This is a genomic window from Pelotomaculum sp. FP (assembly GCF_004369245.1).
GTDB lineage: Bacteria > Bacillota > Desulfotomaculia > Desulfotomaculales > Pelotomaculaceae > Pelotomaculum_C > Pelotomaculum_C schinkii.
This window is the reverse complement of record NZ_QFGB01000013.1, coordinates 1-57,671: the sequence shown is the minus strand read 5'-3', so window position 1 is coordinate 57,671 and position 57,671 is coordinate 1. Positions and strand designations below refer to the sequence as shown.

The 57,671-nt window shown below is 48.2% G+C and carries 59 protein-coding genes, 2 pseudogenes and 1 riboswitch (1 of these 62 running past the window's edge); of the genes and pseudogenes, 47 read left to right on the top strand and 14 right to left on the bottom strand.

Annotated features, from left to right (window positions below; genetic code table 11):
• From Psfp_RS07360 to Psfp_RS07340, 5 genes are all read left to right on the top strand, one after another.
• Window positions 1–136, top strand: partial view of a NisI/SpaI family lantibiotic immunity lipoprotein gene (locus Psfp_RS07360; RefSeq protein WP_134217944.1) — the 3' portion only. It extends 32 nt beyond the left edge of the window; 136 of the gene's 168 nt are visible here — the last part of the coding sequence; the start codon falls outside the window, past its left edge; it ends in the stop codon at window positions 134–136.
• A 63-nt stretch (window positions 137–199) separates the two neighbouring features.
• On the top strand, window positions 200–859 hold the full coding sequence (locus tag Psfp_RS07355; protein WP_134217905.1) for a response regulator transcription factor: 660 nt from the start codon (window positions 200–202) through the stop codon (window positions 857–859).
• On the top strand, window positions 850–2,232 hold the full coding sequence (locus Psfp_RS07350) for a HAMP domain-containing sensor histidine kinase (RefSeq protein WP_134217904.1): 1,383 nt from the start codon (window positions 850–852) through the stop codon (window positions 2,230–2,232). The genes Psfp_RS07355 and Psfp_RS07350 overlap by 10 nt, the downstream gene beginning before the upstream one ends.
• 13 nt (window positions 2,233–2,245) lie before the next feature.
• Window positions 2,246–2,332: riboswitch (cyclic di-GMP riboswitch) on the top strand.
• 170 nt (window positions 2,333–2,502) lie between these two features.
• Window positions 2,503–3,456 carry a site-specific integrase gene (locus Psfp_RS07345; RefSeq protein ID WP_134217903.1) on the top strand — a complete coding sequence of 318 codons (954 nt, stop codon included), beginning with the start codon at window positions 2,503–2,505 and terminating at the stop codon, window positions 3,454–3,456.
• Window positions 3,457–3,975: 519 nt separating this feature from the next.
• Window positions 3,976–4,218, top strand: a complete 243-nt coding sequence (locus Psfp_RS07340; protein ID WP_192895304.1) for a DNA-binding protein — start codon at window positions 3,976–3,978, stop codon at window positions 4,216–4,218.
• 137 nt (window positions 4,219–4,355) lie between these two features.
• On the opposite strand, the gene Psfp_RS07335 is transcribed toward Psfp_RS07340, so the two are convergent.
• From Psfp_RS07335 to Psfp_RS07300, 8 genes and pseudogenes are all read right to left on the bottom strand, one after another.
• Window positions 4,356–5,951 (bottom strand): hypothetical protein, encoded by a 1,596-nt coding sequence (locus Psfp_RS07335; RefSeq protein WP_134217902.1) that lies wholly within the window; start codon window positions 5,949–5,951, stop codon window positions 4,356–4,358.
• A gap of 44 nt (window positions 5,952–5,995) precedes the next feature.
• Window positions 5,996–7,603: a hypothetical protein gene (locus Psfp_RS07330; RefSeq protein WP_134217901.1), complete on the bottom strand. Its 1,608-nt coding sequence runs from the start codon at window positions 7,601–7,603 to the stop codon at window positions 5,996–5,998.
• Window positions 7,600–9,189, bottom strand: a complete 1,590-nt coding sequence (locus tag Psfp_RS07325) for an ATP-binding protein (protein WP_134217900.1) — start codon at window positions 9,187–9,189, stop codon at window positions 7,600–7,602. The genes Psfp_RS07330 and Psfp_RS07325 overlap by 4 nt, the downstream gene beginning before the upstream one ends.
• Window positions 9,190–9,207: 18 nt before the next feature.
• Window positions 9,208–10,887 (bottom strand): ATP-binding protein, encoded by a 1,680-nt coding sequence (locus Psfp_RS07320; protein WP_134217899.1) that lies wholly within the window; start codon window positions 10,885–10,887, stop codon window positions 9,208–9,210.
• Between the two features lie 14 nt (window positions 10,888–10,901).
• Entirely contained in the window at window positions 10,902–11,270 is a 369-nt protein-coding gene (locus Psfp_RS07315) for a hypothetical protein (RefSeq protein WP_192895303.1), read from the bottom strand.
• A gap of 31 nt (window positions 11,271–11,301) precedes the next feature.
• The gene (locus Psfp_RS07310) at window positions 11,302–11,985 is read right to left on the bottom strand and encodes a hypothetical protein (RefSeq protein ID WP_134217897.1); all 684 of its coding nucleotides are present in this window, start codon (window positions 11,983–11,985) and stop codon (window positions 11,302–11,304) included.
• Between the two features lie 58 nt (window positions 11,986–12,043).
• A pseudogene (locus tag Psfp_RS22625) lies at window positions 12,044–12,189 on the bottom strand (DUF1413 domain-containing protein).
• An 81-nt stretch (window positions 12,190–12,270) separates the two neighbouring features.
• Complete coding sequence (locus tag Psfp_RS07300) at window positions 12,271–13,776, bottom strand: hypothetical protein (protein ID WP_134217896.1); 1,506 nt, start codon at window positions 13,774–13,776, stop codon at window positions 12,271–12,273.
• 329 nt (window positions 13,777–14,105) lie between these two features.
• Here Psfp_RS07300 and Psfp_RS07295 point away from each other — a divergent pair, with 329 nt between their 5' ends.
• The 15 genes from Psfp_RS07295 to Psfp_RS07225 all read left to right on the top strand — a co-directional run bounded on the left by Psfp_RS07295 (window position 14,106) and on the right by Psfp_RS07225 (window position 27,207).
• Complete coding sequence (locus Psfp_RS07295) at window positions 14,106–14,930, top strand: AAA family ATPase (RefSeq protein ID WP_134217895.1); 825 nt, start codon at window positions 14,106–14,108, stop codon at window positions 14,928–14,930.
• Window positions 14,881–15,816, top strand: a complete 936-nt coding sequence (locus tag Psfp_RS07290) for a ParB/RepB/Spo0J family partition protein (RefSeq protein WP_243120528.1) — start codon at window positions 14,881–14,883, stop codon at window positions 15,814–15,816. The genes Psfp_RS07295 and Psfp_RS07290 overlap by 50 nt, the downstream gene beginning before the upstream one ends.
• Before the next feature lie 443 nt (window positions 15,817–16,259).
• The gene (gene cpaB / locus Psfp_RS07285) at window positions 16,260–16,967 is read left to right on the top strand and encodes a Flp pilus assembly protein CpaB (protein ID WP_134217893.1); all 708 of its coding nucleotides are present in this window, start codon (window positions 16,260–16,262) and stop codon (window positions 16,965–16,967) included.
• Window positions 16,960–17,694 (top strand): cobalamin biosynthesis protein CobQ, encoded by a 735-nt coding sequence (locus Psfp_RS07280; protein ID WP_134217892.1) that lies wholly within the window; start codon window positions 16,960–16,962, stop codon window positions 17,692–17,694. The genes cpaB and Psfp_RS07280 overlap by 8 nt, the downstream gene beginning before the upstream one ends.
• A complete protein-coding gene (locus tag Psfp_RS07275) occupies window positions 17,691–19,079 on the top strand; it encodes an ATPase, T2SS/T4P/T4SS family (RefSeq protein ID WP_134217891.1) in 1,389 nt (462 codons plus the stop codon). The genes Psfp_RS07280 and Psfp_RS07275 overlap by 4 nt, the downstream gene beginning before the upstream one ends.
• Complete coding sequence (locus Psfp_RS07270) at window positions 19,076–19,990, top strand: hypothetical protein (RefSeq protein WP_134217890.1); 915 nt, start codon at window positions 19,076–19,078, stop codon at window positions 19,988–19,990. The genes Psfp_RS07275 and Psfp_RS07270 overlap by 4 nt, the downstream gene beginning before the upstream one ends.
• A gap of 12 nt (window positions 19,991–20,002) precedes the next feature.
• Window positions 20,003–20,905 (top strand): hypothetical protein, encoded by a 903-nt coding sequence (locus Psfp_RS07265; RefSeq protein ID WP_243120527.1) that lies wholly within the window; start codon window positions 20,003–20,005, stop codon window positions 20,903–20,905.
• A gap of 62 nt (window positions 20,906–20,967) precedes the next feature.
• On the top strand, window positions 20,968–21,219 hold the full coding sequence (locus Psfp_RS07260; RefSeq protein WP_243120526.1) for a hypothetical protein: 252 nt from the start codon (window positions 20,968–20,970) through the stop codon (window positions 21,217–21,219).
• Between the two features lie 85 nt (window positions 21,220–21,304).
• The gene (locus tag Psfp_RS07255) at window positions 21,305–21,514 is read left to right on the top strand and encodes a hypothetical protein (RefSeq protein WP_134217889.1); all 210 of its coding nucleotides are present in this window, start codon (window positions 21,305–21,307) and stop codon (window positions 21,512–21,514) included.
• A gap of 112 nt (window positions 21,515–21,626) precedes the next feature.
• Complete coding sequence (locus tag Psfp_RS07250; protein WP_243120525.1) at window positions 21,627–22,043, top strand: DUF4320 family protein; 417 nt, start codon at window positions 21,627–21,629, stop codon at window positions 22,041–22,043.
• A 25-nt stretch (window positions 22,044–22,068) separates the two neighbouring features.
• Window positions 22,069–22,554 carry a hypothetical protein gene (locus tag Psfp_RS07245; RefSeq protein ID WP_134217887.1) on the top strand — a complete coding sequence of 162 codons (486 nt, stop codon included), beginning with the start codon at window positions 22,069–22,071 and terminating at the stop codon, window positions 22,552–22,554.
• A complete protein-coding gene (locus Psfp_RS22460; RefSeq protein ID WP_134217886.1) occupies window positions 22,551–25,691 on the top strand; it encodes a hypothetical protein in 3,141 nt (1,046 codons plus the stop codon). Before Psfp_RS07245 ends, Psfp_RS22460 begins: the two co-directional genes overlap by 4 nt.
• A 2-nt stretch (window positions 25,692–25,693) precedes the next feature.
• The gene (locus Psfp_RS07235; RefSeq protein WP_134217885.1) at window positions 25,694–26,107 is read left to right on the top strand and encodes a prepilin peptidase; all 414 of its coding nucleotides are present in this window, start codon (window positions 25,694–25,696) and stop codon (window positions 26,105–26,107) included.
• Window positions 26,108–26,281: 174 nt separating this feature from the next.
• Window positions 26,282–26,896, top strand: a complete 615-nt coding sequence (locus Psfp_RS07230) for a hypothetical protein (protein WP_134217884.1) — start codon at window positions 26,282–26,284, stop codon at window positions 26,894–26,896.
• Between the two features lie 14 nt (window positions 26,897–26,910).
• On the top strand, window positions 26,911–27,207 hold the full coding sequence (locus Psfp_RS07225; protein WP_134217883.1) for a hypothetical protein: 297 nt from the start codon (window positions 26,911–26,913) through the stop codon (window positions 27,205–27,207).
• Window positions 27,208–27,278: 71 nt separating this feature from the next.
• Here Psfp_RS07225 and Psfp_RS07220 read toward each other — a convergent pair whose 3' ends face one another.
• Complete coding sequence (locus Psfp_RS07220; RefSeq protein ID WP_192895302.1) at window positions 27,279–28,076, bottom strand: MerR family transcriptional regulator; 798 nt, start codon at window positions 28,074–28,076, stop codon at window positions 27,279–27,281.
• Window positions 28,077–28,204: 128 nt separating this feature from the next.
• On the opposite strand from Psfp_RS07220, the gene Psfp_RS07215 reads away from it, so the two are divergent.
• Complete coding sequence (locus tag Psfp_RS07215) at window positions 28,205–28,471, top strand: helix-turn-helix domain-containing protein (protein WP_134217881.1); 267 nt, start codon at window positions 28,205–28,207, stop codon at window positions 28,469–28,471.
• A 592-nt stretch (window positions 28,472–29,063) separates the two neighbouring features.
• Here Psfp_RS07215 and Psfp_RS22165 read toward each other — a convergent pair.
• Window positions 29,064–29,324 (bottom strand): hypothetical protein, encoded by a 261-nt coding sequence (locus Psfp_RS22165; RefSeq protein WP_243120524.1) that lies wholly within the window; start codon window positions 29,322–29,324, stop codon window positions 29,064–29,066.
• Between Psfp_RS22165 and Psfp_RS22160 the strand changes: the two genes are divergently transcribed.
• From Psfp_RS22160 to Psfp_RS07125, 19 genes and pseudogenes are all read left to right on the top strand, one after another.
• Window positions 29,323–29,664, top strand: a complete 342-nt coding sequence (locus Psfp_RS22160; protein ID WP_348981114.1) for a TnpV protein — start codon at window positions 29,323–29,325, stop codon at window positions 29,662–29,664. The genes Psfp_RS22165 and Psfp_RS22160 overlap by 2 nt on opposite strands.
• A 1,469-nt stretch (window positions 29,665–31,133) precedes the next feature.
• Window positions 31,134–35,978 (top strand): annotated as a pseudogene (locus tag Psfp_RS07210) (N-6 DNA methylase); the annotation flags it as partial.
• Window positions 35,979–36,059: 81 nt separating this feature from the next.
• The gene (locus tag Psfp_RS07205; RefSeq protein WP_134217879.1) at window positions 36,060–36,389 is read left to right on the top strand and encodes a hypothetical protein; all 330 of its coding nucleotides are present in this window, start codon (window positions 36,060–36,062) and stop codon (window positions 36,387–36,389) included.
• 75 nt (window positions 36,390–36,464) lie between these two features.
• Window positions 36,465–37,421, top strand: coding sequence for a DUF3991 and TOPRIM domain-containing protein (locus Psfp_RS07200; RefSeq protein ID WP_134217878.1), 957 nt, complete (start codon window positions 36,465–36,467; stop codon window positions 37,419–37,421).
• 81 nt (window positions 37,422–37,502) lie between these two features.
• On the top strand, window positions 37,503–37,829 hold the full coding sequence (locus Psfp_RS07195; protein ID WP_243120522.1) for a hypothetical protein: 327 nt from the start codon (window positions 37,503–37,505) through the stop codon (window positions 37,827–37,829).
• Between the two features lie 120 nt (window positions 37,830–37,949).
• Window positions 37,950–39,449: a HEPN domain-containing protein gene (locus Psfp_RS07190; protein ID WP_134217876.1), complete on the top strand. Its 1,500-nt coding sequence runs from the start codon at window positions 37,950–37,952 to the stop codon at window positions 39,447–39,449.
• 390 nt (window positions 39,450–39,839) lie between these two features.
• Window positions 39,840–40,541 carry a methyltransferase domain-containing protein gene (locus Psfp_RS07185; protein ID WP_243120521.1) on the top strand — a complete coding sequence of 234 codons (702 nt, stop codon included), beginning with the start codon at window positions 39,840–39,842 and terminating at the stop codon, window positions 40,539–40,541.
• A gap of 245 nt (window positions 40,542–40,786) precedes the next feature.
• Window positions 40,787–40,990 carry a DpnD/PcfM family protein gene (locus tag Psfp_RS07180; RefSeq protein WP_243120520.1) on the top strand — a complete coding sequence of 68 codons (204 nt, stop codon included), beginning with the start codon at window positions 40,787–40,789 and terminating at the stop codon, window positions 40,988–40,990.
• Window positions 40,991–41,267: 277 nt separating this feature from the next.
• Window positions 41,268–41,597: a plasmid mobilization relaxosome protein MobC gene (locus Psfp_RS07175; protein WP_134217873.1), complete on the top strand. Its 330-nt coding sequence runs from the start codon at window positions 41,268–41,270 to the stop codon at window positions 41,595–41,597.
• On the top strand, window positions 41,597–41,803 hold the full coding sequence (locus Psfp_RS07170) for a hypothetical protein (RefSeq protein WP_134217872.1): 207 nt from the start codon (window positions 41,597–41,599) through the stop codon (window positions 41,801–41,803). The genes Psfp_RS07175 and Psfp_RS07170 overlap by 1 nt, the downstream gene beginning before the upstream one ends.
• A 141-nt stretch (window positions 41,804–41,944) precedes the next feature.
• Entirely contained in the window at window positions 41,945–43,336 is a 1,392-nt protein-coding gene (locus tag Psfp_RS07165; RefSeq protein ID WP_134217871.1) for a relaxase/mobilization nuclease domain-containing protein, read from the top strand.
• Window positions 43,287–44,099, top strand: a complete 813-nt coding sequence (locus Psfp_RS07160) for a PcfB family protein (RefSeq protein ID WP_134217870.1) — start codon at window positions 43,287–43,289, stop codon at window positions 44,097–44,099. The genes Psfp_RS07165 and Psfp_RS07160 overlap by 50 nt, the downstream gene beginning before the upstream one ends.
• A 6-nt stretch (window positions 44,100–44,105) precedes the next feature.
• Window positions 44,106–45,008 (top strand): ArdC-like ssDNA-binding domain-containing protein, encoded by a 903-nt coding sequence (locus Psfp_RS07155; protein ID WP_134217869.1) that lies wholly within the window; start codon window positions 44,106–44,108, stop codon window positions 45,006–45,008.
• 12 nt (window positions 45,009–45,020) lie between these two features.
• On the top strand, window positions 45,021–45,212 hold the full coding sequence (locus Psfp_RS07150) for a hypothetical protein (protein ID WP_134217868.1): 192 nt from the start codon (window positions 45,021–45,023) through the stop codon (window positions 45,210–45,212).
• Entirely contained in the window at window positions 45,199–46,962 is a 1,764-nt protein-coding gene (locus Psfp_RS07145; RefSeq protein ID WP_134217867.1) for a VirD4-like conjugal transfer protein, CD1115 family, read from the top strand. The genes Psfp_RS07150 and Psfp_RS07145 overlap by 14 nt, the downstream gene beginning before the upstream one ends.
• A gap of 77 nt (window positions 46,963–47,039) precedes the next feature.
• A complete protein-coding gene (locus Psfp_RS07140; protein WP_243120530.1) occupies window positions 47,040–47,291 on the top strand; it encodes a glutamyl-tRNA amidotransferase in 252 nt (83 codons plus the stop codon).
• A gap of 5 nt (window positions 47,292–47,296) precedes the next feature.
• A complete protein-coding gene (locus tag Psfp_RS07135; protein WP_134217865.1) occupies window positions 47,297–47,524 on the top strand; it encodes a hypothetical protein in 228 nt (75 codons plus the stop codon).
• Window positions 47,525–47,588: 64 nt separating this feature from the next.
• Window positions 47,589–48,428 (top strand): hypothetical protein, encoded by an 840-nt coding sequence (locus Psfp_RS07130; RefSeq protein WP_134217864.1) that lies wholly within the window; start codon window positions 47,589–47,591, stop codon window positions 48,426–48,428.
• A 22-nt stretch (window positions 48,429–48,450) separates the two neighbouring features.
• Entirely contained in the window at window positions 48,451–49,035 is a 585-nt protein-coding gene (locus Psfp_RS07125; protein WP_134217863.1) for a hypothetical protein, read from the top strand.
• A gap of 53 nt (window positions 49,036–49,088) precedes the next feature.
• Here Psfp_RS07125 and Psfp_RS07120 read toward each other — a convergent pair whose 3' ends face one another.
• Both Psfp_RS07120 and Psfp_RS07115 read right to left on the bottom strand, forming a co-directional pair.
• Window positions 49,089–49,499 (bottom strand): hypothetical protein, encoded by a 411-nt coding sequence (locus tag Psfp_RS07120; protein ID WP_192895301.1) that lies wholly within the window; start codon window positions 49,497–49,499, stop codon window positions 49,089–49,091.
• A 215-nt stretch (window positions 49,500–49,714) separates the two neighbouring features.
• A complete protein-coding gene (locus Psfp_RS07115) occupies window positions 49,715–49,987 on the bottom strand; it encodes a helix-turn-helix transcriptional regulator (RefSeq protein WP_134217862.1) in 273 nt (90 codons plus the stop codon).
• Between the two features lie 242 nt (window positions 49,988–50,229).
• Here Psfp_RS07115 and Psfp_RS07110 point away from each other — a divergent pair, with 242 nt between their 5' ends.
• The 7 genes from Psfp_RS07110 (at window position 50,230) to Psfp_RS07080 (ending at window position 56,759) form a co-directional block, all read left to right on the top strand.
• Window positions 50,230–50,424: a Spo0E family sporulation regulatory protein-aspartic acid phosphatase gene (locus tag Psfp_RS07110; protein ID WP_134217861.1), complete on the top strand. Its 195-nt coding sequence runs from the start codon at window positions 50,230–50,232 to the stop codon at window positions 50,422–50,424.
• 65 nt (window positions 50,425–50,489) lie between these two features.
• Window positions 50,490–50,855, top strand: coding sequence for a PrgI family protein (locus Psfp_RS07105; RefSeq protein ID WP_134217860.1), 366 nt, complete (start codon window positions 50,490–50,492; stop codon window positions 50,853–50,855).
• On the top strand, window positions 50,848–53,184 hold the full coding sequence (locus Psfp_RS07100; RefSeq protein ID WP_134217859.1) for a VirB4-like conjugal transfer ATPase, CD1110 family: 2,337 nt from the start codon (window positions 50,848–50,850) through the stop codon (window positions 53,182–53,184). The genes Psfp_RS07105 and Psfp_RS07100 overlap by 8 nt, the downstream gene beginning before the upstream one ends.
• Window positions 53,185–53,259: 75 nt before the next feature.
• Window positions 53,260–53,667, top strand: coding sequence for a DUF6075 family protein (locus Psfp_RS07095; protein WP_134217858.1), 408 nt, complete (start codon window positions 53,260–53,262; stop codon window positions 53,665–53,667).
• 30 nt (window positions 53,668–53,697) lie between these two features.
• Window positions 53,698–55,695: a M23 family metallopeptidase gene (locus tag Psfp_RS07090; RefSeq protein ID WP_134217857.1), complete on the top strand. Its 1,998-nt coding sequence runs from the start codon at window positions 53,698–53,700 to the stop codon at window positions 55,693–55,695.
• Between the two features lie 127 nt (window positions 55,696–55,822).
• Entirely contained in the window at window positions 55,823–56,059 is a 237-nt protein-coding gene (locus Psfp_RS07085; protein WP_134217856.1) for a hypothetical protein, read from the top strand.
• A 1-nt stretch (window position 56,060) separates the two neighbouring features.
• The gene (locus tag Psfp_RS07080; protein WP_134217855.1) at window positions 56,061–56,759 is read left to right on the top strand and encodes a JAB domain-containing protein; all 699 of its coding nucleotides are present in this window, start codon (window positions 56,061–56,063) and stop codon (window positions 56,757–56,759) included.
• 170 nt (window positions 56,760–56,929) lie between these two features.
• Here the strand turns inward: Psfp_RS07080 and Psfp_RS07075 are convergent, their stop codons facing one another.
• Both Psfp_RS07075 and Psfp_RS22010 read right to left on the bottom strand, forming a co-directional pair.
• Complete coding sequence (locus Psfp_RS07075; protein WP_192895300.1) at window positions 56,930–57,283, bottom strand: helix-turn-helix transcriptional regulator; 354 nt, start codon at window positions 57,281–57,283, stop codon at window positions 56,930–56,932.
• 185 nt (window positions 57,284–57,468) lie between these two features.
• Window positions 57,469–57,671, bottom strand: a 203-nt coding sequence (locus Psfp_RS22010; RefSeq protein ID WP_205079497.1) for a hypothetical protein, incomplete at its 5' end; no start/stop codon positions are given.

Below are 57,671 nucleotides of genomic sequence, written 5' to 3'. Positions count from 1 at the left end.
GAATGGAAAGGGCCCCAGTACGCAGAAACGTGACAATTGGTCATATGGCGAAGTCCACGCGATTCAAAATGCGGACGTATCAGACTCCGTTGCGGTTGAAATCAACTCGGAATACCGGATTGCAATCAGCCGATAACATATGCAAAAGCAGATAAGCGTGTTATATTAACATCCGTATGCAATGGAAGGAGGTGCAGTTATGGCAAACATTCTTGCCGTTGACGATGAGCCGGATATCTTGGCTCTCATTAAAAGGGCGCTGGAAAAGGACAGCCACCTTGTGACGACTGCCGTATCGCCGGACCAGATAAAACTGAAAACGCTGAATTATTTTGACTTGATTTTGCTGGATGTCATGATGCCCGGCATGGATGGGTTTGCCTTTTGTCAGAAGGTGCGAGATCTGGTGGATTGTCCTATTCTATTTCTCACCGCTAAAACAATGGAATCCGATGTGATGTATGGGTTTGGCCTGGGCGCGGACGATTACATCAAAAAACCGTTCAGCACCGGAGAATTGAGAGCAAGGGTTAATGCGCATCTGCGCAGGGAAAAGCGTGAAAAACGAAATGCGCTGCACCTGTCCGGATTGGAATTCAATCTCGCGGCAAAGGAAGTGACCGTGAACGGGCAGAAAATTCCACTCACCAAAATCGAATACGGGATTTGCGAATTCCTTGCCAAGAACCACGGTCAGGTGTTTTCCAAGGAGCAGATTTATGATGCCGTTTGCGGATACGACGCGGAGGGTGACAGCTTTACGGTGGCCGTGCATATAAAAAACATCAGGGCAAAACTCGCCGTCTATCAACTGGCTCCGATTTCAACGGTTTGGGGGATCGCATATAAATGGGACTGAAAAACAGAAACATCAAACTGAGAACCTTCTTCATTCGGTATTTACTCACCCTTTTTGCCGGTTTCGTCTTGATCGTCCTGATCGGCATGGGATTGCTTTTCGCATCGTTGAAAACCGGCTTTGTTATCTCTGTTGGTGATGTGGAAGCATCCATTGAACGCCAAAAGGCCGCGATTGCCTCTGCCGAAACTGTGAGTGCGGAGTTGATTCCCAAGACCTGCGAGTACGCCATTGTAAGTACAAATGGTGAATTCTTGTCGGGGAGCATGACCGAATCCGAAGCAGCCGCGGCATGGGATATCGTTCAGAGCGGCAGAAGAACTTCGGGAGGCCTTCTAGCCACGGGGCTGAATGTGGATTGCTATTTCCCGATTGAACGGCGGAATGAATTTTGCATAGTTGAGTATTCCTCCATGGCTCAGTTTTCAGCCCAGCTTTTGCGGGAGCACCTGCCCGCTCCGGAAATTATGCTGTTTTGGATAATCCTTGCAGCGTTTTTGACAGAGATTTTTCTGCTTTCCAAACTTTACGGCAGGAAAATCAGTCATAAGCTCATTCCTCTGCAAAATGCCACGGAAAAAATACGAGGGAAAGACCTTGCGTTTGAAATTCAATACAGCGGCATTGAGGAAATCGATGCCGCTCTGCAATCCCTTGACGGCATGAAAACAGAATTGAAATACGCTCTGGAAACACAGTGGAAAATGGAGCAGACGAAGAAAACACAAATTTCCGCATTGGCGCATGATTTAAAAACTCCTCTTACAGTTGTCCGTGGTAATGCGGAAATGCTATGCGACACGGAACAAACGGAGGAACAGAAAGAGTATACCCGATATATCATGAAGAACACTGATCAAATGGAACAGTACGTTCAAATGCTTATTGATATATCCAAAGCGGAAGCCGGTTATTCGCTTCAGTTGAAGAATATCAATATGAAAACATTTTTAAATGACCTGTATGCTCAAATAAATGCTCTTGCTTCGGTAAAACAATTAAAAACAGAATTCGATGAACAAAATCTACCGGATATCATCAGCGTTGATGCTTCCCTAATGCAAAGAGCCATTATAAATGTCGCATCGAACGCAGTAGATTATTCCCCGGAGCATGGAGCGATTTGGTTTTCCGTATCGGCGGAAAACAATAAAATCAGATTCACCATTACTGATAGCGGAAAAGGATTTTCTCCTGAAGATTTGAGAAACGCGACAAATCAGTTCTACCAGGGCGATCTCAGCCGCAGTTCGAAACTGCATTATGGAATGGGACTATTCATTGCTGATTCAATTGTAAAGCAACATGGCGGGACTCTTGTAGCAGCAAATTCTCCTGCCACAGGCGGTGGCATGGTAACAATTGATATTTAATATAGAAATAAAAATATGTTAAGGGCAAACTTGCCGAAAGGCAAGGGCACAAAGCCGAGGGTCTAAGGTGCAAACGCATGATGACAGCCTGGCCGCCGAGTTAAATTGCGTATTAAACCTGCCCATTTTGCGGCAGGTTTTTTCATAAAACAATCAAAAAAAGAGGTGCTACCCGCCCAACAAAAAAAACGTGAGTTTGGCGGGTCTGTTTCCATGCCTGAATAAGCAATATCGTAACCCTCCAAGCTCACCAGTTTGGAGGGTTTTTCTATGCGTGTTCGATATGCCTTGAGGCTGGAGATGATCAAACACAAAGTGGAAATGACCACCTACGCCTCTTACGCTGTTTGCATTAAGAGCTGCATTATTCCTTATTTTAAGGACTTCAAGCTTACCTTGAAGGACGTGACGGCGAAGCATATCCAGGACTATTATCAGTACGAGCTGAACGAGAAAGGCGTAAGTGCCTGCACGGTGATCCATCGCCATGCCAATATTCGCAAGGCGTTGCAGTACGCTTTCAAGGTGGGACTGATCGCCTTTAACCCCGCCGACCGGATTGAGCGACCCAAACCCGGAAAATTCGTGGGCAGTATTTACGATGCCGGGGAATTGGAAGCCTTGTTCGCCGTGGTGAAAAACAAGCCGATAGCGCTGGCCGTTATCCTGGGCGCGTTTTACGGACTGCGCCGCAGTGAAATCGTCGGGCTGAAATGGGACGCGATTGACTTTGGGAAAAAGACGCTGACCATCAAGCACACCGTAACCGAGGTAAGGGTGGACGGAAAAGTCATCATTGTGGAAAAAGACCGCACCAAAACCAAGTCCAGCCACCGCACCCTGCCGCTGGTAGAGCCCTTTGAAAAGCTTCTCCGGCGGCTGAAAGCGGAGCAGGAGCGCAATCAAAAGGTTTGCGGAAAAGACTATGGCCGGGAATATCTTGGCTACATCTACGTGAATGAGCTGGGAGAACGGGTCAAGCCGGGCTATATCACCCAGAATTTCGCGCTCATGCTGAAAAACCACGGTTTGAAGAAAATCCGTTTCCACGATTTGCGGCATAGCTGCGCCAGTTTGTTGTACGCCAACGGAGTCAGCCTGAAAGAAATCCAGGAGTGGTTGGGGCACAGCGATATCTCCACCACCTCGAACATTTACATCCACCTGGATTTCAGTTCCAAGATTGCTTCGGCCAACGCCATCATCGGCGTATATCCCTCCTAACATCCCTCCAAAGCGGGCGGAATGCCAGGTGAAAAGGGAGATGAGAGCACTGCAAATATGCGCTAAAATGTATCATGTGACGGTATGCCGCGCGGCAAACGATAAGTGCCGCCAGAAAAGAAAAAAGCCCTCAAATCCGCTTGTATCGCGGTTCAAGAGCGATTGACTTCTGGTGCCGATGGCCGGAGTCGAACCGGCATGGAGGTTATCCAACGGTTTTTGAGTCCCTCAACATTACCGGAAGCATCGAGAATGCAACGTACTCTACCGGAATCCTCAGACCCTAAAAAACCTTGTATAATGGGCGTTTGCGGCACTTAAAACCCGGAAACCCACGTCACTCCAAGGCTCTCTCAAAAGAGCGGTTTTGACACAAATTTTGGACGTTGGAGGGATATTGGAGGGATGTTCAGGAGGGATATCCGGACCGTCTGCCGTCAGAACGTCAACGTGTATTAATCAAAAACCAATATGGTAACAGTCATCCTACCATTGACAAATCTTCAGGAGCTGATGACTGTGAAAAATCAAGAATATTACGAGCAGCTTTTTGAGCCGTATCCCGATGTCGTTACACTGGATGAATTCAGAGCCATGTTGGGCGGCATCGGAGAAACCACGGCACGAAAGATTTTGCACGGGAACCATATAAAGTACTTTTTTATCCGCAGTGCCTATAGGATACCTAAAGTATGGGTTATCGAGTATGTGTTAAGCGACCATTACGCTCAATACCGGCAAGAACTAAAAGTGCAGGTTTAGTAGTGAATAAAAATGGAAGAACAAGAGGACATAGGTTGAACCGCTTATGTTCTCTTTTTATAAAAAAATTTGTGTAACAAAGATTAGGCAATAATACATATGTTTAAGGACAATTTTTGGTGCTCTTTCACTAATATTTATTTTTCCAAACAAGCCTGAATATAAAATTTCATACTATTCCATGTCGATAATAGTATCTGTTCATCCACAGGATTCGGATAGTGAATATAAAGATTAAGTATCTTAATTATGTCGGGATTACTTAGATTGGCTTTAATTGCTTCCTTAAGCTTGGGAATATCTTTTCCAGTTTTAGCCGTAAACAAAAAATTGTTATTCAAATATTTCATGTTTCCAACCAGATCCTTTTCATTATAAGGGCTACTTATTGTTGAAGTATGTCTACTATAAACTAACCGAGTACTAATTTCGAGTAATGTTCTATATAAGAGCGCACAAGCATAAGGATGTCTATACACTGAAAAACTGGATAAATCATATATTAAACTTCTTATTTTGACCTCAAAATCGGAGTCACCACTTATTTTTAAGCTCTTAGACTCTTCAATGGTAAAACTTAAATACTCTCTTTTTGTTTTTTTAGGTTTATATTTTACCGAAGGAATATATTTTTCTTCATCAATATCGTTTCCATCTTCTGGAGTAACTCCATTAGATGAATTTCCATCGTCATCATCAAGAGGGTCACCATCTTGGTTATCTCCAGTGCCATGAGACTGGTCAGGGTTATCTTGCTTTAAATCCTCCGTAGGGGGAGATGATTTTAATCCATGATAATCTTTAATCATAGCAATTAAGCCAGGAATACGCTCATCCTTTAATATTAACTCCTTTTGATTACTAAACCCATAGATTTCAGTGCTTACAATTTTACTTAGTTCACCATTTATACAATACTTCTTCTCTTTGCGAAGTAAAAAGGCTTCACCTATTAACATCAATATTTCATTATATTGACTCTGCTTATCCTTTTCACACAAATATTTTTGGGTATCTTCATCAAAAGATAAGTTTAACCCCACTTCAGGATCATTGCCTACTAATGTATCCATAAACCTGTCAACCATAGGCAAGTAATCTAATTTTTCAATTTCTATATTTTTATGGCGAGATTTAAGAATGTGAAAAACATCCATAAAGAATTGATACTTTCTTATACATTTTTTTATAGTGCCTAAAGTATCGCTAGTGAATTCTTGGACTTTGCTAATATCGCTATATGCATGAAATAAATTCATATAATAATTATTCTTTTCTAGTGCCGACCATTTTTTAACTCCAGTGATATGACGATCGCTTAAAAATGCCTGAACAGCTTCTCTGTCCGGATAGACAATGACAAGAATCCTTTCTATATTTTCTTTGGTCTCTTCATTTATAAAAGGGAAATTTGATTTATAATTATCCGGTATGAGTGAACGATCTAATAATAATTTACAGGCGCAAGTACGCCGATTGCCCTCTAACACTACATAACCATCATCCCTTTTATAGCAAGTAATTAATTCAGCGCCATGCAATTCATGAACATTGTTTATTCTATTGGCGAGTTTTATTATATTTGCGTATTTTAATAGATGACTGATAATTGCAGTTTGGCTTACTTTAGTTGCACTATCTTGTACCAAAACACTAGACGCGAATCTTGGATTTTCATCATCTAATATAAGGTCAGCTATGTTAACTTCTTTATATTCGTAATTCCGCGCCATTTTGTATTCCTCCGAAAAATCGCTTTTTTATTTGTCTTTCGATTTTATTTTTTTAGTTCATATTCTCTGGTATAAAACCTTAATGCATTTTTAAGATTAAAACTTAGTTCTTCCTCTGGCATTGAAACAAATACTGCTCCACCTACATATTCTAACAGCCATTTTTTTTCATCAATTGTCAATTTGGCAAATGCCTCTTGCCATTGTTGTGTTAACCCTAACCCTTCATATTTAAAACGATATATGATAAATTCTCTTGGCATAGACAGTATCTCAAAATATTCATCGTGATTATTTCCAAATGCTTTGTGGAAGAAATTCGGTCCTCCTGCTACTATGCCTTTAGTAACAAGCAAGATAGCTGTAACACCAGTGAGATATTTTTTGCACCAATGCTTTCCCACATATTCCCTATCTTTTCTATCTATAGGCATATACTTCATAGGGAATGAGTAAATATGTACACCCAACCTTTCATTCAATTCTATATTAATTTGTAACCTGTCCCATAATTCAGTAGGTTTGTCCTTTTCATTATACAATATATAGTTTGATAATTCTCTAATCCCACAGTTATGTGCAATATGAACAGCCTGAATATACCCATCTTTATCTGATAATTTATCAAAGGCTATTCTAACTGGATTAAGAGGCAGTTCAGAAAGTACTGCCATATTTACTGGTGTCATCAAGCGAGCGTCTATGCCCTGGTTAAAATCTACATATTTGAGTTTTGGACGTTTGTCTTTATATTTTTCTAGCCAAACTTGAATTTCCTCTTTTTTTGTATTTATAACTTCTAACGGATTTTCCGATTCGATAATTTCTTCGATAAACAGTAAATACTCAGCCTTCGTTTTAGGATGTATCATCATTGATTTATAGTCCAGCAAATATTTTATTAAACGTTTTAAATATCTATCATCCTCTATATTTTCGTTTACTTTCTGCAATAAAATTGGGAAAAGGTTTGGTTTTGTATAAGTCGCGCCCTTATAGAAACCCATTGATTTTATATCATCGACTATCTTTTTTAGATCAGGGGATTTTAGTATATTGTTATCTAACAATAATAGATTCCGTTTTTCTCCAAAGGTTTTATTAATATAAGAAATCTGTTGAATAATATGATTAACCGTTTTAAATTCCGGCTCAAGTTTTGGCACAGCACAAAAAGAACATTTATTAGGACATCCTCTGGTCGTGTAAGTAAAATAATTATCGCCAGCAGGATATTTATATTCCACATCATCAAGCATATCATAATCAAGGGGCATAGCATCCACATTGACATCTTCATCAAAGCCAATCATTCGGGACGAAATTAATTGCCCAACAATTACATTATTTATGCCCGTATCTCTTTTTAAATCCTCAGCCATTAAGGACGCAAGTATGCCTCCAATATAAATATCATTTGTAGTAAACACAGAAGACTTATAAAATCTAACAGTATCAACGGTTATAATATAGTGAAAAGTAAACATTGTGGTGATATAGATTCTATCCCACATTTGCTCTGCCAGTTTTTTGTCTTTTCCTTTTACGAAAGCAACATAATCACCTTTTGATTTATGATATGTGCTAATTTTCATTAGTCCCATAGGAGGATACTTGTTCTTATAATTCGGTTCAACAAGTAAAATTCTCATGCTTTTTTCTTCACTTTCAAGTCAGATAATATTTTTTCTTTCAGTTTATCAGCAATTTCAATATTTGAAGAAAAATATGCGTAAATTGATTCAATTATACGGTCATATATTTTCCGTTCGGCCCTTGAATAGCTTGAATCCAAGTCTGATTTCGTGGCCGTTGGAATATTGATAAGCTTTGTTTCAAGCTGAACAATTTCTTTTTTAGCACTTTCATTACGTTTTAGTAAGGCTTGTGCCTGTTTGCGATATTTTTCATCAAGGGTTTCACGTTCTGCTAACCGGGCAAGTTCTTTTTGGTCAGTAACTAATTTTTTCTCTATTTCTTTTTTATCTTGAATGAGCTTTTCTCGTTTTACTTCAGAGGCTACTTGACCGCTTGAAATTTGGGATGAAATAGCATCTAATTTATTCAGATTCATGGTTATGCTTTTAATTTTTGAATGAAAATTGGACATAGCTCTCCGATGCTCACGATTCATTAAGTCAGCTTGCTTAGATAGCAATTTTTTTAAAAGCTCGTATGCCTCATTTCTTTCAAAATCATCACGTTTTGCATTTGGCAACAAGTGTGTATCATACACATGAACTTCACCAATAAACCATTTATTCGCATTATCTCCTTCAGATGAGAAGAAACGACTAAAAGTGTCTTCGCCACCAATAAGAATATTACCCTTTCTAATTCTTATGCCGCATATGCTTTTATCACTAACAGAACCATAGAAGTTGGTTATTCCATACCAACCTTTATATAGAAGAGTACCATCATCTTTATTACCTTCGAAAAATTCTATTTGCTGTATCTGATCTACTTTTTTTGTGCGCTCCTGGTGACCCGTTTTAAAGGCAGTTCGATACTGTTTATAAATGGGTTTTTTTCTGTTGTTTAAGTATACATTATATGTCTCAATAGGCTTTCCGCATTGTTTATATTCCGGATTAATAGTTTTAGCATGAATAAATTTTTGAGCGTCAAATGCAACTGGGGCAACAACAGATAAATAATACTCGACACGATTCTCATCCAATAGTTCACTAAATTGAGGATATACCCCTTTTAAGATAACTTTAAAATAATGTTTATCATTGTCCTCGTTATCTTGATAGAATTTTGTAGATTGTTCAATAACCTCAACAGCGGTTTCAACCTCTTTATTATCAACATTCAATAAATTAAGCAATTTGTCTCCATCCCATTCAACTATGCTCTTTTTGGCTTCTCCTGCATAAGAGGTGACAAAGCTAAGCTTGTTTGAAAGACCTAACCCCCCAAGACGACCTATTCCTCTAAAGCCTCTGTTTTCACGAAAATCTTTTCCGGATTTTCCGACATCCAGTAAGGTGTTATAAACCAAGCTTTCTTTAATACCGGGGCCGTTGTCTTCAATTATAATTAGTCTCTTTGAACTATTTACAACAACATGAATTGTTCCTTCTTCAGACGTTAATAAACCGTTTTTTACTGCCTTATCAATTTCATCAGTAGAGTTTTGTATATATTCCCTATAAATTGTCATGGGGTCGGAATACATACCTATAGAAAGAGATTCTAACACGTGTTTTCCAAAATTAATATCAGACATGGATATGCATCCCCCTCTTTACTTATTGGGCAATTCGTATGATGGGTAAGGGAATGATACTTTGAGTAATGTTTTAAAAACCGGATGCTGAATAATCAAATCACCTTTATCTAATCTAGTTATCATATTCGAATATACTTTAGGAATATATTTATAATCCGGCTTTGAAACTTCAATAGCATTGGTTCTACCATATATGTTTGTTGAACAATTTCCTTTAATACGATCATGAACAGCACTGCGGAACTGTTCTGCTGAAAATAGAATAATACCCTCTGATCGGCCTCTTTCTGTAATTTCAAGCAGATAATTTAATATTGGAGAATTTTTAGGTGATTCCTTAGGGGCATACTTATTAAGCTCATCTACAAAAATAATAATCTTCTTGGGAATTGATGCCGCATTTCTTTCATCTACGTATTCACCATGTTTCAAATCATATACTGTCTTTATTACATCACCAAAAACCATGCATTGTAATTGTTCATTTAATTTTGCAATGTCCACAACAAGCACATCACCTGTATTTATTTTAGATATTTCTTTTGATAGATGAACCTGTGCTTTGTGCGAGTCTCCAGACTGACTATTTTGGAAAATATCGTTTTGAATAGATGTGGCAATCAACCTGCTAAATCTTTTCCATGATTGTACTAAAATCTGAGATTTATCTTCCCCGGATTTTGCCTTTTTTCCATTGGCATATTCTTTGACTTTAGATTTAAATGCGTCCCAATTCATGTCATCGTCGTCAAATTCCGTGCTCGTTTCTATAAAATTAAAAATAGCTTCTAGCGTCCAGTTAGGATCATCTATGTTGGACAACAATAACTCAATTTTCGACTTATCTTCACTACATGTATAAATATAGTTTTTCGCAATTTCACTTTCAAATTGTTCTTGCAAAATAGACGAAGCAAGGGAAGTATTTGAACAAACATTATCGGGTCCCCGTGCACGCATGTAGGGATAGAAATAACGAACATTTTTAAATGGTTTGCATTCTAGATTAAACAACTCCCACTGTTTACGTCTATTAGTACTTAAATTCCCATCCCTATCAATACGAAGCAAATCATCCCCTTTAACATTCAAGATTATAATTGCAGTATCACCTGTCCGTTCCTGAATTGCTTTTAGCATAAACATGACATAGCTTGTCTTTGTAGCCAAGCCAGATATACCCGAAATGTTTAAATGAGCTCCTTCTGGGCCTAATAGAAAATCACTGTTGTACATTATTGGAACACTTACACCATTAGAGGTTTTTAGTAAACCCCCGGGAATAGCTCTTTTATCGTCTTCTTTTAAGAGGCCTAACGCATTTTTAATATCTTCCGAATCTGCTGGGTAAACAATTGCTCCATCAGGGACAGGCATATAGTTTTCATTATTATTATCAATCACAGAAGCTATAGCATAAGTCAATGATAACTTCTTAGTAAAGCTTTCTGCTCCAACGACACCAAAATCTGAGGAAACAAAATTGCTAATATGTCCTGGGCTGTCTGTTATATGATAAATTTCCTCTATCATTCCATATGTAATAGACGATTCTCCTGCAACTGTATTTTCAACTTTTACGATATCGAATGGACTAATTTTTACATTATTTCCCAACCAAAATGTAAATTCATCACAAGTATTAGGGTTTTTTTCTGTTGCTGAAACAGTACCTATCGCTTTAATCTTACTCATCTCTATTTATCCCCCTAAAATAAATTAGAAAAGCTTATATCACTCATGAATGATGATTTTACCATTTTCTCTGTTAAATACACTGGATAAAGATGATTTGCCCACCGCTCATCTCTCCCATGGCAAGTAGGAATCCTCTCACCAATCAGAGAAGATGAGATTGTATCTATAAGCACACTATCAAACCCATCATTATTAAGCTCATCCTTCAATGCTAACTTTTCTATCTTAACTATTCCGTCCAAGGGGTCACCTTTTTTATATATATCTCTTACACGGACATACCAAACCCCAAACGTTAACTTATCATCACTTGACTTCATTTTAATTACCGGGGTTCTTTCTGCAAATTCTAATTTTGAAAGTAACGTTCCAATATGCATTCTATTTTTTGTTAATTTGGTTAAATTAGGATTAAAACTTTTGGAGACACTCATTACTATAAAAAATATCCGGATTCTTTATTTTACTGGGCAAAAACTGTAATGCTCCGTCTAAAACCAACATCGCTTCAGGAGACAATGTGTTTGATAAAACCATTTTATTTAAAATTGTCAGTTCAAGATCGTGCATAAAACTTTGAATAACTGCAATTGCAGCATTTACAGGCTTATCCTCTTTTAATTTATCGAATCTATATTTTTTAACTTTCAAAGAAAGTCGTTCTTTCATATCTCTCTCATAGCCCTGCTTAATGTACTCAAAATCCTCCTCATTAATGGTATCACTTAACATTAAATAATTTTGTTTTTCCAGCATATGTTTGTGCATTTGGCCATCTTCATCACGAAAACAGCAACCAGCACATACCTGTCCAGCTACGACGGGCATAAAGCGATTCTCTGGAGTTATAATGTCACCAATCTTATAAACTTTGCGAGAGCCATCCATGAAGTAAGCAAAATTCGTTAAAGGGTGCGGAAGAAGTGCTAATTTCTTTTTAGTTCCAATTCTATCAGTCTCAAAAACTTTAGATGTATCGTAATTCTCAGATATCTCTTGGAATGGTTCAAAAAAATAGCTATCTAAATTTACTCTGTTTTGTTCAAACAAAGTAATATTTTTCTTTTCCATATATTTTCTTAATAAACCGCCCATTCTCTTTTCCTCACAATATTTTACTTTTTAAATTATTCTGTACACTTATGTATTAGGTTTAATTTGAAGAGGTTTTATCAATCACTTTTATAAGACTGTCAGTTTTATTTATGTGATTCAAAAATAAAGTACCCAGAAAAAGTCGATCTTTTAAGGGATTCTATTTCACTCATATCCCTTGAAAATTCTCCTGAAGTTAAAAATTCAGTTCTTTAATTGCCTTTGTTGTTCGAACTTCTCAACACCTATAATTTTCTATTTGAAATTAAAATTATGTTTGCAAGTTTATCTGTTACTCATTTTTGCTTTATTTATAATTTGTGTGTACGTCACCACGTTAATATCATTTATTTCATTTTGACATTTCTTAATATCAGCATTATTTCCTTTTCCAATAATTAAGGTAAATTTCGGGATGTCAATTTTTATTTGATACTTATCTTTTATTTGTTTACGTATTGAATCTTGCATTATTAAACTTTTATAATATCTGATTTGAGCAATACTATCATTTACTTGGGAAGTAAACATCGGCATATTTCTAATCTTTTTTGTTACCTTAACAATAGACTTTTTCAATTCAAAAAGTTCCCATTCGTTTGATACATCATTTAATGCAAATACATCAAATCTACGTTCATCGTTTTGCTCACCATTAAAAAATTTAGTCATAATCTGGGTTTTTATTTTTGAATATTCTTTACCTAAAATTATTTTAAAATGATCTTGAATAAAATTTTCGATTTGTTTTTCAGTAGAATTAGTCTCATTTATTATTTTTTCAAATCTTAGAATTATATTACTATTATCAAAGTACTCTATATTTTTAAGTTGCTTTAAATGTTTTTCATAAACATCAATCTCTTGATTTAGAACTCTGTATACAATATCTTCAGAAATATATGCTTTTTGTACAATTGTAAAAACTGAGTTATATAAAATAAGTTCATAATCATCCGTTATATAAAAATTGACTTCCGTTTCATCTTCGAATGAATCATTGTATTTTGAAATAAGATCATTAATTAACCTGTAGCCGTCTTTTTTTACTACGAACTTTTTATCGTTATGAGTACATATCAGCACATCTGTTAGTTCAAGCTGGAGCATGGCAACATATTTTTCATTTATGAATGTACTATATTTTATATCAGACATAAACACTTCATTTAAAGTTACTTTAAATTCACCCTTTACATATACTTGGTATAATTCAAATATACCATCTACTGGAAGGAAGCCGTTTGCCAACAAATTTAATATCCAATTTATATAATCTAGCTCAGTATTTAGTAGTAAATAATCATTGATAGTTAATTCTAACAAAAAAGATTCTAGTTTATTTTGAACTTCCTCAAACTTGGGGTGCCAATGAAATTCTTCAGGATTTCCATAATAAAAGCTTGCAATAACTTTAATCAAATTATAAAATTCTATAATGAACTGTTTGGATAACTTAGTTTTACGATAACCTATCGTTATTTCTGAGGCTGGGTACCCTTTATCATGTACTAAAGTTAATTCCTCACTACATAAGTACTTTTTCAAACACATATAAGCAAATAAAGATTGTTTCTCTATTTCAAATATTACATATTTATCCAGAGGGCCATATTCCAAAGAATAATATATTCCCCAATATCCGTCGTCATATTCTAGTTTGATTATGTTATCAAAATACTCCCGATTTTCATCTCCCCCATCCCATAACTCTATGTTGTCTAATATTTCCTGAATCACCTCTTTGCAATAAAGGTCATTACATAAATGAAGTTCTCCATCTTCTATCATGTAAATACCTCATTTCATATGAATTACGCGATATGTTGATAACCTAAAACATCTTGATTTTTGAGCAATTATACACTATCTCATTTAGAATAACTTCGACAATTAACTTTATTTACCTCTAAATTTCGGTCAAAAACATCTTCTCAATATATCCCTTAATCCCATACTAATCCATTGAATAAAACTGTTTGGAAATATATTGTAAAATGAGAAATGGAATATTAGTATAAGCTAAGACTCCATTTTCATATAAAACCAAGTAAAAGAACCCGTTTGCTTTATAAGCATATAAAGCAGGCGGCTTTTTTGCGTGAAAGGAGGATTTTCAAGTGTCAAAAGTAATCGCCTTGGCGAACCAAAAGGGCGGCACCGGCAAAACAACAACGGCGGTCAATTTAGGTATCGGTCTTGTGGCACAAGGTAAAAAAGTGTTACTGGTGGATGCGGACGCGCAAGGTAACCTAACGGATTCGTTGGGCTTCCATGAGCCGGACAATCTACCTGTTTCACTGGCAACCGTTTTAACCAAAAGCATGTTGGAGGAACCGTATGAACCTGACGAGGGTATCCTCCGCCATATGGAAGGCGTTGACTTTATGCCGGGGAACATCGAATTGTCGGCCATTGAGGTTTCCCTCGTCAATACCATGAGCCGGGAAACGGTACTGCGCAGCTACATCAATACCGTGAAAGACAGGTATGATTACGTGCTGATCGACTGTATGCCTTCCCTGGGCATGATGACCATCAACGCACTTGCCGCCGCGGACAGCGTAATTATTCCGGTCCAGGCACATTATCTGCCCGCCAAAGGAATGACGCAGCTTTTACAGACCATAGCCAGGGTAAGGCGGCAAATCAATCCGAAGTTGACCATTGACGGCGTTCTGGTGACAATGGTCGATAACCGCACCAATTTTGCCAAAGACATTTCCTTCATTTTGCGCCGCGACTATGGTGACAAGCTACGCATTTTCCGAACGGAAATCCCCTTGTCTATCCGTGCGGCGGAAACCAGCGCCAAAGGAAAGAGTATTTACCTTCACGCCCCCCACGGTCTGGCGGCAAAAGCCTATGAAGCCTTTACAAAGGAGGTGCGGGACATTGACGAAAAGCAGCGCAAGAGACAGCATCAAACTGGCCTCAGTAGATGATCTGTTTACCACCGAGGAAAGCCGGGCCGAGCAGCAGCGCGAAAAGGTGATGGATATTCCCCTGTCGGAAATCAGCGATTTCCCCAACCACCCGTTTAAGGTGAAAGCGGATGAGGCTATGCTGGAAATGGCGGACAGTGTAAAGCAATACGGTGTTTTAGTCCCCGGCCTTGTGCGCCCCAAAGCGGACGGCGGCTATGAAATGATTGCGGGACACCGGCGCAAAAAGGCAAGCGAGCTTGCGGGCAAGGAAACCATGCCCTGCATTGTCCGTGAAATGGATGACGATGCCGCGATAATTATCATGGTTGACAGCAACCTGCAAAGGGAAAGCATCCTGCCGAGTGAAAAAGCTTTTGCATATAAGATGAAGCTGGAAGCTATCAAAAGGAAAGCGGGTAGACCTTTAAAAGAAAATTCCCGACAAGTTGTCGGGGATTTTGAAAGTGCGGATATCATAGGTAGAGATTCTGGAGAAAGCGGCAGACAAATTCAAAGATATATCCGTTTAACTGAGCTTAGCCCATCTATTCTTGAGATGGTAGACGAAAAGCAGATCGCCTTTAATCCTGCCGTGGAAATCTCCTATTTGGCCGAAAAGGAACAGCAGGAGCTTTATGAAACCATGCAGTCGGAGGACTGCACCCCGTCTTTGGCTCAGGCGCAGCGGATGAAAAAGCTCAGCCAGGACGGCAGGCTGAATATGGATGTCATCTTTTCCATCCTCACTGAGGAAAAGCCGAACCAAAAGGAAAAATTCAATATCCGGCGGGAACGTATCGACCGCTTTTTCCCCAGTAACTTTACGGAAAAGCAAAAAGAGGATTTAATCGTTCAACTCCTGGAAAGCTGGTACAAAAAGCGGCAACGGGAACAGGAACGCTGAATCACGGCAGCTTCGCTCTTAAAGGAGGGCGATTTTTTTATGCCCTTTGGAAAGGAGGTTGCTAGATGTACTTCACGGATGGGCGGCTGCGCGAATATGAACGCATAATGCAGGAAAAACCGGGGTATGACCGCAAACTCGTTAAAATGACAAAGAGACGGGGTTGTAAGCATTGTCTGCACTTTGACAAGTATAAAGGAAAATGTGGCAAAAAAAAGTGCGTAATATTCGATGGCTAAAAAAATGATTTCACATCAAGGGGGTAGTCTGTTTGTTTACGAAAAGTGCAGTCCGCGCCGCCTTTTCGTCATCCCCTCTCCGCGCTACTCCCCCAAAACTACCAGCCGAAAAAGGATGAAAAGCAGACCGCGCAGCCTCCCTTCTTTTTCGGGAGGTAAAGGCCGTCTTCCATTTAAAATCTTTGGAAGGAGGAAGTATATATTTTGAAATTAATAAAAAACCGAGTCTTTTTAAGCGTCCTTTGCCTTGTCCTGGCGGCGGGCGTTTCTTTTTTGCTCCTGCCACGCTTCTATGAGGATAAAGGCGCAACGGTCATGGTGCTGCGGGCAGCGCAGGATATCCCGGCCGGCACGGAGCTTGCGGAGCATCACCTTGCAAGCGTTGAGGTTGGCGGCTACGGACGGCCGGAGGGCGTATTGAACGATAAAGCGCAGATTATTGGCAAGGTGGCGCAGACCGCTATTGCCAAGGGAGACTATTTCTTCCCCCAAAAGCTCGGCAGCTTTCTTGCCGACGAGTTGCTTGACCGCATTGTGAAGAACAACCAGCGCCTTGTTACCATCAGCGTTCCAAGCATCGCGGCAGGGCTTTCCTCCCATTTGCAAGCCGGGGATATTGTAACAGTGGCAATATTTTTAGGAAAGGCGTCCGATGGCCGGGATACCTCCCCGCAGGTCATTATTTATCCCGAATTAAAGGGACTGGAAGTATATAGCGTCGAGAACGCCCGGACACAGGACACCGGCGAAATGCGGGAGCAGCAAAAGAGCAGCCAATCGGCAAACAGCGACCCGGTTCCCAAGGCCGTGACCCTCATTGTCACCGAAGCCCAGGCGGAAAAACTGATACAGGCCGAATACATGGGAAAATTGCATTTGATCTTTGAAAAGCGGGGTGTGGGCCATGAGTAAAATCATTGCCGTATGGGGCGGCAAGCACACCGGCAAAACCACCTTTGCGGTCAACCTGGCCTGCGCCTGTTCAAAACGGGATGTACTGGTGGGCCTTATCTCTTCCAATCTAATTTTTGGGGAACTGCAAACCTTTTTCGGCCAGGAGGTTCCTCCGGCAAAGGGACTGTTTGAGGCACTCGACGCGGAGACTCCCAACATCGGTGAAAAATTCACGGATTACGTGGAGAGCGGAAATCTGTTTTTCCTGTCCGCGCCTACCCGATATTCCGGCCTGCTTTGCGATACCGTGACCCTTGAGGACGCGGAGCAGATGATGAACGCCGCCGTTCTTGTGTTTGACCTGCTTATTGTGGACGGAGCCTCAGAGGTGAACAATCCGCTATCCGGCGTGGGCCTATGGCTGTCTGACACCATTTTCACCCTGCACAGGCCCTCTATCGCGGCGCAGATGTGGTACATGGGTGTTTCGGATTTTATCCGGGAGCTTCACCTTAACGAAAAGCAGACCCATATCCTGCTGGCTCCAAACGGTGAATTTGACGACCGGACCTACCGGAGCATGACGGAACTGCCTTTTGCCTATGAACTGCCCTATATCAAACGTGCAGGCGAGTTGCAAAACGCCGGAACGCCACTGTATTTCTTCCGTGACCGTCCTTGCAGACACTACGGCAAGGTGCTGGAGCAAATCGCCGGAAGGATCTGTGGAGGTGAAAAAGCATGAACAGCAGATTTTCGGTCAACGACTTAATTTATAGGGCTAACAAGAGGCGCTCCGACATGGGAAAAAGCGTCAAGGCGCAGGAATACGGCGAAATTCTTGACAAGCTGCAACGGCTTATTGCCAAGAACCACTCGGGAGAACTGGCAGAGGTATTGTATTCAGAGGAAGCCGAGGGGAAGCTCAAAGATCTTATCATGCGCTATTTGAATCAGGAGCAATTGGTAGCCAAAGACCTGCGGAACATTTCCGATCTGGTGGATGCCATTTATTACGACATGGCCGGTATGGGGCTGCTGTCCCCGTACCTGCAGGACAGTGAGACGGAGGAAATCAACGTCAACGGCTCCGGTGGCGTCTGGGTACTCTACAAGGATAGAAAAATCCGTCTGAACGAAACCTTTGGGCACCCGGAAGCCTGCGCCAATATCGTTCGGAAAATGAGCCGGTTCGGGAATGTCATCCTCGATGGCTCCAAGCCCATCGGGGACAGCTTTATCGCCCGCGGTATCCGCATGTCGGGAGCCATCGCCCCCTGCGTTGACCCGGATGCCGGAGCGATAGCGTCCATCCGAAAGCAAAAGCCCTTGCTTATTACACGGGAAAACCTTATTGGATGGGATACCGCCACAGCCGAGGAATTGGACTTTTTGGTTATGTGCGTCAACAACGGCGTATCACTTGCCATTGCCGGAGCTACCGGCAGCGGCAAGACTGCCGATATGGGTTACATTTTAAGTTGTGTCCCCCATGAAAAACGTATTGTGACCATTGAGGACACGAGAGAATTGTCTTTAGCTCAGTATGATGAAAACGGAGTGATGATTAACGATATTATTCATCTTCTCACCAAGGAGGAACCGAATCCCGTTACCATGCTGGATTTATTGAAGCTGTCCCTGCGCCTGCACCCGGAAATACTTGTGCCTGCGGAAATGCGGGGAAAGGAAGCTATGGTAGTTCAAGAAGCCGGGAGAACGGGCCATACGGTCATTAGTACATTACACGCCAACAGCGCGCGGACAGCCTATGACCGTATCCTGACCATGTGCCTGGAGGCCGGAACTTCACTTTCAGAGGAAAGGCTTCTCAAAAACATCGTAGAAGCCTTTCCCATTATGGTATTTAAAATGCAACTCCCCGATAAATCACGCAAATACATGGAGGTATTCGAGGCCACCGGGATAAAAAACGGTGAAGTTACCGGAACCACGCTTTTCAAATATGTGGTGGACCATTATGAGCGTGGCGGCGAGGGCAGGATTACCAAAGTGGCAGGCAGTCACCGGCGCACGGGAAATATTTCTCCGGCCCTTGCCGAAAAGCTTTTGATCGGCGGTGTGCCTCAAAGGGAAATCTGCCGCTTTTCGGAAGGAGGCCCGACATGAATCCGATTACCTTTATCCTTACCGCTATATTTGTCCTTATCAGCCTTGCCTTGTTTCTCCTATTTAAGCTGAACCCCTTCTCCGTAGAACAAAATCCTTTGAAAAAGCGCCGCCTGATTTTGACGGGGACAAAGCTGAAAATCACCGAACGGATTGCCATCCACTTTACCACGCTGTTCCGGCAGACACGATGCACGCCAAAGAAATTTTTCATTATGGTGCTTCTATCAGCGGCGGGCGGTTTTACTGCGGGAATGCTGCTGTTCGGCAGCGCGGGACTTGCGGCGGTAATGGCTGTCTGTATGCTGCCCGCCCCTTACTTCAATTTGACGGTAAAAAGCTCGGCGGCGGCCAGGGAGGAAATCGAGGGGCTGGAAAACACCATGTCCATCATCACTAATGCTTACGCGGGATGCGACGATATCATCAAGGCGTTGGAAGCCTATGTGGAGGAAAAGAACCGGTATGTCCCGGCGCATTTGAGAGTCACGACGCCCTTTGATGAATTTATTACGGAAATCCGCTTGGTCAATCCCAATGTGGAGCACGGCCTTTATCGTCTTTCTGCAAAAATCAAAAACCGCTACTTTAACGAATGGGTCAAGACCCTGATCTTATGTCATAACGACAGAAGGCTGAAATTTGCCCTGTTTCCCGTCATCAAGGCCATGAATGACGCAAAATCCATGCAAGTCGAGAGCGACGGCATGATGGTGCGGGTCTGGCGCGACTATCTGCTGACGGCGGGCCTGATGTTCTCCATCATTCCCATGATGAGATTCGCCAACGCCGAATGGTTTTTTCTGCTGACCCAAACCGCCACCGGCAAGCTCCTGATTATCCTCATGCTGTTTGCCGCGCTGGGCACTGCCTTCTATGTAATGAAAGCCACAAAACCGTCCAATAGATAAGGAGGAACGCCATTGTTTTACCAAATCATCATTTTTATCCTGTTGACCGCGGCAGGATTTTTGATTTGCAGGCAGCTTCTCAAGATTCCAAAGCTGAGTATGAAAAAGAATATCAAAAATTTACAAGCCGAAAAGGAAAAGCCGGAAAAACGGCTGTTAAGCCGGTTCATCATGCCCCTTGCAAGACCGGTTTCCCGGCTCATTCCCCTCGATCCCGTCAAGGAGGCGCGAATGGCCTCCATGCTGCGGCGCGGCGGGCTGGAGTTGACTCCCCAAGAGTACCATGCCAGGGCTATCCTGTGCGCTCTTTTTACCATGCCTCTCGCGCTGCTGTTTATGGTCATCGGAGCGCCCAATCTTGTACCCATCATCCTGATCTTTGCGGTGGTCGTCTACCGTCATTTCACAACTGACCTCAAAGACCAACTGAACGAAAAGAAGAAGCGTATTGAAATGGAACTGCCGGGCTTTGTGCGTTCCATCCTTTACCGGCTTGAGGACAGCAGGAACGACGGCAGGATTGTGGTGCAGGTGGATTTAATCCAGATATTTGAGGATTACCTCAAGGTGGCAAGCGAGGCGTTCCGGGAGGACGTGGCGATTCTAATCGTGGAAATGAAAGCGAAGGATATCGAAACCGCCCTGCGGAGCTTCAATGAGCGTCTCGGTTTAACGGATGTTTCCTTTTTAGTCAACGCCTTAATCGGCTTGCACCGGGGCGAGCATCAAGGCGAGGCGCTTTCCTACCTTGCGCGGGATATGGATATTAAAGCAAAGGAGGTTTACAGGAAAAAACTGAATACGCTGCCCCGCAGGGTGAAAATCGCGTCCATCCCCTTGGTGGCGGTAACCCTTGCCAGCCTGCTGTATGTCATCGGCTCCCACTTGATTCGGTCAATGGGGGGCCTTTTTTAATCTGTGAAAATGGGGCAGCGCCCCTTTTCAAATAAAAAATACTTTTTCAGGAGGTATGACCCATGCAAAGCATCAACACCGCAACCACAAATTTCAGGGAAAGGAGGACCAAAACCATGAGAAAACGCATGTCAAACGCTCTTTTAAGAGCGAAGGCCACACTGATGAACCCCTCCGGCGACCAGATGACCGGCTGGCTCATCGTGGTTCTCATCGTTGTTGTGGTAGGCGCTGTGTTCATGACCCTGTATCAGGGCTCCATAACGCAGATTTGGAATAGCATTGTTTCCAAGATTACCAATCTGCTTAATTAACAGCCGGTTCACCTTTGTACGGGGAGGGAGCCTTGCTCCCTCCTTTTCCATGAAACCAAATTCAAATTTACGGAGGTATGTATTTATGTTGAAAACAGTAAAAAACAAAGTGCTGGCAGTCGCTGTTAAAGCCAAAAATGTACTGGCCAATCCGTCCGGCGACCAGATGACCGGCTGGCTCATCGTCGTGCTTATCGTCGTGGTGGTGGGTGCGATCTTTATGACCCTATATCAGGGCTCCATAACGCAGATTTGGAACAGCATCGTCAGCAAAATTACCGGTCTATTAAGCTGATATGTGACTAAAAGGCATATCCGCAAACGCGGGAGGTGCAAAACCCATGGACAGCAGTCACCGGGGCATACGGGGGAGATTTTCTCCCCCTTTGCTTTTTCCAAAGCTGCTTATGAGTAAGAAGGGCAGCAGTTATTTTGATTTGATGCTTAAAACCCTGGTAGTCCTTACCCTCATGGTCACGGTTATGAGCTTTTTAAGCATCTTTACCACCTATCTTAATCTGAACCACGTCTGCCGCCGCGTTGTAAGGGTGGTGGAACTGGAAGGGCAGGTATCCGACCGGGCCTATGATGTTTTCTACAGGCTCAAGCAGCAGACCGGCATTTCACCGGAGATGGCCGTTGAGGATGTGGAGTATTGCGAGGATCAGAAAATCCAGTTGCGGGATAACTTCACCATTACCATGCGCTACAGCTATCCCTTTACGGTCTTGACTCCATCCTTTGCGCCTCCGGTGGAAATTCAAATTCCAATGAAAGTCAGCATTACCGGCATGTCCGAAAAATATTGGAAGCTCCCGGAATGAGAGCGCCGGAAAGGAGGCGAAGGTTGTGGCCCTAATCAAACGGATACTGCGAAACCGCAAAGGCGATACCTTTGTGTTTATCATCATTCTCGTCTTTTTCATCCTGACCCTGTCCGCCATCCTGATCGAGTATTTCCGCATGGAAAGCTTGTATCAGCAAGTGGAATATGTACTCCAACGGGGCGTGAACAGCGCTGTGGAGTATGCCATGCGCGACGAGTACCGCAGGGACGGCTACGCCTTGCTGAATACGGCGGTTGCGGAAGAAAGGCTGTACGAATACCTGCACGAAAGCATGGCGCTGGATTTGGGGCTGAACAAATATGCCGGTGACGAGTGGGTATATGAACTGGAAATCGAAAGTATCCATGCGACTGAAACTCCGCCCCGGCTGACGGTGGACGGGGCGCTTAGAACCCGCAGTATTTTCAGCTTTCTGACCGGGGAAGTGCGGCTTCCCTTCAGCATATCCAGCGTCAATACACAAACCAAGGAAGGAGGTTCCGAATGAAACGAAAAATTTTCCTTGCCGTGCCCCTTTTTATCCTGTGCTGCCTGCTTTTTTCCGTCAGGACATTCGCTGCGACAGCCAGCGATATTGAAATCCTTGTAGCTTCCCCCATTAACAGCCTGACAAATGAAAGCGGCGTGGTGGCCGTGGAGCAATTTCCGGCTGAAATTCCCATAAGCATCACGGCATCAACCGGAACACTGACAGATATAGAGCTGGGATACGGCGGCGAAAGCCGGATGATATCGCCGAACTATACTTTGACCATAGAAAGCAAAGAATTTTGCGGCCCCTATACCGTCACGGCCAAGACGGATGAGGACGCTGTTCTCACCGTCACGGCCAATGTGGTGTTTCAAGTACGCGCCACCTATGAAACCCGATACCGTACCGTCGGTATGCTGATTACTGATATTTATGAGGGCGATATGCTGGTGAAGTCTTTCCCGGAACCGCAGCGCATTGACCTTGTAAATGCCAACACCGTGGCGGACCATGAAAACGAACGCATCGCCGGATGGATAGGACGCCTTGACGGGGGAACCTATACCCTAAAGGGTAGCCTTGTGGTGGAAATTCATAATATCTCAACGGGCGAAGTTTACGGCAGCTATGACACAAACACGGATTTTGACTCTCTGACCGGAGGCTTCGGCTGGACGCCAAAAACCTTGATTGCCTTTGAAACCATGCGGAACGCGGAAATCACCTATCAGGCTCCGGCTAAAATTGACGTGGAGGCGACCTGGTGTGACGAGAACAAGCAGGAGGTTTACGGGAAGCTCACGGCACAGGACAAGGGCGTGACGGAGCTGCTCTACCCTTATCAGACCACCTCCGTCACCTTCCATAAAGATGACATCAAACTATCCCGCAACTTTCAATACATGGGGCTGGAATGGGATTACACCCCGGAAACGAAAGAGTTTACCGACGGTGAAAGCAAAACACAGGTGGAGATCACACAGAAAATCCACTATCAAATCCCTGCCGCCGATTTCTTTTTCAAATTCAAAGCTCAGGAGGGAAATGACCTGTCGGTTACCATCCGCGCCCCTGCCACAGTAAACCGTGGGGCGGATTACTCTTTCGCCGTTCTATATATGAACAGTGGAAGCAGTTCGGCCTATGATGTGCCATTGGAAGGTATGGTGGATGAAGTTGCCATTGAGGAAATACCGGTCACGCAGGACTTTCCTCCGAATACAAGTAAAGCCTATGAAGTGAAGCGCAGCGCGGACACCGCCGCTGGTGAAATCCACCTTTGGGCGCATATCGGCGTACCGGAGGGCTTTATCGACGGAAACCTTGCCAACAACACGGCCACGGCGGTCATCAAGGTGGTTGATCCCGCGCCGGAGCCAACGCCCGGCAACAATGACACACCTGGCAAGCCGGATACGCCGGATACACCCGACGAGCCCGGAAATCCCCCGGAGCAACCGCCTGATAAAAAAGAACCTTGCGACCTGTCGGCCAATATTATGGCCCCACCCACCGTCTATGAACACGAGGCTTACAGCTTTACTGTGAGCTTTGACAATCATTCCGATGTTCCAGTCAAGGCGGCGCTCATACAAGGAAAAAACAATGAAAATGTACTGCCGCAAATTCCGAAAACAACGAGCTTCGCGCCGCAGGAAACCAAAACCTACACTATCACCGGCACAGCCGGCAGCGCAGGCGAGATTTACCGACTGTGGGCCAATGTGGAAGCTCCGGAAGGCTTCATTGATGAAAACCCCGTCAACAACACCGCCGTTTCCAGTATCACCGTAGTTAAAAAGCCGGATGTTCCCGATAGTCCCGACAACCCTGACATTCCCGACAATCCTAACACGCCGGATAACCCTGACAATCCTGACGAACCTGACAAACCCGATAATCCCGATGAACCGGACACACCCATTTACAGGCTTTGCGATGTATGGGTAAACTTATCCTCACCGCCGACTGTGTACGAACTGGAAAGCTATAGCTTTACGGTGTACTTTGCCAACTCCACCGACATAGCATTGTTCGATGTGCGCCTGAATGTGACCGTCAACGGCAAGACGGTTCCCGCCGTACCTGCGACAACCAATTTCAAACCGTATGAAAAGAAAGCCTACCTTGTGAACAGCACCGCAGGGCCAAAGGGCGTTCCTATTCAAATAACGGCGCAGGTATTGCCCCCCAACGGCTATATGGATACCAATTTGAGCAACAATCAGGTTTCAGCTGAGATCATGGTGCTGGAACGTCCCTATGACCTGGATGTGCAGCGGATAACGCCGGACAGATATAAAGAGAATCAGGCGGTTGTTACCACCGTCAAGGTTGGCAACCGTGGCAGCCTCGATTTTACACCGGGGGAAAATGTCATAGTGCTGTTCCAGATTCCCGAACTGTCCGTTTCAAAACGCATGGACGCTATCGTGATGGAAAAAGACACCTGGAATGTAGTATCCCTGCGTTGGGATACGCCCAATGTACAGGCTAACAAGGACATTACCCTGATCGCCATCATCAATCCCGACCAAACCCTGGACAATGAAAGCAGCGCGGACAACAACATCTATGCCCAAAAGGCGGTCATCCAGAATGTGACTTACGGGGAGCCACAGGAAAGCCGCACACTGCCCGATCCACCGAAAAGGAATGAGCAGCCCAGGGTGACGTGGTGGGAACAGCGGTATGAAAACGGACGGTTTGTATGGCGTGAATTTTACGCCGAGCTGATGGCAACCGCCACACTGGATTATGACACCAAAGGCAAGGGCTATCTGAAATCCGGCTACGGCTATTCCATCAAGGTTACCACATCTGTCAGCACCAATTACGATAAACCGGAGCTAATTACAGAGCCGCAGACGGCGGAGGTTTATCTTCCTGAATACCACTATGAAACCGCCATTCCTCTTATCAGAGAAGGCGGTCAATTTATTTTCCGGGAGAATCCCGCATCTCCCTTCAAATACCGGAAGCAGTACATTCCGGTATGGTTCCCCGACGATAAGGATTACATCGTGCAGCTTTGTGTCACCGATGTGCATACGCCGGGTGGAACCTTATCCCGATGGATTACAGGCGGGAACCTTAAAATCCATGTGGTGGACAGCATGTATTCCGATGATGTGACCACGGGTGACTGGTAGTGGTGCTGCTGCTTTGTGCCATCCCCCTCTTATGGGCGGCCGTTATGGATTACAGGAAGCGGATTATTCCCGACTGGACATGGATTGCCATTTGGCTGATCGGGATCGCATCCGCTTTTCTGCTGCCGTTCCCTGCCCTGTATGAACGAATCGCGGGATTGCTCCTGCCGGGGCTTTGCCTGCTGCTTCTCGCCATGAGATACGGCGGCGTGGGCGGGGGCGACATCAAGTTGACGGCGGCGGCGGGCTTTTGTTTTGGCCTGAACGCGCTGGCGGCCATCCTCTTTTTTGCCCTGCCCCCCGCCTGCGTCTATGCGGCGGCGACCCGGCAAAGGAGCGTACCGTTGGCCGTCTTTTTGTGCATCGGCTTTTTTATGTATGCCGGTATTCTTTTTATCTACGGACTAACCTGCTGATTGAATACAAGGAGGTGTTTTTGTGGAGTTGAAGACGGTTTTAGCTGTCGTGCTCTGCCTGGTGATTGTAGGTGGCACAGTATACTTGCGCCTCAAGCGGAAAGAGAAATAACGGACATGCGGCATAGGGGCGAATAGCCGTCCCTTTTCCGCTGTCCGCAAAGGAGCGTGAGCATGAAAATGGCTGAAGAAAAACGCATGGTGGATACCTACGAGGTAACACAAGCCATCCATGTTGGTGATAGAGAAATCCTTTTTGCGGTTGACGACGGGAAAACCGACTGTCCATACATGGTGTGCGACTGCACCTGGGATAACCCGTTGGGCATCGACCACTATTTTAACATCGTGGGAAGCGCGGACTATCTGGAAATGATTACCGAGTTTACCGACCGGGTACGGGCGCAGCTTGAGGCGGTTAAGGCTGAACGGGATAAAATTACCGTCCCGCTTTCGCCCTTCACACCGGAACATTGCACATCAAACGATTACGGACAAAGCATTGAAAACAAGGTGGTGGTCATTAGGACGGAGCGCCTGCGTCCCGAATACCGCACCGCCGACAAACAGCTTGTGCTGGCTGTGGGCGGTTTTGGCACTCATGCCAATGCCAGGGGCCGGGCGGTCTACACCGTCAATCTCTATTCCGGCAAGGAATCCCGCTGGAATCGGGAGGACATCCTGGGCGTTCTGAAACCCGAATATATGCCCGATTGGGCGAAAGAACAGCTAAAACAGATACTGGCCGGGCAACAGGCCAAGCACAAAAAACAAGTACCGGAGCGTTAGGAGGCTTTAAGGATATGGAAAAAGAGATCAACGCCGGGTATGTCATTACCGACCGGCTGACCGTGGGCAACGCGGAATTCGTCATCGGGCACAGTGAGAAAGCGCCCGCGCAGTTTGTCACCTGGAAATGCAGAAAGGGCGAGAAGGAATACTTTTGGGGGCATTACCTGGGGGACCGGCTGGCCGCCGTGGAGGATTTATGCAAGCGCGCCCTGGAGGAAATCGAGTATTTGCGCTCCCTCCAGCCCCAAAGGGACACCGAGGAAAAACCGGAGCAGCAGATAAAAAAACGGCGCGAGCCGGAACGATAAGTGGGATATCCCTTGTAAAGACAAAGGCAGGGAGATTCCGTAAGTTCCCCTGCCTTTGCTATCCCGGGCAATTACTTTTTGATGGGAAAATAAATTTCGGTTACATATTCACTGGGGGGAACATTGTCGTCGCAGCCTTTAACATACAACTCAAAGGGCGGCCCGGAAACGGTGTACCCTTCTCTTTCAATCCATTCCATCAGCGCCGTGTAGCACGGAGTGAAATCGTCATAGGGGCCGATATGGGTGGCAAAGCAGCAAAGTCCCAGAGCAAGCGTTCGCACCTGCTCACCGCTGCCGCCCGACACCTCCACCCCGACTTCAATATCCGTGCATTCATGATTGAATTCCTCGTCATGGTAGACGGACAGGAACGGTCCGGCAGGTTTCAGCCGACTCTTTTCCAAACCGGCGCATAACGCGCCAAAGGCTTCCGCAAAATCCCGAACACTCATTTTTCGTCTCAGGGAATAGATGGTCTTGGGCTGCGTTTCCACGGTTTTCACCAAATAATTCGCTTGCATGATATTCTCACACCTTTCTATTTTCTCAATGTCCTGCTCCATTTGCAGCAGGAGGTGCCGCTGGTTCTCAATTTGCCGCAGGAACTCCTCTTTTTTGGCTTTCAGGAGTTCGGCTAGACGACCGTTGTCCCTTGCGGCAAGAACAGCGGAAATCTCAGGCAAAGAAAACCGATACCGCTTCAGCCTCGAAATCAGCAGCATGTCCCGAAGCTGAGAGACCTCGTAATAGCGGTAGCCGGAGTCCTGGCTGACAAATCCGGGCTTGAGCAGCCCGATCTGGTCGTAATAGCGGAGCGTCTTGGCAGACACTCTGCTGATTCTGGAGAATTCTCCGATTGTGAGCATAAAATCACCACCCGGTGGCATTTGAACATGTTCTGATTGGAGTATACGGCTTCCAGTTAGGGCAAAGTCAAGCGCGCTTTCATATTTTTATAAAATTATCTATCCATCCGACAAGGAGGGGTGAAAGCATGAACGATCTGACAAGATACAAGCTGTGCGTGGGCCTCCACGCCCCCGCGTCGGCCAAGCTCCTCTACTGCTACCTGCTAGACATGGCGGGAGGCCGCCATCACAGCGCGGTCATATCTATCAAAAGCCTTGGCAAAAGCGTGGGCCTGTCCCGTTCGGCCACCAGCCGCAATCTGAACCGCTTGCGACAGTTGGACATGATCGGCATTGTTCCCCGGTACTCCGAGGACGGCGGCAGGCTGTCCAACCAATATACCTTAAAATAAGGAGGGATGCAGATTGGCGACCAAGCTGCAACTGATCACCGAGCTTTCCGAAAGGACGGCCCGCAGCCTCACCAGAAGCCATGCCAACTGGATTTCCTTCATGAAAACCGCGGCCTGGAGCTACAAATATCCCTTTCAAGACCAGCTTTTGATTTACGCCCAGCGGCCCGACGCAACGGCCTGCGCTCCCATTGAAGTGTGGAACGGGAAACTGGGAGGATGGGTGAACAAAGGCGCGAAGGGCATCGCCCTCATCGACGACAGCGGCAGCCGCTTAAGGCTCCGCCATGTGTTTGACGTAAGCGACACCAACAGCCGCTACAACCGTCCCGTCCCGCTGTGGGAAATGCGGGACAAATATACCGAAGCCGTAACGGAATCCCTGGAAAACACCTTTGGGGAGTTAGCCGAAAAAAGCAGCATGCCCCACACCCTGCTCAGTGCCACCGCTAACGCGGTGGACGACAATTTCACGGATTACTTATCCGAACTCCTTTCCTTCCGGGAAAACAGCCTTTTGGAAGAACTGGACGACCTGAACGTCGAGGTGTTTTTTAAAGACGCCCTGAAAAGCTCCGTGGCCTGCATTCTATTAACCCGTTGCGGCTACAATGCCGACGAATACCTGAGCTTTGAGGATTTTCAGAGCGTCCTTAATTTCAATACCCTTGACACCGTTTCCCGCTTGGGCGCGGCCACCAGCGACATAGCGGAAATGCTCCTGCGGGAAATCGAAGCCACGGTCAAGGACATGCAAAAAGCGGAGCGCAAGCAAAGCCGCACATTTGCCAAAAGTCGAGGCGCGGTACACAATAAAATCGTAAAGCAAAGTGATGAAAGGAGCGGTGAGCATGGAACTGACCTACACGCAGCAGGGCGATTATCTGCTGCCCGACCTAGTCCTGCTGGAAGAACAAACGCACATCGGCAAATATGGGATGTTGCGCAAGACATATTTGAAAAGCCACCGGAAAGGAATGTACGCCAGCCTGATGCTGTCCGGGGGCCTGAACAGCCACCTGGCGGAGATCGATCGGACGGCGCGGGAGCGCGTCGAGCGGATCACGGCGCAACTCCTGAAAACGAGCCCCGCGCCGGACAAGGCGACCGACCCGTTGGGCTGGACGGGGCACATGAACAGCCTCAAGCACCAGGCGGAGGAAAGCATACTGACGGAGCTTATTTACAGCTAACCCTGCTGCCAACCGAGGAACGGCAAACAGCGGCCATAGAACAGGCGGAGGACGAAAAATCCTCCGCTTTTTCTATTCCCCAGGAAGACATTGACACGGTTTTGCAGCAAGGCAGCGGAGTGCAGGACGGCAAGTACCGGATTTATCTCCACTTCCAACAAAACGCCTCCGCCAAAGAAAATGCCGAATTTCTGAAAAAGGAGTACGGCACCGGCGGGCGTGCCCCTGCCCGGCCCGACCTGGACATCGACGAATGGCATGATGCCAAAGGCGTCACTCTTACCACGGGAAAGCGCACCGGGCCGGAGGCAAAAATCCTTCTATCCTGGATGAAGGCGCAGAAGCGAATCGGCGAGTTGATTGCCGCTGGACGTTATTTAAGCGACAAGGAGAAAGAGCAACTGCCCGCATACCGGCAGCAGATGGAGGAACGCCGCCAGCAGCTTGCCGAGGAAGCCTACGCCCGTGAAATCCTGAACCGGGAGCCCAACCCTGCCGAAGCAAAGCCGCCGTCGCGGGAAAACGCGCATTACGCCTTTTCCCTTGGCAGCACGGTCTATATCGGCGCGGACGAGTACGAGGTTTTTACTTTTGACAACAACTCCGTGCATCTCCGAGACACGAATTTCCCGCTTTTCAACAAGGAGCTTGCGCGGAGCGACTTTGACCGGATGCTGCGGGAAAACCCTCTCAACGACCACCTTATAATAGCCGAGGAAGCACCGGAGCAACCAGCCGAAGAAAAAACGGAAAAGCCGCTGCCTCGTGCTCTGTACTGGGAATATCTGCCCCAGGTTATCGACAGGGTGCGAACAGACGAGATTTATCCTTACCTGCGGGACCGGGACAGCGATCCCGACATCGCCAAGCAGGAGCTGGACGAGGCCCTTGACCGGATTGCCCTTTCCATGCGGGAGGAACACCCGGACTTTTACGAAGCCTACGCCACCCTACCGCAGTTTCGGGAATGGCTCCAGGAGGACATGTTCCAGCGGACCTATCAGGATTATCTGACGGAACCCCGCGACCTGGCGGCCATCCACGGCGACGACCCCGCTGCGCCGGAGTGGGCGCGGCAAACTGATGATACGACCGTTATCCGCCAAAGGGATACCAATACCTTCGACAGCGACAGCAGTAAAGATGAAAAATCCTCCGTGGAACTTGACTCGGAGTTGCCGGACGGCCAAGCCGGGGAAACAGGAAAGCAACCAGCCGAAAAAGAAATAGCCGCGGGCCTGGAATTGTCCATCGACGGCCGCCGCTTTGCCATTGACACGATTGACGAGGAAACCGGCACGGTCAGCCTGCGGGACATCACCTTCCAAAACGGTGTAGGCTTCCCCATCTTCCGCCGGGAGAGCGTCGGTTTCGTGCGCCGCCTTTTGGAGCAGCAGAAGGCCCAGGGCGGCGAGGCTGCCAAAGCCCGCCTGCACCTTGTGCCGGAACCACCGAAGCAGCCCCGCGTCAATTTCCGGATCACCGACGACAACCTGGGCGTAGGCGGCCAAAAGACCAAGTATGCCTGGAATGTCGCGGCCATCCGTCTGGTCAACCAACTGGAGGAAGAAAACCGGCTGGCCACGCCGGAAGAACAGGAGATCCTGTCAAAATACGTCGGCTGGGGCGGCCTGCCGCAAGTCTTTGACAAAGACAACCCCCAGTGGGCGAAGGAATACGCGGAGCTGAAGGAGCTGCTGGACGAAGACGAATACAATTCCGCACGGGCCTCCACCCTCAATGCCCACTACACGTCGCCCGTCGTGATTAAAGCCATCTACACCTGTTTGGAAAACATGGGCTTTCAGACCGGCAACATCTTGGAGCCCGCCTGCGGCAGCGGCAACTTCTTTGGCCTAGTGCCCGAGAGCATGAAAAACTCCAAGCTCTACGGCGTGGAGCTGGACGGCGTCACGGGCCGGATCGCCAAGCAGCTTTATCAGCAGGCCAATATCGCGGTGCAGGGCTTCGAGGAAACCAACCTGCCCGACAGCTTTTTCGACCTGGCTGTCGGCAACGTGCCCTTCGGCAGCTATGGCGTAGCAGATAAGCAATATGACAAATACAAGTTTTACATCCACGACTACTTTTTCGCCAAAACACTCGATAAGGTAAGGCCCGGCGGAATTATCGCCTTCATCACGTCCAAAGGCACGATGGATAAGCAAAACCCCGAGGTGCGCAAGTACATCGCGCAGCGGGCCGAGCTTTTAGGAGCGGTCAGATTGCCCAACAACGCATTCCTTGCCAACGCCGGAACCGAGGTTACCACTGACATCCTCTTTTTGCAGAAGCGCGACCGCGTGATGGGCGTGGAACCGGACTGGGTGCATCTCTCCACCACCGAGGACAGCGTACCCGTCAATCAATATTTTGCCGACAACCCGGACATGGTGTTGGGCACGATGGTCTTTGACAAGAGCATGTACGGCAACGAATCCGAGACCGCCTGCCTGCCCCATGAGGACGCCGACCTTGCCGAGCTTCTCCGGGAGGCGTTGGAAAACATCCACGCCGAGATTAATGATTACGAGATGGACAATATCAGCGAGGACACCGATACCTCCTCCATCCCGGCAGACCCCAGTGTCCGTAATTTCAGCTATTCCCTGGTGGACGGCGAAATCTACTTCTGGGAAAACAGCCGGATGAACCGGGTGGAAACCTCCGTCACAGCCCAGGGCCGCATCAGGGGCATGATCGAACTGCGGGACTGCGTTCGTGAGCTGATCGAGTACCAGACCGAGGATTACAGCGACGAAACCATCCGGATGCAGCAACGCAAGCTGAACCGGCTGTACTATGCCTTTACCGCCAAATACGGCCTGATCAACAGCCGCGGCAACAGCATGGCCTTTGCCGACGACAGCGCCTACTGCCTGCTCTGCTCCTTGGAGGTGCTGGACGAAAACGGCGAGATGGAGCGCAAGGCGGATATGTTCAGCAAGCGCACCATCCGGCAGCGTACCAGCGTGGCCCATGTGGACACCGCCGCCGAAGCCCTGGCCATCTCCATCGCGGAAAAAGCCTGCGTAGACTTAGGTTTCATGCACAGCCTGACCGGGCTTTCCGAGGAACAGCTTGCCGACGACCTGCAGGGCGTGATCTTCCGCAACCTCGGAGACCAAGACCCGGCTCAAGTGCCGAAAGCCTTTTTCGATATCACCCGCTGCCCCTTCGTTACCGCCGATGAATATCTTTCCGGCAATGTGCGGAATAAGCTCCGCCTGGCCAGAGGGCTTGCTGAAATGCAGCCCGGCCTTGCGGAGCAGATCGCCTCCAACATCAAGGCGCTGGAAGCGGTGCAGCCCAAAGACCTGTCCGCCTCTGAAATCGACGTGCGTTTGGGCGCGACCTGGCTGCCTCCCGATGTGGTAAAAAACTTCATGTTTGAACTGCTGGAAACGCCGCCCATGTACCGGCAGTATATCGATGTTTTCTATTCAAGCTATACCGCCAACTGGAACGTCAAGGGCAAGAACGACGACTGCAGCGACAACATCAAGGCCAACGTCACCTATGGCACCAAGCGCGTCAATGCCTACAAGATTATCGAAGATACCCTCAACCTGCGTGACGTGCGCATTTTCGACACCATCTACGAGAATAACGTCGAGAAAAGGGTTTTGAACAAAAAGGAAACCGCCATCGCCCAGCAGAAGCAGGAGGCCATCAAGGAAGCGTTCCGGGATTGGATATGGAAAGACCCCCAGCGCCGGGAGCGGCTGACAAGAATCTACAACGACCGCTTCAACTCCATCCGGCCCCGCGAATACGACGGCAGCCACATCCGCTTTACCGGCATGAACCCGGAAATCACCTTGCGCCAGCACCAGGTGGACGCGGTGGCCCATATCCTCTACGGCGGAAATACCCTGCTGGCCCATTGCGTGGGGGCGGGCAAGACCTACGAGATGGCCGCCGCCGCGATGGAAGGCAAGCATTTGGGGCTATGCAACAAAAGCCTGTTCGTTGTGCCCAACCACCTGACGGAGCAATGGGCCGGGGAATTCTTGCAGCTTTACCCCAGCGCCAACATCCTGGTGGCTACCAAAAAGGACTTTGAAACCAAGAACCGCAAGAAATTCTGCGCCCGCATCGCCACCGGCGACTACGATGCGGTGATCATCGGCCATAGCCAATTCGAGAAAATCCCCATTTCCGCTGAGCGCCAAAAGCGCCAAGTGCAGGAGCAAATATGGGAGATTACCGACGGCATCCGGGAACTCAAGGCGGAGCGCGGCGAACGCTACGCCATCAAGCAGCTTGAAAAGACCAAAAAGAACCTAGAATTGAAGCTGAAAAAGCTCAACGACACCAGCCGCAAGGATGATGTCGTGACCTTTGAGGAACTGGGCGTTGACCGGCTGTTCGTGGACGAGGCGGATTTTTACAAAAATCTGTTCCTCTACACCAAGATGCGCAACGTGGCGGGCCTGGCCCAAACCGAGACCCAGAAGTCCAGCGACTTGTTTGCCAAATGCCGCTACCTGGACGAACTGACGGAAGGCCGCGGCATTGTTTTTGCCACGGGCACGCCCATTTCCAACTCCATGACCGAGATGTACACCATGCAGCGGTATCTGCAATACGAAGCCCTGCGCCAACAAGGGCTTCAGCATTTTGACTGCTGGGCCTCCACCTTCGGGGAAACCGTGACCGCCATCGAGCTTGCGCCGGAGGGCACGGGTTACCGGGCCAAAACACGCTTCGCCCGGTTCTACAACCTGCCTGAACTCATGAGCATGTTCAAGGAAATCGCGGACATCAAAACGGCGGATATGCTGGATCTCCCCGTACCTAAGGCCAACTACCGCAATGTGGCCGTCAAGCCCAGCGAGTTTCAACAGGACATGGTGGCCGAGCTTGGCCAGCGCGCTGAAAAGGTGCGCAACCGGATGGTGGAGCCCTATGAGGACAACATGCTGAAAATCACCAACGACGGCCGCAAGCTGGCCCTTGACCAGCGGTTGGCCAATCCCATGCTGCCCGACCATGAAGAAAGCAAGGTGAACGCCTGCGTGGATAATATCTTCCGCTTCTGGCAGGACCACCGCGGCCAAAAGCTGACCCAGCTTGTTTTCTGCGACCTGTCCACCCCCAAGAACGACGGGAATTTCAACGTCTACGACGATGTGCGCCAAAAGCTCACGGCCCGCGGCGTTCCCGCCGACGAGATTGCGTTTATCCACGACGCCAACACGGAAACCCGCAAAAAGGAGTTGTTTGCCAAGGTGCGCACGGGACAGGTGCGCGTCCTTATGGGAAGCACCTTTAAAATGGGTGCGGGCACCAATGTCCAGGACCGCCTGATCGCGTTGCACGACCTGGACTGCCCCTGGCGGCCCCGCGACCTGGAGCAGCGCAGTGGCAGGATTGTCCGCCAGGGCAACAAGAATGACGAGGTACACATCTTTCGCTATGTAACGGAAAATACCTTCGACGCTTATCTTTACCAGATTTTGGAGAATAAGCAACGCTTTATCTCGCAGATCATGACTTCAAAATCCCCGGTGCGTTCTGCCGAGGACATTGACGAAACGGCGCTTTCCTACGCGGAAGTCAAGGCGCTGGCGACGGGCAACCCGCTCATTAAAGAGAAGATGGATTTAGACATCCAGGTTTCCAAGCTGAAGCTCCTGAAAGCCAACCATCTAAGCCAACATTATGCTTTGGAGGACAGATTGCTCAAACACTTCCCCCGCCAGATCAAATCCACTGAGGAACGCGTTGCGGGCTACGAGAAGGATATTGCCCGGTATGAAAAGTACAGTGCAAAGGAACCCGCCGGGGAGAAGGCCGAGGAAAGCAAATTCGCGGGCATGACGGTCAAAGACATTTTCTACCCCGAAAAAGCCAAGGCGGGCGCGGCCATCCTGGAAGCCTGCAATCTGATGACCTCGCCGGAGCCGCAGCAAATGGGCAGCTATCTGGGATTTCCGATGCTGTTTTCTTTCGATGTCTTTAACAAGAAATATCAAATCACGCTCCAGGGCGCTCTCAGCCATACGGTGGCCTTGGGCGCGGACGTTCACGGCAACATCACCAGGCTCAACAACGTCCTGGCCGATATACCATTGGAACTGGAATATTGCCGGGAACAGCTAAAAACCCTCCACCAACAAATGGAAACGGCCAAGAAAGAAATTGAAGCCCCTTTTGAGAAGGAGCAGGAGCTGCAAAGCAAATCCGCGCGGCTGCATGAACTGAACATCCTGCTGAATATGGACAAAGCAGAAAACGAGATCATGGACGACCAACCGGACGAGGACCTGGATATTCCCGAAAAAAAGGCCGTGGGCTATGAACGGTAAGAGATGAATACGCTTTAGCAGTTTTGACTTTCTATTTTCCCAGGCTTACAGTTAAACAAAAAACCAGGAAGGAGGCGTGTGATGAACGAACCTTTTATATTTCAGACCCTGCCGGAGCGGATTGCGGCGCTGTTCCCCGAAATTGACAGCGACACCGCCATTGACTTGCTGCACAATAATGATGAGTATGGCCAGCTCCATCAAAGAAAAGGGGAACTCACGGAGCGGCACCCTTTCATTTCGGCTGTCCTGGAGGGCGGGGGGCCGGTTGCTCTGAGCGCGAAAGAACATAAAATTCTTACGGACTACCTAGATACAGCAACCCGAATGGAGGACATGGAGCGTATGCAGCTTTATTTTCGCGGGCATACGGACGGCTTTTCCTATCTCAAAAAAATCGGCGCAATATAGCCGCATTGTAAAAATTCCTTGAAGAAGCATCGGAAGACAAAGTCCGGTGCTTTTTCATGTTTGGAGGTGATCGCTATGCCTTATGTGGCCCCGGACCAGATTAAGCACGCCAAACAGATGGATCTGCTGACTTATTTGCAGCATTACGAACCCCAGGAACTGGTGCACTTTTCCGGCAACGTCTATACCACCCGTACCCATGACAGCCTGAAAATCTCCAACGGGAAGTGGTGCTGGTGGTCCCGCGGCATCGGCGGGCGCTCCGCCCTGGATTATCTCATCAAAGTCCGGGGCATGACGCTCCCCGAGGCGGTCATGCGGATAGACGGGCAGGCAGTTGTTGTTCCACCTGTCCCATCAAAGGCGCGGGAAACCGCCGAGCCGAGAAAGCTGCTGTTGCCGGAGAAAAATAAGAGTAATGATCGTGTGGTTGCATATCTTAGAGGGCGCGGCATACACAGCACCTTGATTGATTACTGCATCCGCACGGGACGGCTGTATGAGAGCCGGGATTACCATAACGCGGTCTTCGTTGGTTTAGACCTGCAGGGCGTTCCCCGCTACGGGATGCTCCGGGGAACCTGGGGCAAACGATTTGCGGGGGACGTCAACGGCAGCGACAAGCGATTCTCCTTCTCGGTTCCGGCAAGGGTTAAATCCACAAAGCTGCACCTGTTTGAAAGCGCCATCGACCTTTTATCCTACGGCACGTTGGAGCTGCTTTCCGGCAGGGATTGGCGGCGGGAAAACTGCCTCTCCCTGGCGGGCATTTACAAGCCGAAAAAGAACATCGGGGAAAGCACCCCGCCCGCCGCTCTAACGCAGTACCTCAAGGATTACCCGCAAATAACCGAAATCGCCCTGCATCTGGACAACGACGCACCGGGAAGGCTGGCGGCGGAGACCATCAAGGCCCTCCTTCCCTCCACCTGCACCATTACCGATGAGCCTCCTCAGCGCGGGAAGGACTATAACGACTGCTTGAAAATGTCGTTAGGGATAAGACGGCCGCAGGAAATTGAAAGGTTCTAACGGAATTGCCGATTGATTCCATAACCTGGAGAAAATATAATAGGGTTAGAATTGTACAATTTACGATGAAAATCTCTTTGAATGGAGAAAGTTATGTTTGGAGCTGGTTGGCTGAATTTAGGAAGTCTTGTACTTGGGTTAATTGCATGGATACTTCCTGTTGTTAATCTCGTTCGGCACAATAAGGCTGACCGCAGAAACTGGGTTGTCTTTTCCGTAGCAAGCGTCAGTACCTGTGCCATCTCATTGTGTATGCAAATTTTCTATACCGATCATTTGGTAAAGATAGAGGATTGGTCAGCACTTATGGATACTTCCCATGCGGTGGCATTGGTCGCCACATTACTTCTTGCAGTTACAATTATCCTTAATGTAATTACATTGGTTGTATATTATAGAAAAAGTTAAAAGACTGAATTCCAATTTGTCAGCCATCTTAGACTTCAAATTATTTATAAAACAGGAATTTGTCGAGCTAATGATCAAGCATACATATGCGTTATAGCTTGGGAAGGGATAGATTGAATAATGCTATCAAAAGAATTTATTGAGCAACTGATTGAAACGGCTGATCAAACGATTCAAGCGGCAATAGCTGCAATATATGAATATCAGAAAGGAAAAACATACATCCCGACATACTACAGGTATCCAGAGATATTCCTAAAGGGTATCGAAGAGCATGAATCATATAAAGAAATGGAAGCAAACATTCCTGCTTTCAAATGCGGTATTAAGTTTCTTACTGACTCCACCTACCAATCGCCAGCAAACTATGGAGAGCTTTTACGTGGTAGTGATGGGCAGTTTCAAATTAATTGCCATAGTTTGGAGAGCTTTGACGAACTACTGCGGTTGTTCAAAAGCGTACCCGATGCCAGCAAGGCACTTGTTTCCGAAGAAAAATATATAGATTCTGCAATTGTAAGCTTGGTGGCCAATATTACCAATAGATATCTTTATATCACGAAAAAGTTCAAATCTGGTGATTATGACTCTGAACTAACAAAATCTCTTATTGCACAGCAGCTTACTCGCTTATACGCTGAAAACTTGAGTGTCAATATATGTGTGCCGATTTGCTTCATGACCTTTGAAGCAGATGAAACTGAAATTGCAAAAGGCATCTCAATTTTAAAAATGTCACAAGATTTTCAAATTAGTCGGTATAATGCTGCTCATTTTGAATCTACGCAGGAAAGCAATGTTGTTCAATGCGCACTATTCATGCTGAAAATGAGCGGATATCATATCAAAAACAATGATAGAGATGCCGTACATAATGCGGTAGCGAATTATTGGGCATATCCTACAGAGATTATCGACGATTTCTTTGCTGCTATTCGTATTGCTGTTGGTTGCAAAACCGGATATGGACAATTGTTAATTGAGCCGATAGGTTGGGCAGACAAATGGACAACAGATTTACCGACAGTGTACGGTGCGAATGTACGTGCATTTAATCATAACGAGGTCGAAACGAAGTTTTTCGGCTACAGTATATATAACGCTAATAAAAGCGATTTAGATTTAATCAAAACATTGTTTACTACAATTAGACAGAAACGAATGGATTCCAAGCATAATAAAGCCTTTAGAAAGGTTTTTATTGCTATACAACGCCTTAATCGCTGTATGCTAAGAGAGGCGGATGACGATACGGCATTAGACGCTATAATCGGCATAGAAACGCTGTTGTCAGGAGACACACAAGGGGAAATTACATATACAATCTCAAATAGAATTTCAGTGGTAGCAGCAAAACTTGAATGCTGTCCATATTCGCCGCAGGATATGCGTAGAGCAATGAAAACCATATACGGGTTTCGTTCTGATATAGTCCACGGAAGAGATACGAAGAAGAACAGCATGATTGCTATTGACGGAAAGCAAGTAGAATCAAAGAAACTTGCTGTTGAATTTCTTCGATATTCATTATTGTTTATCATTGGCAATCAAGAGTACCTTGAAGTAAAAGAATTTGAAGCAGCATTTGATAGTGCACTATCAAACAATGATTCGAAGTGAGCTATCAAGGACAGACTTTTTTGCTTGCATTTTTCCAAGTCGTCCATTATGTTTAATAACTGTTGCAGACAAATTTCAATTTGAGAGACAGCAAAACAAAAATTTGTATTTTTTCCATGACATAATGATAGTGCCATGATATAGTAAGTTAAAGAAAGAGGGAGTGTATTGATGTCGGTAATTCTGTAAGGGTTTAGGTTAAGGGCATGAAACGAGCAGTAGTTCTGCTTTTGTTTGTGTTGTCAAAAACTGCCTTACAGATTGAATGAGCATCCATTATTTATAATGGTGTAATTTGTAGCGCAGTATCATACTGCGCTTTTTTGTTTTCTTTCTATAAGGCGAAAATTAGAAAGGAAGAATACCATGTATCCATTTACAGACCAGTTTATGTCCAATGATAAAAATGTTGAGTTCTTGAAAGCCACCATGATGGGGCCAAACGCCATGCGGTTATCAGAGGAATTGTCGTCACACCTGAACGTCAACGAGAATATGCGAATCCTTGACCTCGGCTGCGGGTGTGGTCTTTCCACGCTTTATTTGACGAAAAAATATGGTGCATCCGTTTTTGCCGCCGACCTTTGGATTTCGCCAACTGAAAACTATGAGCGGTTCAAATCTATCGGGATTGATGATAAGGCCGTTCCGATTTCCGTAGACGCGACCAAAGGCTTGCCTTTTGCAAACGGATATTTTGACCTGTTGTTCACTGTGGGTGCTTATCATCATTTCGGTGATACGCCAGAAATGCTCCCGTCGCTCATTCCTTTTGTGAAAAAGGGTGGCTATATCGCCATGGCGATTCCTGGCATAAAGTATGAATTTGGGGAAAATGTCCCTGATGAAATGAAGCCGTTTTGGAATAATGAGGTGGCAAGGACTATTCATTCTCTTGCTTGGTGGAAAAACTTATGGGAAACAGAAAAAGGTATTGAAATTATTGACATTCGTGAAATGCTCTGCTGTAAACAGTCGTGGGATGAATGGCATACCAGCTATTGGCAAGGTATCGAGGAAGATATAAAGATGAGGGAAGCTGAAAACGGAAAGTATTATAATCTTATTCAGTTGATTGCTAAAGTACTCTGAATACCTTTGTTGCCCCCTTTGGATTCCCCCACAACAAAACAGGCTGTATACTCCCTCTGCGGGAGCATACAGCCCTTTTGTTGTCAACAGCCCGTTTCACGGTCTGCATGTAGTTCCTTGTAAACTGACTTAATGGAAAAACTAAGTTCTTCTTACTCGAATTATTACAAACAGCTTGAAACCGCAAACAAAAAATTGTTGAAGCAGTATCCAGAAATCGAAAATCTTAATAACTAAATTATCAGGTGGAAATCAAGGAAACTCTTTGTATGACCGTCGAAATCGGAGCGAAAGACGCGGAACAGGCCGAGGCGATAGTACGAGCAGCATACAAAAACGAAGATTACATTCTCGATGCAGAGCATTTTACCGGCGTGGATTTTTCCACACACGAGAAAGAAATGAATGCTCGAAGCAAAGAACAAAAGCACCGCGGGCAGGAGCGATAACCTCCCTGCCTTTTTTTTCGGCTGGTCATTTCTGAGAACAACCGTAACCGATCTTTCAACACAAGACCATTGTCTTGTGTTGCAGCAAGCACTGAATTTGGCTAGCCAAATTCGCTTGTTAGGGGCTCTCGCCCCTAATACCCCCTTCATGTTGTACTCCCCATCAATCAAGAAAAGAGGTGTTATGAATGAACGAGCTTCAACAAAAGTGGCGGGAGGAATTTCGCGGCCTCATCGAGTGCAAGGACATCCATCCTCCGCGAAAGGACCCGGAACGATGAGAAAGCGGAATATCCAAATCATTGTACGGCTGAACGCCAAAGAACAACAGAATCTTGCCAAGCAGGTAAAGAAATCGGGGCTTTCACAGGAAGCATTTATTCGTTCTCTCATCAGCGGCTATGTGCCCAAGGAGCTGCCCCCTCTCGACTATTTTTCCATGACGCGGGAGCTGCACGCCATCGGCGGAAACCTGAACCAGATTGCGGCAAAGGCCAATGCCACCGGGCATATTGACAAAACGGCATTTCAATATGAAGCCAACCGGCTCAGAAAGGCGGTACAGGACATTATAGAGGCGGTCACAGCGCCGGAAAGGAGAACCTAATGGATAAGAAAACACTACTAATAAACCGTATCCACCGGAACTTTGCGGACTACAAGGCAAAGCTGCTCAAAGTGGACGGCCAGGGCATCTTTGAAAAAGCGGAAGAAATCGCCCCCTATACCCAGGTTCACCGAAATATGACAGAAAATCACAGTTATGAACCGGAGGAACTGGATTACCTCCTGTTGTTTCAAAACCCCCTTTAGGTTGTGACCGCCCAATATCAGGAGGAATTCCGGTATGTGGAAAATATGCTTGAGCTTATCGTGGCGAGAATCTGTGATAAACAAGATGGCCTTGCGGATTACCCTTTGATGAAAAAGCATGGGGAGCCGGAGCGATGACCAATGGCAACCACAGCAATATGGGACGTGACCGACCGCCTTGACCGGGTAATCGACTACGCCGCCAACCCCGAAAAAACCGAAAACCCTGATTTTATCAGTCTCGACTTTCAGGGCTTGCGCAAGGTACTGGATTATACCCAGCAGGATGTCAAAACTGAAAAGCAGTTCTATGTGACAGGCATCAACTGCGACCTGGCCACCGCCTGCGAGCAGATGGGCCGCACAAAGCGGCAATATCAGAAGCAGGACGGCATCCTGGCCTTTCACGGCTACCAAGCCTTCGCGCCGGGAGAGGCCACTCCCGAAACCGCCCACGCCATCGGCGTGAAGCTGGCCAAAGAGCTTTGGGGCGACCGCTTTGAGGTGGTGGTATCCACCCACCTGGACAAGCAGCATCTTCATAACCATTTCGTCCTGAATTCCGTGTCCTTTAAGGATGGCAAACGGTATTACGACAACAACGCCACCTACGCCCTCATGCGCAAGACCTCCGACCGGCTGTGCCGGGAACACGCCCTGTCCGTCATCGAAAACCCGCAGCGCGGCAAGTCCAAGCACTATGCCGAATGGAAGGCTGAGCGGGAAGGCAAACCCACCTGGCGGGGCCTGATCCGTGAGGACGTGGACCAATCCATTGCCGCCGCCATGACCTTCACCCAGTTTATCGCCGCCCTGCGCAAACAGGGCTATGAGGTAAAAACCGGGGTGAAACACCTGGCGGTGCGTCCTTTAGGCAAACAGCGGTTTGTCCGGCTGAAAACCCTGGGCGACGATTACAGCGAGGAAGCGATTAAAAGGCGCATACTGCAAAACCGAGCACCCCAGCGGCCACCCCCCTTGCCGGAGCCGAAGCGAAAACGCTGCACCTTCAAAGGCTCCCTCAAGACAGCGAAAAAGCTCACCGGCCTGCAAGCGTTATACTTCTACTACCTTTATAAAATGGGCATCCTGCCCAAGCCCCGCGCATCCAGCAAAAGGACGCATTTTTTATTGCGCGAGGACTTGCGTTATTTGAATGAACTTATCGCGCAGACCAAGCTGCTCTGCAAAAACAATATTTCCAGCAAGGAACAGCTTGTCGCCTACCGCTCAACCGTGGAGCGGGAAATGAGCGCCCTGTCCGCCCAACGTAAGTCCCTTTACAACCGCATCCGCCGGTGCGGGGACGAGGAACAGGCGACAGCCTACAAGGAGCAAATCGCCGGACTGACCAAACAAATCAGCCAGCTTCACAAGGAGGTGAAGCTCTGCACGGGCATCCTGTCCCGTTCCGGGGAAATGCGGGAAAAGCTGTCCCGGATCAAACAGGAAGAAATCCAGCAGCGAAAGGGGGAAAAAGCCTATGAGCAGCGGAGCCGACGCCGTGGACCAAGCCGTCAGCCTGAGTCTTAAGGGGATCGAGGTAATGGCCAGAATCTCCGGCGAGGGGGCCAAAAACCTGGCCACTTATTTGTATGCCGTTCTCACAGACCAAAAGAAAACCAGGGGGAAAATCCGGCTGGAGGGGTTGTTGCGCAGCGGCAAGGAGCTGAAAGTCTTTGCGGTCAGGAACGAGGACTTGCAGAAATTCACCCGGGAGGCCAAACGCTACGGCGTCCTCTATTGCGCCCTCCGTGACAAAAAGGACACGGACGGCATGTGCGACATCATGGTGCGGGCCGAGGACGCCTCCAAGATCAACCGCATCGTGGAACGCTTCAAGCTGGCCACCGTGGACACCGCAATCATCAAGAGCGAAATCCAGAAATCCAGGGCTGCCAAGCAAGAAGAAAAAGCGTCTGCCGCCAAGGAAACGCCCGCCGAAAAAAGCGCGGACGATTTTCTGGACGAACTCCTGGCAAAGCCAGGTCAGCCGGAGCCGGACCAGGAGCGGACCGACAACCCAAACCCTACGACGGACCCTACAGCGGCGAAGGCGGAGAAATCCCCTCCGTCCGAGCCTACTTACGAGCGCAGCGGGAAAGCCGCCGGGGGTACGAGTGAACCGGAGCGAAAATCCGTCCGTCAGGAATTAAAGGAAATCCGGGAAGCCCACCGGGAGCAGGCGGAACCCAAGCGCGGACAATCCAAGGAGCAATCCAAATCCACCGGCCAGCCCGCCAAAGCGGGCCAATCGAAAACAAAATCCAAATCTAAAAAACCGAAAGAGAGGTAAATCCAAATGAGCAATTTTGACGATCTTTTCCGGCAGGAGCAAGACCAAACCGCGCCCATAAGCGACCAGCCCTTCGACAAGGAGGCTTGGGCGCAGAAAAAGCAGGAGCAGCGGGAAGCAGTGTACGCCATGATCGACGAAGCGGCGACAGCCGTGGCGCGGGACGGAGACACCTTCCAGAAGTATCTGAAAGTGCAGAGCCACTTTGACCGCTACAGCGTTTCCAACGCCCTGCTAATCCTGGCGCAAAAGCCGGAGGCCACCCGCATCGCGGACTTTGACACCTGGAAGGAGCAAGGCGCGTACATCCGCAAGAAGGAATCCGGCTTTTACATCATCGAGCCGGGAGAGGAATACCAGCGCCAGGACGGTTCCACCGGCATCAGCTACAACCCCAAAAAGATGTTCGACATTTCCCAAACCGGAAACAGCTGCAAACGGGAAACCCCGGTCTATCCCGACGAGCGCACCCGCATCAAGGCGCTGCTGGCCCACGCCCCCGTGCCCGTCCGCATAAGCGACGCGCTGCCGAGCGGCGTAAACGCCCTGTACCAGCCGGACAAGAGGGAAATCCAAATCCGGCGCGGCCTGGACGCCAATCATATTTTCCGTGCTCTCGCCCAGGAGCTGGCCCAGGCGGAAATGGACAAGGGCGATGGGAGCTACAACCGCTCCGAGCAGGGCTTCCGCGCCTATTGCGTGTCGTATATGCTCTGCAAACAGTACGGCGTGGAAACGGACGGCTTTTACCACTTCGAGGGAGTTCCCCAAATGCTGGAGAATTTGGAGCCGCAGGAGATCCGCGCCGAGTTGTCCATTATACGCGAGGCGTCCAACGAAATTTCCGGTCGCATGAACCGGATGCTCAACCAGCAGCGGCAGCAAAAGCGGCAGGAGCAGGAACGTTAGGAGGGATTGTCCATGAAGGACGAAGAACGGGTGCTGACCCTGGACGACTACGAATACGGCGTGGTGGTGAACGCCCTCAACGAACTGCGAAACGACCTGATTAAAGAGGAACGACCCACCGACGCCGTGGACGAACTGCTTCTGAAAACCATCGACGCCCCGACCAAAAAGCAAAAGCGCAGGAACCACGATGAAACGCGCTGAAACCGCCAAGAGCAATCTCATCCTCTGGGCGGTTTTTTTAATTCCGGTGGTGTGGGCGGCCTTGCTGGTCGCCCCCTCCCTTTCCGGCGGCCTGCCCGAAATCCTGGAAAACCTCACGGCGGCGATGAACGATCCGTTTCATATCCAGTGGGTGGACAATTCGCCCAAGTGCGTTTTGCTCTTTGTCGCCGCCTACATTATGGGCATCGGGATATACCTGTCCACCAAACGCAATTACCGGCCCAGGGAGGAACACGGCAGCGCCCGCTGGGGCGGCGCGGCGGCTGTCAATAAGAAATACCGGGACAAGAACCCGCAGAAGAACAAAATCTTGACCCAGAACGTCCGCATCGGGCTGGACGGCAGGAAGCACCGGCGCAACCTGAACGTCCTGGTGGTGGGCGGCTCCGGCTCCGGCAAGACCAGGTTTTACGCGAAACCCAACGTGATGCAGGCCAACACCTCTTTTGTGATCCTCGACCCCAAGGGTGAAATCCTACGGGACACCGGGAACCTGCTCCAAGCCAGGGGCTATGACATCAAGGTGCTGGACCTGATCAACATGTACCTCTCCCACTGCTACAATCCCTTTACCTATTTGCAGGACGACAAGGACGTGCTGAAGCTGGTCACCAACCTGATCCGCAACACCACCCCCAAGGGCAGCAACACCAACGACCCCTTTTGGGAACGCTCCGAAACCGCCCTGCTGGAGGCCCTCATCCTCTACCTGCTCTACGAAGCGCCGGAGGATGAGCGAAACTTCCCGATGGTTATGGAAATGATCGCCGCCGCCGAGGTGCGGGAGGAGGACGAAACCTACCAAAGCCCCCTGGACGAGCTGTTTGAGCGGCTGGAAATGCGGGAGCCGGAGCATCTGGCGGTCAAGCAGTACAGCATCTTCAAGCTGGCCGCGGGCAAAACCGCCAAAAGCATTCTCATCAGCCTGGGCGTCCGGCTGGAAAAGTTCAACCTGTCCACTATCGCGGGCATCACCACGGTGGATGAAATGGAACTGCCCGCCATCGGGGAGAAAAAGACAGCCCTGTTTGCCGTCATCCCCGACAACGACAGCAGCTTCAATTTCATCGTGGGGATGCTCTACACCCAGCTTTTCCAGCAGCTTTACTACTTGGCCGACCATGTATACGGCGGCAGGCTGCCCCTGCACGTCCATTTCGTGATGGACGAATTCAGCAACGTCGCCCTGCCGGATGAATTCGACAAGCTGCTTTCCACCATGCGCAGCCGGGAGGTCAGCGTCTCCATCATCCTGCAAAACCTGGCCCAGCTCAAAGCCTTGTTCAAAGACACCTGGGAGTCCATTGTCGGCAACTGCGATGAATTTTTGTATTTAGGCGGCAACGAGCAATCCACCCACAAGTATGTGTCCGAGCTTTTAGGCAAGGAAACCATCGACCTGAACACCTACGGGCAAAGCAGGGGCGCTCACGGCAGCTATTCCACCAATTATCAGTTATCGGGCCGGGAACTTCTCACCCCCGACGAGGTGCGCATGCTGGACAACCGCTACGCCCTGCTGTTCATCCGGGGCGAACATGCCGTGATGGACGACAAGTACGATATTCTCAAGCACCCGAATTTAAAGCTGACGGTTGACGGCGACGGCCACACCTACCGGCACGGCACCACGGAACACGCCCTGGACTGGAAGGCCGTGGCTTTAAAGGAAGACGGTGATTACGAACTTCTTTCCGAGGAAGAACTCGCAAGCCTGTCCCCATCATAAAAACAGGAGGAACGATTCTTATGAAAATGTTTGGAAAAACCAAAAGGGTTTTTGCCATTTGCTGCACGCTGGTGTTGATGCTGATCCTTTTCGCCGTCCCAGCATACGCGGCTGACGATCCCCTGACAGTCGTCAACAACCTGTCCGAATTTATCTTCGGGCTGATCCGCGCCATCGGGATGATTCTCTTAGGCTTCGGCATTGTGCAGATCGGCCTGTCGCTGAAATCCCACGACCCAAGCCAGCGGGCCAACGGCTTTCTCACCCTGGCGGGCGGCGTCATCATCACCTTTGCTAAGGAAATCCTTAATCTCATCACAGGAGGTTGATTGCCATGTTCAACAAATTTCCGATCATTGAAAACATGCATATTCATTCCCTGGATGGCGAACTGCGGGAAGCCACCATCCTGGGACGGCTGGGCGACAACGATTACCTTGCCGAATATAACGGCGTCAGGTGCCATGCCATCTACAACCCGTTCGTCAATCATTTCTATGTCGACGACAAGTATGGCGTCATCAGGGACAAAAAGCCCGGCAGGGACGAGCCATGCCGGTAACGATCACGGAAGTAGAGCCCGCGCTTCACGCGCGGGCTTTGCCTTGGAAACGAGGTGAGTTTATTTGGAAAGCGGTAACTGGGTGATTGAGAACCTGAACAACGCCCTGGGAACCTGGAACGAAAAGCTGGCGGAAATCTGGCAGCTGGTCACCCAGTCCCCTACGGAATTCCGAGGCGGCGGCATCTGGCAGGTCATTGCCGATATCCACGGCGCGTTGCAGGCCATCGGCCTGGCCCTGCTGGTCTTGTTTTTTGTAATCGGCGTGGTGAAAACCTGCGGCAGCTTTGCGGAGGTGAAAAAGCCGGAACACGTCCTAAAGCTGTTCATCCGCTTCGCTTTGGCGAAAGGGATTGTCACCTACGGGCTGGAGCTGATGATGGCACTCTTTACCATTGCCCAGGGGATCGTCTCCACCATCATGGGCAGCGCGGGTTTCGGCACCACAAGCCAAGCCGTTTTACCGCAGGCCATCGTGCAGGCCGTCGAGGAGTGCAGCTTCTTGGCGAGTATTCCCCTGTGGGCGGTAACGATCATCGGCAGCCTGTTTATTACGGTGCTGTCCTTCATCATGATCTTGGCGGTGTACGGTCGTTTTTTTAAATTGTTCTTATATACCGCCATTGCCCCCGTGCCGCTGGCCTCCTTTGCCGGGGAGCCCAGCCAGAGCATCGGCAAAGCATTCCTCAAAAGCTATGCCGCCGTCTGCCTGGAGGGGGCCATCATCGTCCTGGCCTGCGTCATCTTTTCCGTCTTTGCGGCAGCCCCGCCGGTAGTGGACGCCAGCGCCAGCGCCGTGACGATGGTGTGGAGCTATATCGGGGAGCTGGTTTTCAACATGCTGATCCTGGTCGGCGCAGTGAAGATGGCCGACCGGGTGGTGCGGGAGATGATGGGACTATAATTTTTGGATGGGAGGAAAACAAATGAGTAATAAAGCGATTTCAAGCAGCGATCCCAATGCTCTGGAAAAGCTGAACGCGAAGCTCGAAGCCTGCGAGAAACGGCAGACGTTCATGAAAGAAGTCAACGCCTATTACCGAAAGTTCGGCACCTGCCAGGGCTGCCCCGGTGTATCGGATGAGATGGCCGCGAAAATAGACACGAAAATTGAAAGCTCGTCTTATTCGTGGGATAAGCAGCCGTTTGCAAGCTATGAGCTGACCAACAACAATTCCGAGATCAAACGGATCAAGCAGCGGATCAATGAGCTTGAAAGACATCGGGAGGTCGGTTTTGTCGGATGGAAGTTTGCGGGCGGCGAGGCGGTCGTAAACAATGACATCAATCGCTTGCAGCTTTTTTTCGACGAGAGGCCGGATAAAGAAAGATGTTCCGTTTTGAAGCGCAAGGGCTTTCACTGGTCGCCGCGGGAGGGTGCGTGGCAGCGGCAGCTTAACGACAATGCCATCTATGCCGTGAACTATGTCGATTTTGTCAATCCCCTTGACGGCAAAAAGCCGACGGACTTGCAGCCGAAAGCTCCGCAGCGGGATACCGGGGCGCGGTGATAATAAGTGATGGGGATTATAAAAAGGATACCGGACACAAAAATCCGGTATCCTCACATGTCCTTGAACGGAACGCCATCCCCGTAAACAACAGGTTTCCCTGTTCTAGGGTCAAGCAAATCCCCCTGCTCGTTGAACTGAACCTTGTCAAGCGGTACGCCCATCTCTCTGGCCCGGCGGATCTGCCACGCGACGTCATCTTCCATGTATTTCTCGTCCCGCTTGCGCCGTATCGCCTTTATCAGCGATACAATCCAGCTTAACACGGTCAGGCCAAGCAATGAGAACAGGATGATATACGCCAAAGTCTCATGCTCCACCGCCCACTTGTTCAGCACGGTGCCGAAAAGCAGGAAGCAAAGGACGGGAATCGTCAGCCGTAGCTTTCCTGCTGCTTTGAATATGAAAGAAAGAATGAGCAGTCCAATCGTAAGGCAAAGAGAAATAAGGGCCGCGGCTGCCATAATGGTCACTCCTTTCCATATCGTCCGTATATTTCCATTATATCACGCGGCGCAAATATACAAATAAGACCGGAAAATCGAGGCGATCTTGAACATGAAGGCTAGCAGGAGCATCAACAGGAAGATGAAGATGGATGCGTACAGCACGAATACCCCCTTTTTTCACGCTTAATATTATCGCGCATCAAGGAAGGAAATGGAAGGATGCACACGGATTATTTCGGTGCTACAGTGCGCTGTTGCCGCTTTTTTCCTAACAATTCTTCAACAGAAATATCCAAAGCTTTCGCAATAGCAACGATCTCATAATCCTGGACAAGACGGTATTGTCCTTCAAGGCGAGAAAGACTCGTCGCGCTAATGTCCAGGCCCACAGTTTGCAGTTTCGCAAGAAAATCCTTCTGCTTTATATTCCTTGCCTTCCGAAGGGCAACAACCTTAACTCCGATCATGTTTTTGTTGCCGGGCGGGTTTTTTCGTGGTTTCATACCTTTTGCACCTCACTGTTCTTCTCATTAATTTTATGTGAGGGCACGATTGTTTTAATGCGATAATCGCAGTAAAATAAAATAATTCGAAATTCGCATTAAAAATTGAAAGGAGTTGACATAAAGATGAAGCAAAAAATCTGTTGTTTAACGGGATACAAGCACATCAAGCTGCATTATGGGGATGATGAAGAACACTCCATTTTGGTCCAGCTTAAAATCAGGCAAAGGAGATTTCGCCCATGAAAAAGGTGTCTCTCAATGAAAAGCTGGAAAAAGAGAAGGAAAAACTCAACAGGCTTGCGGATGAAGCCTTGAAAAATGGTATCCCCCTCACCCAGGATGAGGCAGTAATGGCGCAGAGCCGCAAGGTTGACGCATTGGTAGTCAAGATACAAAAGGAGAAAGGACGACACAGGGAAAAAAAGCAGGAATGATAAGGCAACCGGTCTGCTGGCGCTTCGTGAAAGAGGCGCTATTTTTTTATGGAGGTGATGATATTTTGGAAGTCAAGATCAACCGGGAAATCCGGGACTATACCGAGAGCTTGTTTTTTGGACTGTCCATGCGGCAGTTCATTTTTTCTGTCCTGGCCGTCATCGTGGCTATCGGCATCTACTTCGGCCTGCGCAGCTTCTTCGGCACGGAAACCGTAAGCTGGATGTGCATTTTGGGTGCCGCCCCCTTTGCCGCTCTCGGCTTTATTCAATATCACGGCATGACGGCGGAGCAGTATCTCTGGGCATACATCAAGTCAAAATTTCTCCTGCCCAAGCGCCTGACCTTTTACCCGACCAACATCTATTACGAAGCCCTGAAACCCACCCTGGAAAAGCACGAAAAGGAGGAATGGAAACGCCATGATTAAGACCCTGCAAAAAATCATGAAGCAGGACAAGGAAAAGTTTGTCGTCCCCAAGGGCGTGCAGCAGGCCATCCCCATCCGCACCATCTGGCCGGACGGGATTTTTCAGGTAGGCAATAAATTTTCCAGAACCTTTCGCTTTGAGGACATCAATTATGCCGTGGCCTCCAAGGAGGACAAGGAAGCCATGTTTCTGTCCTACTCGGAACTGCTCAATTCCTTTGACAGCGGCGCGACCACCAAAATCACCATCAACAACCGCCGCATGAATAAGACGGACTTTGAAAACTCTATTTTGATACCCCTCCGGGAGGACGGACTGGACGACTACCGCAGGGAATACAACAGGATGCTGCTGGAGAAGGCCACCGGCGCGAACAGCATCGTGCAGGACAAATATGTCACCGTGTCGGTGGCGAAAAAGAGCATTGAGGAAGCGAGAAGCTACTTTTCCCGCATCGGCACCGACTTGATTACCCACTTTTCTCACCTGGGTTCCAAATGCGTGGAGTTGGACGCCATCGACCGGCTGCGCATCCTGCACGACTTTTTCCGGGCCGGCGAGGAAACAGATTTTCGGTTCGACCTGTCCGAAACCATGCGCAAGGGACACGATTTCAAGGATTACATCTGCCCCGACACCTTTGAGTTTGAACGCGACCATTTCCGCATGGGAAGCAGATTCGGGCGCGTTATTTTCCTGCGGGAGTTTGCCACCTTCATCAAGGACAGCATGGTAGCCGAGCTGTGCGACATGAACCGCAACATGATGTTGTCTTTGGACATCATCCCCATCCCCACTGATGAGGCCGTGCGGGAGGTGGAAAACAGGCTGCTGGGGGTGGAGACCAACATCACCAACTGGCAGCGGCGGCAGAACGAAAATAACAACTTTTCCGCCGTCGTGCCTTACGACATGGAGCAGCAGCGCCGGGAAAGCAAGGAGTTTCTGGATGACCTGACCACCCGCGACCAGCGCATGATGTTCGCCGTCCTCACGATGGCGCATATCGCGGACAGCAAGGAGCAGCTTGACAGCGACACGGAAACCCTGCTGACCACGGCCAGAAAGCACCTTTGCCAGTTCTCCACCCTGACCTGGCAGCAAATGGACGGCCTGAATACGGCGCTGCCCTACGGCCTGCGTAAAATCCACGCCATCCGGACCCTGACCACCGAAAGCACGGCGGTGTTCATCCCCTTCCGGGCGCAGGAGATTGCCCACAGCGGCGGCATTTACTACGGCCAAAATGTTATCAGCAAGAACATGATCATCGCCAACCGCAAGCTGTTATTAAACGGCAACAGCTTTATATTAGGCGTGTCCGGCTCCGGCAAATCCTTTACGGCCAAGCGGGAAATCGTCAATCAGATGCTTGCCGGCGATGACGACATCATCCTCATCGACCCGGAGCGCGAATATTCGTCGCTGGTCAAGGCAATGGGTGGCGAGATCATCCATATCTCCGCAACCTCAGAAAACCACATCAACGCGATGGATATGAGCAAGGATTATGGGGACGGTGCAAACCCGGTCATCCTGAAATCCGAATTCGTCCTGTCCCTGTGCGAGCAATTGATGGGCGGCCAGAACCTGGGGGCGAAGCAGAAATCTCTGATCGACCGCTGCACCGCCGGCGTGTACCGGAAGTACCTGCAAAGCAATTTCAAGGGAAAAACGCCCACCTTGCAGGACTTCCATGCAGAGTTACTAAAGCAATCGGAGCCGGAAGCGCAGGAAATCGCCCTGGCCATCGAGCTTTTTACCTCCGGCAGCCTGAACACCTTTGCCAAACCCACCAACGTGGACGTGACCAGCCGCCTGATCTGCTACGACATCCTGGATTTAGGTAAGCAGTTGCTGCCCATCGGCATGCTAGTCGTATTGGACAGCATCCTGAACCGCATCACCCAGAATCGGGCCAAAGGAAAAAACACCTTCATTATTATTGATGAAATCTACCTGCTGTTTCAGCATGAGTACAGCGCCAATTTCCTGTTCACCCTCTGGAAGCGCGTCCGCAAGTACGGCGCGTTTTGCACGGGGATCACCCAGAATGTTGACGACCTGCTGCAATCGCATACGGCCCGGACCATGCTGGCCAACAGCGAATTCATTGTCATGCTCAACCAGGCCAGTACCGACCGCATGGAGCTTGCCAAACTCCTGAACATTTCCGACCTGCAACTCAGCTATATCACCAACGTGGACGCGGGCAACGGCCTCATCAAGGTGGGCAGTTCTCTGGTACCCTTCACCGACCAATTCCCGCGTAACACCAAGCTCTACAACCTGATGACGACGAAACCAGGCGAACAAGCGCAAGGCTGAATTAAGCTGCCAAGCACCAACGGCTGACCGTAATTTTCAGACAGCCGTTCATTTACTTTGAAGGAGGAAAACACAATGGAAGCCATCCGGTTTGCAGACAGGGAACACAAGGCTTTTTTCCATCAAATGCTCGCCAAAACCCGCAATGACGACGCCTATCACCAGGCGTTTTTTTATGCAATGGGCATCTGCGCGGAAACAAGACGGAACATCTACAGCCTTTTTGACTTCAAGGAGGACGGCATCAGGCCGGAGGGCCTTGCGGCCCCGTGGCAGACGGGCGGAACCCGCCGTCTGTGCCGCCTGGCCTTCAACCTCTGGAACGGCTGGACGGAGGAAGGAAAAGAAAACCGTTCCACGCCTTACGAGATGTTTGACTGCGGCTTTGCCCCCTACTTTTTTGAAGCCGTCCGGCTGCGCTATCCCGAATATTGCCGGAACTTGGAACGCATCGCGCCCCATATTTTTGCACAGGCGCGGTAGTCAGTAAACCCTGGAAGGAGGTTGGGCGCGTTGAAAGACATCAAAACCAAAGCCACCGTCAAGGACATTAAGGCGCTGGACAAAAGCCTTGATGTAACCCGCAGGGCGAAAAACACCTTTATCCGCACCAAGGATCAGTCCGAGCAAACGCAGCGGCCGGAAGACGACAGCTATGTGGCGTATGCCGGGGATAAGGTAAAGGAAAGCGTGGAAACGGTCGGCAATGAAGCTGTTCACACGATAGGGCGTCAGGGCCAAAAGGCGGTTCAAAAAATCAAGGAACGCCGCAATTCTCCCTTGGACAGCCATCACGCCGATGCTGCCGACGGCCATGCTACGGAGCAGACCTCCTCCCCTTCCGAAACCGGGCGTCCCCAAGCGCGCCGGAGCGCCGTTTCCCAAGGAAGGCAAGCTGCCTCGCCCAAGGCCGGAAAAGCACCTGCACAGCCCCAATCTCCCGCGCAGGCCAAGCCATCGGCCCGGCGAAAAGCCGTCCCATTTAAAGTGACGGAAAGAGGTAAACGAAAATATACCCTGGCCAAGCCCAATGAATTGGCAAAACGACGGTTTGTTCAGAGCCGGGCAAAGGCGCGGTTTACCCTAAACAGAGAAATTCAGGCGGCGGAAACCAAAAGCGCCCAGGCCATTCCAAGTCCCGTGTTCAGATCAGGCGGAAATACAACACGGCATACCGCCCCAACCGGCATCGGCGGCACTGGCCGCACCGTCCGGCCATCTGCCCGGTCCGGCAGCAAAGCGGTCAAGGAAACTGCCAGGGGCAGAATTAAAACGGCGCGGAAATCGGTCAAGACCGCCGGGCAAACCTCAAAGACCGGCGCAAAAACCTCTCAGACGGCGGCTAAAGCCGCCGCCAAAACCGCGCAGGCCTGCATAAAAGCGACACAACGGGCGGCGCAGGCGGCAAGGGCCACCGCCAAATTTACTATTCATATGATGAAGCTAACCATCAAAGCCGCCGCCGCATTGACTAAAGGACTGATCGCCCTTGTGGGCTCAGGCGGGGCTGTCCTTGCCCTGTTCCTGATTATTATCGCAGTGGCCGCCCTGTTCGCGTCACCCTTTGGACTTCTCTTTTCCGACGAGAACAAGGATGCGGAGGTAACGCCCGTCTCCGTGGTGATACAGGAAGTGAATGAGGAATACAACCAGCGGATAGAGGACATCAAGAACGACAATACATGGGACACGCTGGATGTTCAGTACGTCGGCACCGGAGGCAGCCGGGGCAATATCTGGATAGACATTCTGGCCGTGTTCGCCGTCAAAACCGCCCTGACCGACGAGGGCATGGATGTTTTTACCATTGACCAAACCCGTATTGACCTTATCCGGGAAGTGTTTTGGGACATGACGGAAATCGACCACTGGATAGAAGTCGTGGCGCATACCGACAGCGACGGGGGAACGTGGTACGAGCGCATTCTGCATATCATCATTACCCAGCGAACCGCAGGGGAGCAGGCGAAAATCTACGGCTTTAACAACGACCAATGGGAAGTGTTGGAGGAGCTTTTGTGCGGAGAATACGACCGGTATTTTATGGCCCTGATCACAGGTGTCGGACACCTGGGGGATGGAACGGGCGTTATTGCGGATGGCCTCTATATCTGGCCCAGCGCCGACAGTAACTATGTAACTTCTTTTTTTGGCACAAGGCTGCATCCCGTCCTGGGCGTCTACAAAACCCACAGCGGCATTGACATCGGTGCGGGATACGGAACGGCGGTACTGGCTGCCGCGGACGGCGTGGTCACAACCGCCGCTTACGACGCGGGCGGCTACGGTAACTATGTTATCATCGACCACGGCAACGGCAATAAGACCCTTTACGCCCACATGAGCCAAATGAGCGCCGGTGTCGGACAAACAGTGACGCAGGGCCAGACCATCGGCTTGGTGGGCAGCACAGGATTGTCCACAGGTCCGCATTTGCACTTTGAGGTTTATGTCGGCGGCACCAGGGTAGATCCCCTGCTGTACTTCTCCAATTATACGGCGGCATGGTAAGTATTGCCTGATTAAAAAGTTGCTGACGACCACCCAAAAGATAACGGAGGCGTGATAGCCAATTGGTTGGTTGTCACGCCATCGTACTTTTTATTAGTGCTAGATTATACGAAAGGTGGAAGAAAGGATGAATTTAGAAACGTTAAGGGAGTCGGAATATAAAAAGTGCGCGGGTTTACTGGCCGAATTGCTTAGCCTGGACGGGGATACCAAAGAAAAAATTCAGAAATGCTTTCAGCGCAGGGGAATCAAAAACTTTTTTCAGCATCTTGAATCGGCGGACTTAGCCCCTGAGACTTTCGGGAAACTGCAAAGCATACAAGCCCTGATTGAGATATTGGACGACAAAAGGGGGCGGATATAATATGAGGTCAGACACACGGCATACCGAGAAATTTCTAAAAGGGCTGACAACATTAACAGGTCTGCCCTACAAAAAGGTTCAGCGGTATGTAAAACAAAACAACCCCTTTAACATCTTGGAGCATCCCCGCATTATGGAACCAAATGAAAAGCAGCTCGAAAAAATCGGACTGCTCAATGAGTTCATTGCTTCCTACAACCTTTTGAAAATCTATGAGAGCAATGAAAAAATTACCTTCAATTCATCAACTGCGGCAGGTCAATATTTTTACGCACTCTTAAGCGGGATGAAGGACAAAGAACGATTTATGGTCGCTTTTTTAGACAGGGGCAATAACGTAATCGAAATAAAAACCATGTCGGAAGGGAGTGTTGGTCAGACAGCCGTTTATCCACGGGAAATATTAAAGTACGCCTTGGCCTGTGATTGCAATGCGGTCATTCTGGCCCATAACCATCCCGGAGGCTCCCAGAATTTTTCCCCGGAAGATAAAGCCTTGACCCAAAGAATTGTGGATATTTTCCATCCTTTGGAGATCAAAGTCTTAGATCACATTATTGTGGGCACCGGAAACTATTCTTCTATAGCGGAAACAGAAAGTATGCCTGACTTCTGTAAAGATAAAGCAAATTATGATGCGATTGCATTAGGCACAATACCCATAGCGGAAAAGCGAAATAGATTTCAAAATACCCGCTAATGACGGAAATCCAAAACGGGATACAAAATATCTATCCCGCCTATGGGCTAGAAGTTTCTTTTTGGCAAACAGGAACTCAAGTTTTTTTCTGATTTTAGACGCAGGAAAAACGCCGCAATCTATAAGGTTACGGCGTTTCATACATTTCTTTAATAAAGAAAGCGGAGATTTTATTCCCCCGTTCCTTTGGTTTCTTGTATTCCCTTTGCGGTAGCCGCCATGATAATTAAATCCGCTTCCCCTAATTCGTCAAGTTGACTTTCAAGCTGGCGGTGGCGCGTTGTCTTTTTCGCACCGATATCTGGAAAAAAGAATTGGTCTACCGATATGTGAAACAAGGTGACAAGCTCATAGAATACCTGAAAGCTCGGGTGCTGGCCTTTGTTCTCAATGGACATAATGTATCGGGGCGCAAGGTCAACTTCCTGCGCTAATTGTTCCCGCGTACAGCCCTTTTTTAGACGGGCTTCCTTTATGGCCTGTCCCATAGCCTTAAAGTCATATTTTGCCTGTTCTTTTGACATAGTTATATCGCCCTATGTCATTTTACAATTCCTACAAGGAAAGCTAAACGATTACACGTAGTACATCGTGTGGTTAATTGCTTCCTATCAGCCTTGACAATTTGATGGCTATATGCTATTTTATATTTATATTTCAAATAAAGAGGTGTGTTGATGTCGGTCGTCCGATAAGGTAATCATTTGTATCACAGAAGCGGGATTTTTAACCTGCTTATTTTGTGTACCCAAATGCCTTGCGGAATGATCGAAGAAGTGTTTATCCGGGTCTTTGACACTTGCGCTAATATAGAAATCTCTACAAGCCTTGAAAACAGGGCTTTTTTTATTAAAAAAATGTCAAATTCTCTCCAATTCTTAGTGAGTAATTTTGCGTAATGTGTTATAATGT

Coding starts and splice junctions, on each gene's coding strand:
- Psfp_RS07350 (WP_134217904.1), top strand. CDS start 850: ATGGGACTGAAAAACAGAAACATCAAACTGAGAACCTTCTTCATTCGG.
- Psfp_RS22160 (WP_348981114.1), top strand. CDS start 29,323: ATGGAACTGACCTACACGCAGCAGGGCGATTATCTGCTGCCCGACCTA.
- Psfp_RS07170 (WP_134217872.1), top strand. CDS start 41,597: ATGGATAAGAAAACACTACTAATAAACCGTATCCACCGGAACTTTGCG.
- Psfp_RS07335 (WP_134217902.1), bottom strand. CDS start 5,951: ATGGCGCGGAATTACGAATATAAAGAAGTTAACATAGCTGACCTTATA.
- Psfp_RS07185 (WP_243120521.1), top strand. CDS start 39,840: ATGTCCAATGATAAAAATGTTGAGTTCTTGAAAGCCACCATGATGGGG.
- Psfp_RS07080 (WP_134217855.1), top strand. CDS start 56,061: ATGAGGTCAGACACACGGCATACCGAGAAATTTCTAAAAGGGCTGACA.
- Psfp_RS22460 (WP_134217886.1), top strand. CDS start 22,551: ATGAAACGAAAAATTTTCCTTGCCGTGCCCCTTTTTATCCTGTGCTGC.
- Psfp_RS07140 (WP_243120530.1), top strand. CDS start 47,040: ATGCTGATCCTTTTCGCCGTCCCAGCATACGCGGCTGACGATCCCCTG.
- Psfp_RS07110 (WP_134217861.1), top strand. CDS start 50,230: ATGAAAAAGGTGTCTCTCAATGAAAAGCTGGAAAAAGAGAAGGAAAAA.
- Psfp_RS07145 (WP_134217867.1), top strand. CDS start 45,199: ATGAAACGCGCTGAAACCGCCAAGAGCAATCTCATCCTCTGGGCGGTT.
- Psfp_RS07280 (WP_134217892.1), top strand. CDS start 16,960: ATGAGTAAAATCATTGCCGTATGGGGCGGCAAGCACACCGGCAAAACC.
- Psfp_RS07320 (WP_134217899.1), bottom strand. CDS start 10,887: ATGAGTAAGATTAAAGCGATAGGTACTGTTTCAGCAACAGAAAAAAAC.
- Psfp_RS22165 (WP_243120524.1), bottom strand. CDS start 29,324: ATGCTCACCGCTCCTTTCATCACTTTGCTTTACGATTTTATTGTGTAC.
- Psfp_RS07135 (WP_134217865.1), top strand. CDS start 47,297: ATGTTCAACAAATTTCCGATCATTGAAAACATGCATATTCATTCCCTG.
- Psfp_RS07205 (WP_134217879.1), top strand. CDS start 36,060: ATGAACGAACCTTTTATATTTCAGACCCTGCCGGAGCGGATTGCGGCG.
- Psfp_RS07195 (WP_243120522.1), top strand. CDS start 37,503: ATGGAGAAAGTTATGTTTGGAGCTGGTTGGCTGAATTTAGGAAGTCTT.
- Psfp_RS07325 (WP_134217900.1), bottom strand. CDS start 9,189: ATGTCTGATATTAATTTTGGAAAACACGTGTTAGAATCTCTTTCTATA.
- Psfp_RS07175 (WP_134217873.1), top strand. CDS start 41,268: ATGAGAAAGCGGAATATCCAAATCATTGTACGGCTGAACGCCAAAGAA.
- Psfp_RS07300 (WP_134217896.1), bottom strand. CDS start 13,776: ATGATAGAAGATGGAGAACTTCATTTATGTAATGACCTTTATTGCAAA.
- Psfp_RS07150 (WP_134217868.1), top strand. CDS start 45,021: ATGAAGGACGAAGAACGGGTGCTGACCCTGGACGACTACGAATACGGC.
- Psfp_RS07225 (WP_134217883.1), top strand. CDS start 26,911: ATGGAAAAAGAGATCAACGCCGGGTATGTCATTACCGACCGGCTGACC.
- Psfp_RS07165 (WP_134217871.1), top strand. CDS start 41,945: ATGGCAACCACAGCAATATGGGACGTGACCGACCGCCTTGACCGGGTA.
- Psfp_RS07095 (WP_134217858.1), top strand. CDS start 53,260: ATGGAAGCCATCCGGTTTGCAGACAGGGAACACAAGGCTTTTTTCCAT.
- Psfp_RS07155 (WP_134217869.1), top strand. CDS start 44,106: ATGAGCAATTTTGACGATCTTTTCCGGCAGGAGCAAGACCAAACCGCG.
- Psfp_RS07315 (WP_192895303.1), bottom strand. CDS start 11,270: ATGCATATTGGAACGTTACTTTCAAAATTAGAATTTGCAGAAAGAACC.
- Psfp_RS07160 (WP_134217870.1), top strand. CDS start 43,287: ATGAGCAGCGGAGCCGACGCCGTGGACCAAGCCGTCAGCCTGAGTCTT.
- Psfp_RS07125 (WP_134217863.1), top strand. CDS start 48,451: ATGAGTAATAAAGCGATTTCAAGCAGCGATCCCAATGCTCTGGAAAAG.
- Psfp_RS07270 (WP_134217890.1), top strand. CDS start 19,076: ATGAATCCGATTACCTTTATCCTTACCGCTATATTTGTCCTTATCAGC.
- Psfp_RS07310 (WP_134217897.1), bottom strand. CDS start 11,985: ATGGGCGGTTTATTAAGAAAATATATGGAAAAGAAAAATATTACTTTG.
- Psfp_RS07190 (WP_134217876.1), top strand. CDS start 37,950: ATGCTATCAAAAGAATTTATTGAGCAACTGATTGAAACGGCTGATCAA.
- Psfp_RS07215 (WP_134217881.1), top strand. CDS start 28,205: ATGAACGATCTGACAAGATACAAGCTGTGCGTGGGCCTCCACGCCCCC.
- Psfp_RS07275 (WP_134217891.1), top strand. CDS start 17,691: ATGAACAGCAGATTTTCGGTCAACGACTTAATTTATAGGGCTAACAAG.
- Psfp_RS07355 (WP_134217905.1), top strand. CDS start 200: ATGGCAAACATTCTTGCCGTTGACGATGAGCCGGATATCTTGGCTCTC.
- Psfp_RS07330 (WP_134217901.1), bottom strand. CDS start 7,603: ATGAGAATTTTACTTGTTGAACCGAATTATAAGAACAAGTATCCTCCT.
- Psfp_RS07075 (WP_192895300.1), bottom strand. CDS start 57,283: ATGTCAAAAGAACAGGCAAAATATGACTTTAAGGCTATGGGACAGGCC.
- Psfp_RS07200 (WP_134217878.1), top strand. CDS start 36,465: ATGCCTTATGTGGCCCCGGACCAGATTAAGCACGCCAAACAGATGGAT.
- Psfp_RS07120 (WP_192895301.1), bottom strand. CDS start 49,499: ATGGCAGCCGCGGCCCTTATTTCTCTTTGCCTTACGATTGGACTGCTC.
- Psfp_RS07260 (WP_243120526.1), top strand. CDS start 20,968: ATGCAAAGCATCAACACCGCAACCACAAATTTCAGGGAAAGGAGGACC.
- Psfp_RS07255 (WP_134217889.1), top strand. CDS start 21,305: ATGTTGAAAACAGTAAAAAACAAAGTGCTGGCAGTCGCTGTTAAAGCC.
- Psfp_RS07220 (WP_192895302.1), bottom strand. CDS start 28,076: ATGCTCACAATCGGAGAATTCTCCAGAATCAGCAGAGTGTCTGCCAAG.
- Psfp_RS07100 (WP_134217859.1), top strand. CDS start 50,848: ATGATTAAGACCCTGCAAAAAATCATGAAGCAGGACAAGGAAAAGTTT.
- Psfp_RS07250 (WP_243120525.1), top strand. CDS start 21,627: ATGAGTAAGAAGGGCAGCAGTTATTTTGATTTGATGCTTAAAACCCTG.
- Psfp_RS07345 (WP_134217903.1), top strand. CDS start 2,503: ATGCGTGTTCGATATGCCTTGAGGCTGGAGATGATCAAACACAAAGTG.
- Psfp_RS07085 (WP_134217856.1), top strand. CDS start 55,823: ATGAATTTAGAAACGTTAAGGGAGTCGGAATATAAAAAGTGCGCGGGT.
- Psfp_RS07115 (WP_134217862.1), bottom strand. CDS start 49,987: ATGAAACCACGAAAAAACCCGCCCGGCAACAAAAACATGATCGGAGTT.
- Psfp_RS07230 (WP_134217884.1), top strand. CDS start 26,282: ATGAAAATGGCTGAAGAAAAACGCATGGTGGATACCTACGAGGTAACA.